This window comes from Amycolatopsis sp. NPDC034160 (genome assembly GCF_055575355.1).
The window spans coordinates 224,197-281,867 of sequence record NZ_JBVISU010000006.1 but is presented as its reverse complement, the minus strand read 5'-3'; the positions used below and the strand labels follow the sequence as shown (position 1 = coordinate 281,867).

General features: G+C 68.1%; 38 protein-coding genes (2 of these 38 only partly in view). 15 read left to right on the top strand and 23 right to left on the bottom strand.

The window, feature by feature from the left end; genetic code table 11:
• The 4 genes in view from ACZ54P_RS16325 to ACZ54P_RS16310 are tightly spaced (at most 59 nt apart) and all read right to left on the bottom strand, a layout consistent with a single transcriptional unit that may run on beyond the window.
• A protein-coding gene (locus tag ACZ54P_RS16325; protein WP_465462340.1) for a toxin glutamine deamidase domain-containing protein crosses the window boundary here: on the bottom strand, positions 1-6,991 show its 5' end (the start). It extends 35,315 nt beyond the left edge of the window; the window shows 6,991 of its 42,306 coding nt (coding positions 1-6,991); its start codon is at positions 6,989-6,991; its stop codon lies beyond the left edge, outside the window.
• A gap of 59 nt (positions 6,992-7,050) precedes the next feature.
• On the bottom strand, positions 7,051-7,407 hold the full coding sequence (locus ACZ54P_RS16320; RefSeq protein ID WP_465462339.1) for a WXG100 family type VII secretion target: 357 nt from the start codon (positions 7,405-7,407) through the stop codon (positions 7,051-7,053).
• Between the two features lie 41 nt (positions 7,408-7,448).
• Positions 7,449-9,971, bottom strand: coding sequence for a hypothetical protein (locus ACZ54P_RS16315; RefSeq protein ID WP_465462338.1), 2,523 nt, complete (start codon positions 9,969-9,971; stop codon positions 7,449-7,451).
• A 56-nt stretch (positions 9,972-10,027) separates the two neighbouring features.
• On the bottom strand, positions 10,028-12,427 hold the full coding sequence (locus ACZ54P_RS16310) for a right-handed parallel beta-helix repeat-containing protein (protein WP_465462337.1): 2,400 nt from the start codon (positions 12,425-12,427) through the stop codon (positions 10,028-10,030).
• A 420-nt stretch (positions 12,428-12,847) separates the two neighbouring features.
• Here ACZ54P_RS16310 and ACZ54P_RS16305 point away from each other — a divergent pair, with 420 nt between their 5' ends.
• Positions 12,848-14,254, top strand: a complete 1,407-nt coding sequence (locus ACZ54P_RS16305; RefSeq protein ID WP_465462336.1) for a helix-turn-helix transcriptional regulator — start codon at positions 12,848-12,850, stop codon at positions 14,252-14,254.
• Between the two features lie 362 nt (positions 14,255-14,616).
• Here the strand turns inward: ACZ54P_RS16305 and ACZ54P_RS16300 are convergent, their stop codons facing one another.
• From ACZ54P_RS16300 to ACZ54P_RS16280, 5 genes are read right to left on the bottom strand one after another with little or no spacing between them, the layout of a single operon-like run.
• On the bottom strand, positions 14,617-15,867 hold the full coding sequence (locus tag ACZ54P_RS16300; protein WP_465462335.1) for a cytochrome P450 family protein: 1,251 nt from the start codon (positions 15,865-15,867) through the stop codon (positions 14,617-14,619).
• 13 nt (positions 15,868-15,880) lie between these two features.
• Positions 15,881-16,165, bottom strand: a complete 285-nt coding sequence (locus tag ACZ54P_RS16295) for an acyl carrier protein (protein WP_465462334.1) — start codon at positions 16,163-16,165, stop codon at positions 15,881-15,883.
• Positions 16,166-16,188: 23 nt separating this feature from the next.
• Positions 16,189-17,910 (bottom strand): fatty acyl-AMP ligase, encoded by a 1,722-nt coding sequence (locus tag ACZ54P_RS16290; RefSeq protein WP_465462333.1) that lies wholly within the window; start codon positions 17,908-17,910, stop codon positions 16,189-16,191.
• Complete coding sequence (locus tag ACZ54P_RS16285; RefSeq protein ID WP_465462332.1) at positions 17,907-19,181, bottom strand: cytochrome P450; 1,275 nt, start codon at positions 19,179-19,181, stop codon at positions 17,907-17,909. Before ACZ54P_RS16285 ends, ACZ54P_RS16290 begins: the two co-directional genes overlap by 4 nt.
• Positions 19,178-20,866, bottom strand: coding sequence for a carbamoyltransferase N-terminal domain-containing protein (locus ACZ54P_RS16280; RefSeq protein ID WP_465462331.1), 1,689 nt, complete (start codon positions 20,864-20,866; stop codon positions 19,178-19,180). The genes ACZ54P_RS16285 and ACZ54P_RS16280 overlap by 4 nt, the downstream gene beginning before the upstream one ends.
• Before the next feature lie 326 nt (positions 20,867-21,192).
• Here ACZ54P_RS16280 and ACZ54P_RS16275 point away from each other — a divergent pair, with 326 nt between their 5' ends.
• Together ACZ54P_RS16275 and ACZ54P_RS16270 are read left to right on the top strand one after the other, a co-directional pair.
• Positions 21,193-21,960, top strand: a complete 768-nt coding sequence (locus ACZ54P_RS16275) for a cellulase N-terminal Ig-like domain-containing protein (protein WP_465462330.1) — start codon at positions 21,193-21,195, stop codon at positions 21,958-21,960.
• A 70-nt stretch (positions 21,961-22,030) separates the two neighbouring features.
• On the top strand, positions 22,031-22,177 hold the full coding sequence (locus ACZ54P_RS16270; protein ID WP_465462329.1) for a hypothetical protein: 147 nt from the start codon (positions 22,031-22,033) through the stop codon (positions 22,175-22,177).
• Positions 22,178-22,291: 114 nt separating this feature from the next.
• Here ACZ54P_RS16270 and ACZ54P_RS16265 read toward each other — a convergent pair whose 3' ends face one another.
• From ACZ54P_RS16265 to ACZ54P_RS16250, 4 genes are all read right to left on the bottom strand, one after another.
• Positions 22,292-22,840: a hypothetical protein gene (locus tag ACZ54P_RS16265; protein ID WP_465462328.1), complete on the bottom strand. Its 549-nt coding sequence runs from the start codon at positions 22,838-22,840 to the stop codon at positions 22,292-22,294.
• Positions 22,841-23,265: 425 nt separating this feature from the next.
• Complete coding sequence (locus ACZ54P_RS16260) at positions 23,266-25,515, bottom strand: hypothetical protein (protein ID WP_465462327.1); 2,250 nt, start codon at positions 25,513-25,515, stop codon at positions 23,266-23,268.
• A gap of 18 nt (positions 25,516-25,533) precedes the next feature.
• On the bottom strand, positions 25,534-26,031 hold the full coding sequence (locus tag ACZ54P_RS16255; protein WP_465462326.1) for an SsgA family sporulation/cell division regulator: 498 nt from the start codon (positions 26,029-26,031) through the stop codon (positions 25,534-25,536).
• The gene (locus tag ACZ54P_RS16250) at positions 26,015-28,525 is read right to left on the bottom strand and encodes a helix-turn-helix transcriptional regulator (RefSeq protein WP_465462325.1); all 2,511 of its coding nucleotides are present in this window, start codon (positions 28,523-28,525) and stop codon (positions 26,015-26,017) included. Before ACZ54P_RS16250 ends, ACZ54P_RS16255 begins: the two co-directional genes overlap by 17 nt.
• A 589-nt stretch (positions 28,526-29,114) precedes the next feature.
• On the opposite strand from ACZ54P_RS16250, the gene ACZ54P_RS16245 reads away from it, so the two are divergent.
• The 4 genes from ACZ54P_RS16245 (at position 29,115) to ACZ54P_RS16230 (ending at position 32,403) form a co-directional block, all read left to right on the top strand.
• Positions 29,115-30,455 carry an amino acid permease gene (locus tag ACZ54P_RS16245; protein WP_465462355.1) on the top strand — a complete coding sequence of 447 codons (1,341 nt, stop codon included), beginning with the start codon at positions 29,115-29,117 and terminating at the stop codon, positions 30,453-30,455.
• 332 nt (positions 30,456-30,787) lie between these two features.
• Positions 30,788-31,423 (top strand): helix-turn-helix transcriptional regulator, encoded by a 636-nt coding sequence (locus ACZ54P_RS16240; protein ID WP_465462324.1) that lies wholly within the window; start codon positions 30,788-30,790, stop codon positions 31,421-31,423.
• Between the two features lie 103 nt (positions 31,424-31,526).
• Positions 31,527-32,147 (top strand): helix-turn-helix transcriptional regulator, encoded by a 621-nt coding sequence (locus ACZ54P_RS16235; protein ID WP_465462323.1) that lies wholly within the window; start codon positions 31,527-31,529, stop codon positions 32,145-32,147.
• Between the two features lie 58 nt (positions 32,148-32,205).
• Positions 32,206-32,403: an Lsr2 dimerization domain-containing protein gene (locus ACZ54P_RS16230; RefSeq protein WP_465462322.1), complete on the top strand. Its 198-nt coding sequence runs from the start codon at positions 32,206-32,208 to the stop codon at positions 32,401-32,403.
• Between the two features lie 594 nt (positions 32,404-32,997).
• Here ACZ54P_RS16230 and ACZ54P_RS16225 read toward each other — a convergent pair.
• Positions 32,998-33,336, bottom strand: coding sequence for a hypothetical protein (locus ACZ54P_RS16225; protein WP_465462321.1), 339 nt, complete (start codon positions 33,334-33,336; stop codon positions 32,998-33,000).
• A gap of 645 nt (positions 33,337-33,981) precedes the next feature.
• Between ACZ54P_RS16225 and ACZ54P_RS16220 the strand changes: the two genes are divergently transcribed.
• The 3 genes from ACZ54P_RS16220 (at position 33,982) to ACZ54P_RS16210 (ending at position 41,421) form a co-directional block, all read left to right on the top strand.
• Entirely contained in the window at positions 33,982-34,419 is a 438-nt protein-coding gene (locus ACZ54P_RS16220) for a hypothetical protein (protein ID WP_465462320.1), read from the top strand.
• Positions 34,420-34,639: 220 nt separating this feature from the next.
• On the top strand, positions 34,640-37,753 hold the full coding sequence (locus ACZ54P_RS16215; RefSeq protein WP_465462319.1) for a BTAD domain-containing putative transcriptional regulator: 3,114 nt from the start codon (positions 34,640-34,642) through the stop codon (positions 37,751-37,753).
• Positions 37,750-41,421 (top strand): BTAD domain-containing putative transcriptional regulator, encoded by a 3,672-nt coding sequence (locus ACZ54P_RS16210; protein ID WP_465462318.1) that lies wholly within the window; start codon positions 37,750-37,752, stop codon positions 41,419-41,421. The genes ACZ54P_RS16215 and ACZ54P_RS16210 overlap by 4 nt, the downstream gene beginning before the upstream one ends.
• Here ACZ54P_RS16210 and ACZ54P_RS16205 read toward each other — a convergent pair.
• From ACZ54P_RS16205 to ACZ54P_RS16170, 8 genes are all read right to left on the bottom strand, one after another.
• On the bottom strand, positions 41,393-42,781 hold the full coding sequence (locus tag ACZ54P_RS16205) for a GH1 family beta-glucosidase (RefSeq protein ID WP_465462317.1): 1,389 nt from the start codon (positions 42,779-42,781) through the stop codon (positions 41,393-41,395). The genes ACZ54P_RS16210 and ACZ54P_RS16205 overlap by 29 nt on opposite strands.
• 10 nt (positions 42,782-42,791) lie before the next feature.
• The gene (locus ACZ54P_RS16200) at positions 42,792-43,634 is read right to left on the bottom strand and encodes a carbohydrate ABC transporter permease (RefSeq protein ID WP_465462316.1); all 843 of its coding nucleotides are present in this window, start codon (positions 43,632-43,634) and stop codon (positions 42,792-42,794) included.
• Positions 43,634-44,491, bottom strand: coding sequence for a carbohydrate ABC transporter permease (locus tag ACZ54P_RS16195; protein WP_465462354.1), 858 nt, complete (start codon positions 44,489-44,491; stop codon positions 43,634-43,636). The genes ACZ54P_RS16200 and ACZ54P_RS16195 overlap by 1 nt, the downstream gene beginning before the upstream one ends.
• A gap of 46 nt (positions 44,492-44,537) precedes the next feature.
• The gene (locus tag ACZ54P_RS16190; protein WP_465462315.1) at positions 44,538-45,803 is read right to left on the bottom strand and encodes an ABC transporter substrate-binding protein; all 1,266 of its coding nucleotides are present in this window, start codon (positions 45,801-45,803) and stop codon (positions 44,538-44,540) included.
• A 49-nt stretch (positions 45,804-45,852) separates the two neighbouring features.
• Positions 45,853-46,479 (bottom strand): helix-turn-helix transcriptional regulator, encoded by a 627-nt coding sequence (locus ACZ54P_RS16185; RefSeq protein WP_465462314.1) that lies wholly within the window; start codon positions 46,477-46,479, stop codon positions 45,853-45,855.
• A 119-nt stretch (positions 46,480-46,598) separates the two neighbouring features.
• Positions 46,599-47,456: a GntR family transcriptional regulator gene (locus tag ACZ54P_RS16180; protein WP_465462313.1), complete on the bottom strand. Its 858-nt coding sequence runs from the start codon at positions 47,454-47,456 to the stop codon at positions 46,599-46,601.
• Between the two features lie 169 nt (positions 47,457-47,625).
• Complete coding sequence (locus ACZ54P_RS16175; protein WP_465462312.1) at positions 47,626-48,687, bottom strand: zinc-binding dehydrogenase; 1,062 nt, start codon at positions 48,685-48,687, stop codon at positions 47,626-47,628.
• Positions 48,688-50,380: 1,693 nt separating this feature from the next.
• Positions 50,381-50,653, bottom strand: a complete 273-nt coding sequence (locus tag ACZ54P_RS16170; protein ID WP_465462311.1) for a hypothetical protein — start codon at positions 50,651-50,653, stop codon at positions 50,381-50,383.
• Between the two features lie 252 nt (positions 50,654-50,905).
• Here ACZ54P_RS16170 and ACZ54P_RS16165 point away from each other — a divergent pair, with 252 nt between their 5' ends.
• The 4 genes from ACZ54P_RS16165 to ACZ54P_RS16150 all read left to right on the top strand — a co-directional run bounded on the left by ACZ54P_RS16165 (position 50,906) and on the right by ACZ54P_RS16150 (position 56,658).
• Positions 50,906-53,725, top strand: coding sequence for an AfsR/SARP family transcriptional regulator (locus ACZ54P_RS16165; protein ID WP_465462310.1), 2,820 nt, complete (start codon positions 50,906-50,908; stop codon positions 53,723-53,725).
• Between the two features lie 54 nt (positions 53,726-53,779).
• Positions 53,780-54,397, top strand: a complete 618-nt coding sequence (locus ACZ54P_RS16160) for an SMI1/KNR4 family protein (RefSeq protein WP_465462309.1) — start codon at positions 53,780-53,782, stop codon at positions 54,395-54,397.
• Positions 54,398-54,598: 201 nt separating this feature from the next.
• On the top strand, positions 54,599-55,579 hold the full coding sequence (locus tag ACZ54P_RS16155) for a hypothetical protein (RefSeq protein ID WP_465462308.1): 981 nt from the start codon (positions 54,599-54,601) through the stop codon (positions 55,577-55,579).
• Complete coding sequence (locus ACZ54P_RS16150) at positions 55,576-56,658, top strand: hypothetical protein (RefSeq protein ID WP_465462307.1); 1,083 nt, start codon at positions 55,576-55,578, stop codon at positions 56,656-56,658. The genes ACZ54P_RS16155 and ACZ54P_RS16150 overlap by 4 nt, the downstream gene beginning before the upstream one ends.
• An 18-nt stretch (positions 56,659-56,676) precedes the next feature.
• Here ACZ54P_RS16150 and ACZ54P_RS16145 read toward each other — a convergent pair whose 3' ends face one another.
• Positions 56,677-56,808, bottom strand: a complete 132-nt coding sequence (locus tag ACZ54P_RS16145) for a hypothetical protein (protein WP_465462306.1) — start codon at positions 56,806-56,808, stop codon at positions 56,677-56,679.
• An 83-nt stretch (positions 56,809-56,891) separates the two neighbouring features.
• Between ACZ54P_RS16145 and ACZ54P_RS16140 the strand changes: the two genes are divergently transcribed.
• Positions 56,892-57,671, top strand: the 5' portion of a protein-coding gene (locus tag ACZ54P_RS16140) for a hypothetical protein (RefSeq protein ID WP_465462305.1). 249 nt of this gene lie beyond the right edge of the window; the window shows 780 of its 1,029 coding nt (coding positions 1-780); the start codon lies at positions 56,892-56,894; its stop codon lies beyond the right edge, outside the window.

Below are 57,671 nucleotides of genomic sequence, written 5' to 3'. Positions count from 1 at the left end.
AGGATTCTCCCTCCTCGACGCGATCGCCGGTTCGCGCGCCGCCAGGCACAGCGGTCGAGTCCTGTGGTGAACTCCGTGAAGTGTTCAGCTTCTTCGCGAGTTCTCGGCTCAGTTCGTGCGCACCCGCTTCGGAGAGACCGTTGGCCAGATATCCCGCGACGATGTCCTTCACCGCGTTGTTCAGCCTGACCGCGTCCGCCTGGTGAGGCGCCGGGTTCTCGATCCACACCGGCACCCGGTGATACCGCGACACGATTTTCGTAGCCTGCTCGACGTAACGCTGGAGGTCCGGTGCGGGCCGTTTTCCGAAACTCTGCCGGGGCAGCCCGCCGTCGTTGTGCACCCACGCCAGCGCGCCCTCACGATCCGCCGGGATCGAAGGCCATTCCCGTTCCGTCTCCACCGAACGGGGCCCGACGTGGCCAGGGACGAAGGCTTGGCTGAAGGCTTCATTGAGGCCGTCGACGATCGAATCGAGCCGCGTCCGCCGATCTTCCGGTGTCGCCGCGGACGGCGATGCCTGGGCGACGCGGAAATCGGCGAGGAATTCCTCGTTCAGCCGCTCGGCCACCGGCGCCGGCACCACTACGTCGGGGTGAGCGGCGCGCCAGGCGTCGAGCACTTCGGTGAAGGTCCGCTGCGCGGCGGTCAACGCTTCGGCGAGCGCGGCGGGAGCGTCCGGCGGGCGGGTGCCGGGTTCGGCGCCGGGTTCTGTGAGCCGGTTTTCGGGGCCCGTGGGCGGCGCGTTGGGCAGGGCGGTGTTCTGGTCGACGGTGGGGTGCCCGGAGTCGGCCTGGAGCCCCTCGACCAGGTCACGCAGGCCTTGCTGCGCGGCGGCGATGGCACGGGTGTCGCCATCGGCGATCGCGTCGGTGTACTTGACGATCGCCAGCTGCACGTCCGGGTTCTGCGACAGCTGGAACAACTCGTCCTTGGGCGAGGAGTAATACACCACTTCCCCGCCGCCGCCGGAACGTCCGGCGCGGTTCTGGGCCTGGACGTCGATGTCGCGTGAGAGCTCCGAATGCGCGGTGATCCGCACCACCAGATCTCCGGCGGCCTTCGCCTCCTTCGTGGTGGTGATGTCCACGCCCCGCGCACCCTGCATGTTGATCACCAGGACCTTGCCCTGTGCGCCGGCGGCGTCGATGACCCGCTTGAACTCATCGTCGAAGTCAGCGCCCTTTTCGAGCTGCCACTTGGCGTCGATCGCCTCATGCGCGACACCGAGTTCGCCCAGCATGTCCGACACCATCGCGACCTGATCGTTCCGGGTCGCCAGGATCAGCTGCGGCTGACGGGTGCCGCCGGGGCCCTGCATCGCGTGGACGTCGTGCGCCAGCTGCCGCAGCTTCGCGGTCTCGTCGGCGGCCACCACGTCATCGGAGATCTTCAGTCGCGACTCGTAGTACCGGGGGATGTCCTGCACCACCGACGACATCCCCTGCTCCGCGAACTTCGCCCCATGCCCGTTCGCTGTCCCCGATGCCCCGGTCTTCTGCCCGTACTCCTTCTTCGCCAGCAACTCGTGGGCCGTCACCATCTTATTCCCGGCGGAGTCACTGCGGACCTCCAGGCCATGGTGGAACTCCACCGCCTGCGCCAGCCCGCCGTTCCAGCGGCTCTCCGAACTGGTCGCCGGATTGAACAGCACGTTGTGCGTCGTCTGATCGATGATGTAGATCTTGCCGTCGTGCAGTACGTAGTGCACGTTCTCCCGGTATTCCCAGCGGGCGGCGGCGGCCATGTTCACCCTGGTCACCTCTTCCATCGACAAGGTCCGCCCCAGCAGCAGCTCGACCTTTTCCAGACCGGTTTCGGTCAGCCGGGCCTGACCGCCCGCCTGCCCTTCCCGCCGCCCGAAATCGGCCTCCGTCAGCCAGCCGCTCTCCATCCCGTCCCGCACCAGGTCGTGCGCCGCCCGCACCTGATCGAGCACCTCCGGTGACGCCACGCCCTGGACCCCGTCACTCAGGATGTACTGCGCGTTCGAATACACGAGCGCCTCGTCGATCTCGTCGATGCTCACCGTCAGCAGTATCGGATCTTCCTTCGCCTGCTGACCCGGCAACGTGTCATGCCGCAGATAGGTGAACCCGACATCTTCGGCGGTGCCCAGATACACCGTCGGACGCCCCTCCCGCGGTGCCGGCGGCGGATTGTCCTGGTTCAGCCGGTGCACGTCGACGCCCAGTTTCTCCAGCAGCCCCAGATACACCGGCATCTCGCGATCCGCGAGGATCCCCCGGGTCGTGGTCACCTGAACCCCGTCCACCCCTTCCCGCATCGCGTTCACCGCCGCGTGCGCGAAGAACAACCACGACTTGCCCTCCCCCGCGGCCATGTTGACCACCTTGCCCTCGCCGAAGGCGTGCACGGCCGAGACCTGGGTCCACCGCAACGCGATCCCTTTTTCGCGCCGGACCAACTCGAACATCGCGGCGAAGGCGTCCGCCTCCGGACCCCTGCCGTACAGCTCCCTCAGCTCCGGCTCCGACAACTCGGTCAACCGGCGGTGCCGCGGAACCTCCGGGCCCGACCGCGCCGCGATGTCCCACAACGTCCTGGCCGCGTCCGGCGCCTTGTTCGCGCTCGCCAGCCACCCCTCGTAGGCCACCACGTCCGTCGCGTGCTGCACCCACCCGCCGTCGCCGTCCGGCACGAACACCCTCGGCTGGGCCAACCAGCTCCCATCGCCGTCCTTCAGCTGCCGGTACGCCACCACCTTCTCGGCACCGTGGTGATCGATCACCCGCTCACTCTCCGGCGGCAACGTCACCTTCGAACCGTCGGCGAGGGTCACCGGCCCGGCTTCCCGCACCTCGGCCGCGGTCATCTTCTGCGCCCGCACCTCTCCGGCGGCCGACCGCGGCGGCGACCACTGGCCGTCCAAGCCTCGCTCGACACTCAGCCCGTCCGCCAGCTCCACATACCGCGCCTCGCCACCCGAGTCGAACACGGCTCGCGCGTCCCGCGGCACCACCACCGGCCCCTCGGCGCCCTGCACCACCCCCGGGCCTTCCGCCCGGTACCAGCCGTCCTCGCCGCGCAACCATGACGTCCCCAACGCCGACAACCGGCCCGGCCACACCAACGTCCCTGAAGGACCCGCGACCACCTCAGGTTGCTTCGGATCCGTTCGCGGCGGCGCCTGCCGTGCCTCGGCCGCGGTGTCCCGGATCGCGTGGTCGATCCCCTCGAGATCCGTCGCGTCCAGGCGTGTGCTCCGCCCGTCGGCGGCGCCGCCGAGCCGCCCCGGTGCCGGCGTCTCCCCCTCCGCGCCGATCAACCGCAACAGTTTCCCCACCGCCGCGTCGGTGTCCCCGACCCGCCAGGACAGCTGCCCGCGCTCCGCCGTCGTGCCCACCTCGACCGGAAGCGACCGGGAACCGTCCCGCTCCCAGCCCGGACGCGGTGGCGCCTCCGCCGTCTTCGCGTCGATCCTCACGTGCAACTGATCCCCGTCCGGGAACCGGTGCCTGCCATTGACGCGCTCGTCCAGCACCCGCTGAATGTCGCGGGCCAAGGCCCGGCGCGCTTTCGCGTCCACCCCACCCGGTTTCGACACCAGTTCCACCGGCACCGACAACTCGCGCACCCACCGCCCCGGCGCCACCTCACCCCGCCGCACATCGAACCGGAGCTGTGCGATGCCGGGTTCCTTGTCCGCCGCGGTCGAGAGATCCCGGCGCTCGCCCCGATGCCGCGTCGGCGGAACCGACTCCCGCACCGAGCCCCAGTCCGCGGTGGTGACGAACTCCGTCACCGGACCGTCCGGACGTCCGTCCTGAGTGGACCTCGTCACTTGCTCCGACCGGGTCGATCCCAGCTGTGCCGCCAGAAGCGCTCCCTGCGCCTCCGCGAGGCCGACGCCCGAATCCGCCCGCGGCCGGTCTTCGCCCGTTCTACCACCGGGACGGTTTTCCGGCGTTCCCACGACCTGGGGCAGTTCGCCGGGAGGCCGCAGACCACGCTGCGCCGCGACCGACTCCCCGCCGGGCCGGGCACTCTCGCCCGAAGGACGCGGTCCGTCACTCTTCGGCGGTTGTGCCGCGGGCGCCGCTTCCGTCCGGGTGGGCTGTGGCCCATCGCCGCCACCCTTCGGCGGCTGCGCCGCGGGACCGGCCTCCGTCCGAGCGGGCTGACCCCCACCGGCAGAAGACTCACCACGCAAGAACTGCTGCGCCGCCGACCCGCCACGACCCTCGGCATCACGCCCCGGCGTCCGGTCCACACCAGACCCCTGCCCGGAAGCCGGCCGCGCGGCTTCGTTCGTCCCCGGCTGGGTCCCGGCGGCATCCGCGCGCCCGGCCTGACCCGACCCCGCCTGACCCGAGACAGGCGACGGCCGGGCGGGGTCGACCACGACGGGCTGACCGGCATCGGACCGCACGCGATCGTCCACCTTGCCGGGAGCCGGTTGGTCCACTGTGGACTGGTCCTTGGCAGGTCCGGTGCCCTCGGCGTTCGATGCCCCCGGCTGCGGCGGGCCATCGGCCTTCGGCGTGCCCGGCTGGGCCGGGGAATCGGCCTTCGGAGCGGACGGCTGGTTCGTGCCTTCGGCTGGGCGCCCCACCTGCGGCTGTCCCCCGGACAGGCTGGTCTCCCCGGCCTTCGACGTTCCCGGCTGCGCCGGACCACCGGCCGTCGTCGCAGGCGCCTGGCTCGCCGCAGGCTGCCCGGCCGCGGCAGGACGTCCATTCTCGCCCGCACCCGGCTGACCGGCAGTTCCCGTACCCGACTGCGCCGGACCACCGGCCGTCGTCGCGGGCCCCTGGCTCGCCGCAGGCTGCCCGGCCGCGGCAGGACGCCCATTCTCCCCCGCACCCGGCTGACCGGCAGTTCCCGTACCCGACTGCGCCGGACCACCAGCCGCCGTCGCAGGCGCCTGGCTCGCCGCAGGCTGGCCCACCTGGTTCTGCGCCCCGATACCCGGCTGCGCCGGACCACTGGCCGTGGTCGCGGACGACCGGCTCGCCGCGGGCTGCTCCGCCGCAGGCCTCTCGGCCGCACCCACCGGACCCTGCGTTCCCGTACCCGGCTGAACCGATGTCCCGGCGCCCTGCTGCAGGGATCCACCGGCCGTGCTCGTAGACGGCTGCGCCGTGGACGGCTGCCCCACGATCGATCCCCGGCCATTCTCGCCCGCGCCCGGCTGACCGGAGGTTCCCGTACCCGGCTGCGCCGGACCACCGGCCGTCGTCGCGGGCGGCTGAACCGACGAAGGTTGAGAGGGCGTTCCGGTCGCCGCTGTGGCCTGGGCACCGGCGCTGACCGACTGCCCGTTAGTGTTCGACGTGGGCCTGCCTGCCGACTCCGACGTGGACTGCCCGCCCCCGGCCCCCTGCTGGCCGCCGATGGTGGCCGGGCGACCATCACCACTCGCCGAAACCTGGCCATTGCCCGTACCCGCCGCCGGCTGCGCCGAACTGGACGACACCGGGCCACCGGTGGCCGAGGACGCCGGGCTGCCCGCCGCGCCGGTCACCTGCTGTCCCGACGAGACCACCCCACCGGCCGAGTCGGCGCCCGGCAAGCCGGTGGCGATGGCAGGGCTGGTAGTGAACAACTGCCCGACCGGGCTTCCACCGCTGCTGGTGACCGGCTGCCGCACGACACCGGGCGGCCCGTCGGTCCCGGCCTGAGTTCCCGAAGCCTGCGTGCTCCCGGTCCCGGTGACCGGCGCTGGCGCGCCAACGGTTCCCGTGCCCTGACTCTGCCCACCCAGCGACTCGGTGACCGGAACGACCGGAGCCGCCACCTCCCCCGCCCCCTGCGGAATCACCAGCGTCGGCTGATCACCCCTCTTCTCATCCGCACCCGCAACCCCACGCTCCCCTGAATACGGCGGTGGCTCGTCAACCTCCACATAGGACGGCGGCCGCGACGACCCCGGACTCTCCACCCCCGGCTTCTCCACCCCCGGCTTCTCCGACCCATCCGGTGCGGGCTTCTCCGGCGCATCCGGCAAATCCAGGTCGAGATCCTTGGCATCGATCGTCATCCCGCCGTCGCCATCCGCGCCATCCGGCATCCGAGGGCGGCCGAACCCGGACAAGGCTCCCAGCGCTCCACCCCAGAACGCCTCGGGATTGTTCAACGCCGCGTTGATGATCGGCGTACTCCACAACACCGATGCGACCTGGCCACCCGCATAACCCAGCTGTCCCCAGATCACCATCCCCCGCGGGATCTTCTTCCCCAGTTCCCTCGCCGCCGACTGCGCCGAATGCACGAACACCCGCGCGCCACCCGTCATGACCCCGGACGCCGCGCCACCGATGGCGCCACCCACCGCCGCCTGCCACACCGCCGTGCCGTCGATCTCATCCCGCTGGCCGTTGTTCAGCTGGCCCACCTGGGTGAAATAGTCCATCGACGTCATCAGGCCCGCACCCACCGCCGCGGACGCCCCCACATCGATCGCCGCCTGCTGAACGAACGGCGTGATGCGCACCAGAGCCTGTTTCAGCCCCTCCACCGTCAATTTTTCCAACCCCAGCGTCGCCAGCTTCGCCAGCAACTGTTGGAGGATCATTCGCATAGTCAGCTGCGTCGCGGCCTTGACCGCCGGGATCATCCACGAGAAAATCAGTGTGGCCGCCAGAAACGCGATCTGCGCCACCGCGAATACCGCGGCCGCGATCAACAGGATCTGCGCCTTCTCGACATTCGCCGCGGCGGTCCTCGTCGTCTTCGACAGCTCCTTCGAATACGCCGCCAACTGTTCCAACGCCTTCGCGATGGTCCCGCGCAGGTACTCCGCCATCGCCTGCGCGTACTCGCCGTCCATCGACCGATCCAGGTCGGCCGCCCGCGTCCGCACGCTCTTGGCGAAATCTTCGGCCACCGGACCGAAATCCGACCACGCCTGCGACATCGCCCGCATACTCCGGACGTTGCCCTCAGGCCACTCCATGCCCACCATGACCTTCAGGAAATTCTGCAGGGCTTTGGGCGGCTTCGCGGGCCCATCACCGGACTCGAACACCACCCACCCCCTTCACCTCAAAGTCATGCCGTCAAAGAACAAAAATCCTGCCGACTTACTTAATCCTGCGGCGCGTTCTGCTGTTGCTGCTGAAGAGCTTCGGCCAATTGATGATCGAACGTCTTCGCGTTCGCCTCGTCCAGATCGCGGAAGTCACCGACCGTGGTGGCGACGCCCTCGGCCAGTTCGCCCACGCCTTCGGACAGGTCTCCCAGCCCTTCCCGCACGTCATTGGCGTTTTCCACATAACTTTCGGCGAACTTCTTCCCCGCCTTGTCGTCACCCCAGCAACCGTGATACCGCTCCAGGGTTTCGTTCAGCTGCGCGACCGCGGCCGAGAATTCGGCGTTGTCGGACCGAAGCCTGGACAGCATGTCCTGCATTCCCGAGGGATCAAGACGGAATTCGTCCGCCATCGTGCTCACCTTTCCGTCGAAGAACTTCTTGACCGGACCTGTTACGAAGCCAGCGTGACCGTCTGCCCCGCGGCGGCCGGAGCCGACGCTTCTTCGCGCCACTCGTAGAGGGAAGTCGTCATACGGCTCATCAGGCCGGGTTCCTCGATCAAGCGCAGCGCACCGCGATGCCTTCGTTCGAGCGCCCTGTCGAGCTTCGCCAGCACGGCCAGATCGTGGTCGTCCAGTTCACCGGAGGCCGGAACCGCTTCGTTGGGCGCGAGTTCCCGGAACAGCGCGGCCACCCGGGGCGCGGCCGGCTCTTCACCCTGCTCTTCGCCCGCCGGTTCGGTCTCCCGCAGCGCCAAGGCCTTGAACCGGGCCCCGGCGAAGAAGACGACCTCGTTCACCGGCTGCCCGATCAGCAGTTCCGACGTCCGCCGGGCCGACGCGGGCCAGATGAGGACATCGAGATCCGCGTCCGGCACGGTCACGTCGAGGTCCATGCTGCCGACGAGGAACCCGGGCTCGGTCAGGATCGAGCCCGGCGTGATCGTGCGCTCCAGTGCCTGCGCGTCCTTGCTCTGTCGGAGCACCGCACGCCGATGGGTGGGCAGTCGCCGCAGTCCCGACGCGAGACAGGTGACCTGCCCCTCGATCTCCCCGGCGGTCCCGCCGCGGACGGCGGGGTTCAGGTCGCCGAAACCGCCGCGGCCACGGCCCAGATACAGGCAGACCGCGACGTAGTCGGCCTTGACCCCGGAATCGGCCTGGCCGCGCATGGACGGCCAGGTCGCCAAAGCCGCGTTCACCGTGGCGAGCGCTTCGCCGTACTCGTCACCGGCCGCGGCGGTGAAGCGGGCCTGCTCGGCCGCCGTACTGGCCCGATCGGCGACGACGAGCGCGGTGCCCGTCGCCACCCGGGGTTCGACCGGCTTGGCGGGCTCCCGCGTCTCGGCGACTTCGGCCACGGGACGGTTCAAGACCTCCACACGGGTCTCTTTCACCACCGGCATCGGCACCGGAACGGTGTCGTCCGAGCGCGCGTCGGCGGCCTTCGGGATCTCCTCCCGTGCCGTCTGTTTCGCCTCGACCGGTGTGGGTGGCGCCTGCTGCGGCGTGACAAAGGTGGGGACGGCTGGAGAAGGCCGCACCTCCGCGACCGGCTCCTGCGCGGGAGCGGCGACCGCCGCGCCGGACACCGTCGGAACCGGTGCCGAGGACACCATGAGCGCGGCCGGCATGACCGGTCCGCCCTGCGGACGCGGCGTCGCGGCGACCGGACTGGCCAAAGCAGACGGCGCGGACGGCGTTTCCGTGCGCTCCTCAGCCGGTTCGGCCTGCTTTCCTCCGGTGGCGGGAACCGGCCGGGTGACGAGGGCCGGTGGGCGGTCGATCAGTTCGCGGGTCCGGTCGTCGAGCACACCCAGCAACCGGAGACGGGCCACCTTGCGAGTTTCCGGGACGAGTTCGCCGAGCAGCGCTTCCGCGGCGGAGAGCAGGTCGGGTCCGATCGGCTCGCCGGGCGTTCCGAGGTGCAGCGTCCACCCTTCGGGGTCGAACGGCGCCGTCGAGGTCGCGGAATCACCGGCTCCGGTGCGCAGCACGAGCCCTGACGGGACGACGTCGGCCATGACCTGCCCACGCCGATATCCGACGGTGTCGCGCCGCTGCCATCCCCGGGGCGGGTCAACGGCTTCGAGTACCTCTTGACCTCCGTCCGCGCGCTGCAGCAGTTGCGCCACGAACGGCCGATACCGCTTCTTCACATCCATAAGCGGGATTTCGACGACGACGTTCCGGCTGAGGGACTTCGCGAACTCGCTCAACCAGGCGTGTGCACTGGTCTTCGTGGACAGTGAGACCAACCTCGTCGGTACGAGCGGGAGCCGACCGACCACTGTGGACACCAGCCCGGCGGCCGGTACGGCACCTTCCGCCCCGACGACGATCTTGGCGACGGAAGAGTCGGCGGGCACCGAAAAAGCCGCGTCGCCGAGAGCCGCCGGACGTGCGTCCGGACGCCGCACCAGCAGACCGGCCGGCACCGGCTCGAGGATCGCGGCGGGCATCGGTTCGACGATCGCGCCCGGCACGCCGGACGGCGTGGCCGGCATCGCGGTTTCCCAGGCGGGCACCGGATACCGTCGTCCATCGGGACAAGCGGGCACTCCCGGACGGAACCGCAGCCATCCGGTGCCGCCGGTCCCGTGCCCCGCGTAAAGGAGTGCCCCCGGTTCGACGACGAAGGCGCCGTCCGGGGCGAAGATCTCGATGTCGAGCGCGTCGGCCAAGGCCTGCGGGACGAAGGGATCCCGGCCGAATCCCGCCAAGGCGATCCGCACGGCTTCGACGTCCTTCGTCACCACGGAGCGGTGCAACAGGGCGGGCAACGCGGTGGTGAGCGAGCCATCTCTCGCCGCGCCTGGGGAAACCAGGACGAAAACGTGGCCGTCGACCGGTTCCGGCCAGCCGATGGCGCCGGCTTGAGTGACGGCTTCACCGATCCGGCGGATCAGCACGTGGGCACCGCGCCGTTCGACGAGGAAGTCACCGGCGCCTTGATCCACGGTGTCGTGGTTCATCTTGCCTCCTGCTCGGGCAGTGCGGATGGACGGAGCGAAACCCTGGAGGGTGCGGGTCATCGCACACCGGTTTCCAGGTCCTCCGCGGTCAGCAACGTCAGATCGGCCGCGGTCACCTCCGAAGTCTCCGCGAGGCGGGACGCCTGCCTGTCGGTCATGCGCTCGAACACTCGCCGGGCCGTCCGGCCGTTGCCGAAGGTGCCGTCCTTCGGAATCGCCTCGAAGTAGTCGAGCAGACCGCCCGCCGCTTCTTCGTCGAGGCGATAGTCGTGTTTGGCGCACTGGGTCCGGACGATGGTGACGAGTTCGTCCGCCGTGTAGTTGGCGAACTCGATCGTGCGGCTGAACCTCGATTCCATCCCGGGGTTGGATTCGAGGAACTTCGACATCTCGGTCGAGTAACCCGCGGCGATCACGACGACGTCGTCGCGGTGGTCTTCCATCAGCTTGACCAAGGTGTCGATGGCCTCGCGACCGAAGTCCGGCCCGCTGCCTCCCGAACCGGAGCTCAGGGTGTACGCCTCGTCGATGAACAGGACGCCGCCGAGGGCGGTGGTGAAGGCCTCCGTCGTCTTGATCGCGGTGCCACCGATGATCTGCGCGACCAGATCGGCCCTGGCCACCTCGACCAGATGTCCTTCACGCAGCACACCGAGTTGCGCGAGGACCTGCCCGTAGAGGCGGGCGACCGTGGTCTTGCCGGTTCCCGGCGCTCCCGCGAACACCAGGTGGCGGGCCATCGGCGGGGCCGACAATCCCGCGTCCTGCCGCCGCTTGGCCATCTTGTTGAGATTGATCAGTGACGTCACCTCGCGCTTGACCCCGTCCAGTCCGACGAGGCCCTGCAGTTCCATGAGGGGATCGTCGGCGGTCTTGGCCCGAGCGGGAGCGGCGGCGGGCGAAGGGCGCGCCGCTTCGGCCGACGCGGACGTCCCGAACGCGTCCGGACGCAGGTTTCCGCTGGTGATCAGATCCAGCACTTCGATCGCCGTGCCGGGCCGTGTCTGCCGCAATCCGCTGCCGTGGTTGTCCCGCACGGTGCACGACGAGACCCGGACGGCTTCCCGCGTGTCGAGCCGGATGCCGTCGGCCTTGCCGCCGGAGAACTCGGAATCGGTGATGCTGCCCGACGCTCCCTCGGCGAACTGGCAGCCCATGCCATCGCTGCCGTGCACGCGGCAACGGGCGACCGACAGGTTGGCGCCGCCCCCGGCGTGGACACCGTCCCCACCGGCACCGGTGATGGCGCTGTCCGCCAGGGCCAGTGCGGCGTCGATGACCTCGACACCGGCGGCCCTGGTGTCCCGTACGCTCAGCCCGCTCGCTGTCAGCCGAGAGCCACCTAGGATGCGCAGCCCCACTTCGCCGCCTTCGATCTCTACGTTCTCCATCGTGCCGCGGCCGCCTTCGTCGACCTCGACGCCGGCGCCGTCCGAGCCGAGCACCCGCAACCGGCGGAAGAACGGATCGGCGGCGTCGGAAACCCGGACGCCGGAGCGTTTGCTCCCGGCGACGGAGAGCTGGTCGAATTCCGGGGTGGATCGCTCGGTCACGTGGACGCCGATCCCGTCCACCTCGGCGACCTCGCAGTTGGTGAGCTTGCCGCCGGAGCGGGCGGCGAAGTGCACTCCGCGGAAGCCGCTGGCGCGGACGCGGCAGCCACGCAGTTCCGGTTTGCAGCCTTCCGCCACGAAGATGCCCTCGGCGCCGACGCGCTCCACCGAGCAGTCGTCGAGGAAGACGTTGCCGGTGCTGGCCAGATAGAAACCGATCCCGTCCGCGGCGGACACGGACAGCCGCTTCGCCTTCATCGTCGCTTGCTGCTCGACCGCGACCGCGGGCTTGCCGGTGCCGGTGATGGTGGTGTCGTCGACGGTCAGCGTGCCGCGGCCGTTGAGGCAGATGCCGTTTCCCGCCGCCTTGACGACGGTGCAGGCGCGCATCGTCAGCGCGCCGTCGTCGGCGACCACCACGGCGGAGGTCCCCAGATCGGTGAAGCGGCAGGATTCGAGCACGCCACCGTCCGCGGCTGTGACCACGACGCCGGCCCCAACGCCATTGCGGACTTCGCAGTCACGCATCAGGATCTTGCCGTCGCCGGAAGCGAAGACCGTGGACCAGCCCGCTCCGTCGAGGGAGCATTCCGTGAGGCTCAGCTGACCTTGCGCCACGAAGACGGCGGGATTGTCCTTGTCACTGGAGACGACGGAGATTCCGGACAAGGCGGCCGAGGAGGTGGCCACCGAGACGGTGACCCCGGAGCCGGCCAGGATGGTGACCGTCCCGATGCCGTCCTCGGCGGTGATCGTCACGGGTTTGGACAACACCAGGTTCTCGCTGTACCGGCCGGGTGCCACCACGATCAAGGCGCCTTCGGGTGCGCCGGCCACCGCGTCGCCGATGCGCCGGTAACCGTGCCCAGGCGTCTGCGTGACCATGATGACGTTTTGGCCCACGTTCCGGCTCCCTTTCTCGTTCAGCACCCCGTACCGGTCCCGAATCCGGGACTTGAGCGCACCAATAAGGCCTCAACGAATTCTTCATTCGCAGCTGGTCTGATCTTCGAGGAGAAACCGAAGATAAAGGCCGCTCGGGGGAAGTTCGGGCAACATGTCGGACAAAATCGCCTCTTGCGCTCCGCCCGTCATCCGCTTCGTAAGGGAAAACCCTCTTTCCGACCGCGACGCTCATCGACGCAAGCACCCCGGATTCGTTCGGTGACGGGGGCGCTGTGGAGAGTGACCACCCGGCGTCCGCCGGTCCACCCGGCGAAGTACGATAAGCGGAGGTGGCCCTCGCCGAGGGTGGCGAAAGCGACCCCACGAAGGCGTTCCGCGACTCGATCGGGGCGCAACAGGCGGGCGGCACGGGAAGGTGTGACTGAACTGGACAAGCCGGACGATGTCGAGGCCGCTCGCGAAGCCCTCGATGCGGCGCGCAGGGAACGGGCACGGTTGAGCGCGCTGGGCCGGTGGAGTGAAGCCGACGAAGCCGCCTTGAGCGCCCTGCGCCGGATCCTCGAGTTCGCTTCACCCGACATCGTCGGACCGGAACTGGGTGGCCTGGTCTACGTGGCAGGCAGTCCCAGGCCCGAGCCACAGACCGCCGGCCGCCACGGGCTCCCTGTTCCGCCGGAACGGCTGAGCGCGACGCACGCGATGTCGCTGGTGAATCACGGGAACGGCCCGCGGGAAGCGGCCGAGTTCGCCCAGGAAGCCCTGAACTCGTTCAACTGGCGTGATATCGGCACATTCTGGTATGCGATCCTGTCGCTCACCTACGTCGACGACGGCGCTTCGGCCCTGCACCATTGCGAGCGCGCGATGACCCGCGCGGGCTGGGCCGCCTCGCCGGTGCTGACCGTGCTCCGGGCTCGCGTCGCGTCCCTCAACGGCGACTCGGTCACCGCCGTCCGGCTGCTCGACCCTCTCGTCACCAACGGCGTCGAAAACCAGTTCACCGAGGTCGCGGTCGCCTGGGCCGTCGAGGCCTTGGTCGATCTCGGCGACCTCGATCGCGCGGACGACCTGATGCGCACCCACGCTTTGAGCGGCGACCTGGACGCCGTCGTCGATCGCGCCGAAGTCCTCGCCGCGCGTGGCCTGCTCAGCAGGGCGATCGGGAATCCGGAGTCGGCTTATGAGGACTTCATCGCCTGTGGCCGGGAACTCGCCGCCTGGGGGGTCAGCAATCCCGCCGTCATCCCTTGGCGCTCGAGAGCGGCACTCTGCGCCGCCGCGACGGGACGCGAGACCATCGCCCTTCCGCTGGCCGAGGAGGAACTCAGCCACGCGAGAAGGTGGGGCACCGCCCGTGCCATCGGTACCGCCTTACGCGCGCTCGGCCTGGTGTCCACCGCGGGCCGGGATGTCGAGCTGTTGAAGAAGGCGGTCGAACTCCTGGCAGACAGTGGCGCACGCAACACGTTGATGGAAGCCCAGTATGAACTCGCGGTCAAATTGCGGCTCGAGGGACGCCACGACGAGGTTCAGCCCGCGCTCCGCGGCCTCCGCGAAACCGCGGTCGCGACAGGCAACAAAGCTTGGGAAGTCCGCGCGGACGAAGCGTTACGGCGGTGGACGGCGGCCGGTGACACTTCGAAGATGTCTTCGAAAGAACGTAAGGTGGCGAACCTCGCTCAGGGCGGGCTGAGCAATGGCGAGATTGCCAAGCGATTGCAGCTGACCACGTCCACCGTGGAATTCCACCTCTCGAACATCTATCGCAAGCTCGCGATTTCCGGGCGAAGCGAACTACGGTCGATCTTAGTGCCCATCCTGTAATCCATGGGGCTTCCGCGAACCGGGTGATCGATCGTCCAACGATCCTGCCCGAAAGGGCAACCCGCCGATCGCGGACCGGTCGGCCACAGGTGAACCACACGCGCACCCCCGTATCGGTGACAAAAGGGCCACCCCGCGCACTGTTCGGGCACTCTTCGCCTTCCGCCGCGAAGTCGGCCGATACCGTCCGGAAATCGAAGCTTCCGCGCATTTTTCGGCGCGACAGAACAGAAGCCGGACGGGTTCCCGGGCAAGGAGCATCAAGTGCGGGTCGATCCTGCCACGGGGCGGTGAGGTCGCGACCGCGAAGAAGTTCGGGTTCACCAACGCGCGAACCTCGGCGAAGGGAGCCAGCGAGATCGTCACGTCCGACGAAGGCGCACCGGCAGGCTTTGCACCCCGTACATCTGCAGCCCCGGGTGATAGGGCAGTTCGCTTTCCGGAACGGCGAGGCTGAGTTCGGGCAGTAGCGGCAGCAGTTCCCGCACCGCAACCTCCGCCTCCAGTTGCGCCAGCTGCGCACCGATGCAGAAGTGGATGCCGAGGCCGAAGCCGAGGTGACCGGCGGTGTCCCGGGCCGGAAGGAATTCGTCCGCCTGCTCGAACTTGGCCGGATCACGGTTGGCCGAGAGCAACGAGACCAGCACCGCGTCCCCGCGGCGAATCACCACGTCACCCATCTCGATGTCCTCGGCGGCGAAGCGGACCAGCGAGGTCAGCGCCGGGCTGTCGAATCGGATGATCTCCCTGATGGTGGCGGGGATCAGCGACGGGTCCTCTCGCAGTTCCCGGACCAGGTCGGGCCGGTGGAGCAGGCTGAACAGGATGTTGCCGATCAGCCGGACGGCGGGCTCGTGTCCGGTGAGCAGCAGCGACGACGCCATCGAGATCAGTTCATGGCCGTCGAGTTTGTCGTCTCCGGTGTCCTTGATCAGGGCGCTCAGGAGATCGTCCTGCGGATCGTCGCGCTTGCGGGCGATGAGCCTGGCGAAGTACTTGGTGATCGAGACGAACAGGTCGTTGTCCGCCTGCCCCGGCACGGTGACGGTGAAGAACGTGTCCGCCCACCCCTGGAAGGTGTCCCGGTCGGCGGCGGGTATGCCGAGCAGATCGCAGATCGTGGCGGTGGTCAGACCGCCGGCGAACTCGGTGACCAGATCGAAGGTTTCGTGCCGCACCATGTTCTCGCGCAGTTCCCGGGCGGCCTTCTCGATGCCCGGCCGCATCGCCTCGACGCGGCGCTTCGTGAACGGACGGGCCACGAGCTTGCGCAGCCGGGTGTGGTTCGGCGGGTCGTTGCTCGCCAGATCCTTCGACCAGAGCTGGGAAGTCTCCGTGCCGGGCTGCCAGCCCGCGGGCAGGCCGACCGCGGTCGGATCCTTCACCAAGCGGGGGTCGGTGAGCGCGGCGGCCCCCTCCGCGTGCCGGGTGATCAGCCAGATCGGGGCCGCGCCGGGTGGTTCGCACCGGTGCACCGGTCCGCTCTCCCGCAGCTCGGCGAGCAGGTCGAACGGATTCGCCGCGAAGTCCGGCGTCCTGAGCTTGCTGTGCAAGGAGGTGTCGACGGGGCACCGTCGCTCTTGGCCGGTGTGGGCGGTCGAAAGGTCATCCACCGAAGTTCCTCCGCTAATCCTGCTGGCTTCGCTGGGGGGTCGAGAGAAGCATCTCGACCACGAGGTTCACGGTCGGGTACTTCCACAGTGTGTCGACGCCCAGCACGATCCCGAATTCGTCCTCGAGGTCGACGGCGAGGGCGACCGCGCTCACCGAATCCAAGCCGTACTGGGACAACGGCGTGTCGGCGTCGATCTGGGCGTCGTCCAGCTTCGCGTATTTGGCGGCCCGGGAGACCAGCCACTCTCGCAGCTTTTCTTCGTCGATCCGCTGCAGACCGTTCTGCTCGATGCTCATTTCCTGCTCTCCTGTGCTCGAGTTCAGCGGGTGTACTGATAGACGGGCCGCAACGAGCCGGCCAGATAACGTTCGCGCATTTCCACGCGTTTCACCTTCCCGCTGGTGGTCCGCTGTACGCCGCCCGGGCGGAGGAACGACACGGCGGCGACCTGGGCACCGAACTCGCGGGCCACCAGGTGCACGACCTTCTGCGCCAGTTCCGCCAGGTATTCGGCCGACGCTTCGCGGACCTCGTGCGTGATGACGACCCGGTCCGGTTCGTCCTCTGGTCCCGGAAGGCGGAAGGCCGCGGTGATCCCCGGCAGTTCCGGGAATTCCGCTCGCAAGGCGGACTCGATGTCCTGCGGGTAGATCTTCAGCCCCCGCACGACGATGACCTCCTTGATCCGCCCGGTCACATAGAGCTCGCCGTCGTGGCGGAACCCGAGATCGCCGGTCCGGAGATACGGTCCGTCGCCCTGGGCCGTGGTCGCGTGGAACAACTGCCTGGTCTGTTCGTCCTTGCCCCAGTACCCCTTGGCGACGCTGCGTCCGCGCAGCCAGATCTCACCGACCTGGTCTTCGTCGAGAGGCTCCAGAGTGTCCGGATCGACGAGTTCCAGGTCGATCTCGTGCGGGAACCCGCAGCTGATGATCCGCTTGCCGGTCTCGGCCGAATCCGCGACCTCGAAGGCCCCGCCGTCGAGCGCGTTCCGGTCCGCGTCGAGGACCCGCAGGGCGGAGGAACGACGGCTCGCCACGATCAGCGTGGCCTCCGCCAGGCCGTACGCCGGGCACATTTCGGCCTTGAACCCGGCGGGGGCGAACTTGTCCGTGAAGTCGCGCATGGTGGACAGGTTGAGCCAGTCGGCACCGTTGGTCGCCATCTTCCAGGTCGACAGGTCGAGCCGGGAGACCTCCTCGTCGGAGATCCGGTCGACGCAAAGGCCGAAGGCGAAGTCGGGGGCCGCCGAAACCGTGGCGCGGTACCGGTCGATGGTGCGCAGCCAGGAATAGGGACGCCGGACGAAGGTGCCGGGATCGAGGAGATACGAGGTGCCACCGAACAACAGCGGGCTCAGCAGCTGGCCGATCAACCCCATGTCGTGGTAGAGCGGGAGCCAGCAGACCAGGCGGATCTCTTCCGGCGGCAGATCCGTGATCTCGAACAGGATCCGGGAGTTGGTCAGGATGTTGTCGTGGGTCAGCACGACACCCTTGGCGTCACCTGTGGAGCCGGAGGTGTACTGCAAGAACGCGACGGTGTCCGGTCCGCACTCCCGCGCGAAGAAGTCCGCCGCCGGGGCGGGGTCCACGGTGTCGGTGAACACGGGAACCAGATCGTCGAGCCCCTCCGAGGACACCCAGTCCAGTACGACACCGCGGTCCCCGGAGTGGGCCAGCACCACCGAGACACCGGCGTCCTCGGCGATGGCCGTCAATCGCCGCTTCTGTTGTTTGGAGCGCACGGGCAACGGCGCCGGAACGGCGATCAGTCCACTGTAGAGGCAGCCGAGGAAGGCCGCGGCGAAATGCGGTCCGGACGGATAGGTCAGCAGGATCCGGTCTCCCGGCCGGGCCAGTCGTTCGAGATGTGCCGCGACGGCGCTCGCCTCGTCGTGCAGCCGCCGGTAACTCCAGGACACGGTGGCGTCCGGGTCGTCCGGGTCTCGGACGAAGGCCACGGCCTCCCGCTCACCGTGCTCCCGGACCCGCTCTTGGAAAACCCGCGCCACATCTGAAGCTGTGGTCACACCGGTCACGTCCGCCTCCTTTCCTGACCTGCTCCGTGGTCGGCTGTCGCTCCGCTGAGCACCGGTGGCGCAGCACGGACACCGTTGAACGCGGCTACGAGACTTTCCGGCCCGCGCAAACTCGGGGTCGCCTTGTAGGTGAGCCGATCCGTCCGCAGCTTCGGCTCGATCACCCGGCAGGCGAACGCCGCGAACGCGGCGGCTCCTTCCACCCGGGCGAGCCCGCTGCCGAGGCAGAAATGCGGGCCCGACGCGAAAGCGAGGTGCTGCCCAGGTCCCGTCCGGCTGATGTCGAACTCGTCCGGCCGGGCGAAGACGGCGGGATCGCGATTGGCCGCACCCAGCAGGAGGACCAGGAGGTCTCCCGCCTCGATCCGCAGTCCACCGACGGTCAGGTCGGCGACGGCCACCCTCGTGGTGATCTGCGCGGGCGAGTCGTAGCGCAGCACCTCGTCCACCACCGCGGGCGCCAGCGCCGGGTCCCCGGTGAGACGCCGCAACTGTTCCGGATGTTCCAGCAGTGCCCGGACGCCGTTTCCGATGAGATCGACCGTCGTCTCGTAGCCGGCGTTGATCAGCAGCACGCAGATACCGAGGACTTCGCTTTCACTCAGCGTGCTTCCGTCGTCGCCGGTGTTCAGCAGGGCGTCGAGGACGGGACCGGGCGGCGTCGAACGTGGTTCCGCGAGCAGCTTCTTGAAGTAGACGAGCAGGCGTCCACCCGCCCGCGCCGCGTCGCCGGCCGCCTCGTGGTCCACCGATCCCAGCGGAAGCGGGTACAGCCCGCGGGAAAGCGTCCTGGACCAGTCGCCGACCAGTTCGTGATCCGCGACGGGAACGCCCAGCTGAGTACAGACCGTCGACAACGCCAGCGGCGACGCGAAGTCCTTGATGACATCGAAGGGACCGTCCGGGGGCACCGCGTCGAGGAGGTCGTGCACCGTCGCGCCGATCCGCGTCACCAGAGGCGCGAGGGCACGCCCGGTGAAGGCCTTGGACACCAGGCGGCGAAGGCGGGTGTGATCCGGCGGATCGAGGTCGACGAGCTTCCGGCTCGCCGGGCGGACGTCCTTGAGGAAGAGGCGGGCCCGGCTCCTGTCGCTACTGATACGCGGGTCGCGCAGGATCGCCGAACAGTGCTCGTGTTTCGCCACCACGACGACGCCGTCCGAAGCCGGATACGGCGAGGATTCCCGCAGGTGGGCGAGAACCGGGTAGGGCTCCTGCTCACACAGGACCTCCGGTAAGCGGGCGAAGACCTCTCCGAGGTCGGTGGTCATCGGCCGGCCTCGGAGCGGTAGAGCGTGCCCTCCGACCAGATGTAGCGGACCTTCCCCCAGCGGGCGGCGGAGGCGACGTCCGGGAAGAACCCGGATCCGTTGAAGTTCGCGCTGGTGTTGCACAACACCGGCACCCCGGTCCGGCGCCGGTAGGCGGTCAGCAGTTCGTACGCCACCGGGTTCTCCGCACCGACGGTCTGCAGCCGGGCGCTGCCGTCGACGTGCACCACGGCCGGAACCCGCGCACGCCATTCCGGACGGACCTGGTGCTCGAACAACATGTACGGGTCCCGGGTGCCCGGCGAGAACACCTCGGGAGCCGCGTCCTCCAGGCAGATCGGTGCCACCGGGCGGTAGGACGCACGCTGCTTGAGCTCGTTCAGCCTGTCCAGCATCCCGGCGTCGATCGCCGGGGCGATGATGCTCCGGTGCCCGAGCGCGCGGGGACCGATCTCGGCCCGGCCGGTCAGCACGATCACCGGTTCGCCTTCGACGGCGAGCAGTTCGGCCAGTTCGTCCAGCGTGCACGGCGTCGACGTCCAGCCCTCCGGCACTTCGGTACCGGGAACGACCTCCGGCCCCGCGAAGGCCGACCAGCGCAGGGCACTGTTCCCGGTGCGGTCGATCATCTCCGCGCAGGCCGCGCCGATGGCCGAACCCGCGTCGTTGGGAAACGGCGGTACCCACACCTCGGAGAACAGGCCGGAGTCCCGGACCCGGGCGTTCCACTTGATGTTCAAGGCACATCCCCCGGACAGCGCGAGCGGCGTGCCGCGGAACTCTTCGTGCTCGGTCACGAACCGGCGAAGCGCCTCGACCAGAAGAGCGCCGAGGTACTCCTGCATCGACGCCATCAGGGTGGCGTCGGAAAGCTTCTTCGGCGCCAGGTCGCGCAGGACGGAGCGGCTCCACAGGTACATGAGCACGACGTCGGTGGGCCGGTGCCTGCTCGAAGCGGCGGCCATGGCGGCCAGGGCGTCGTCGTCCGGGCTCCCCAATGCCGCGTAGGCCATCGCCTTTCCGGAGACCGGCAGGATCACCGTCTCCAGTTTCCGGGCATCGGTGTCGAGGGCGCCGTCCCCGGTGCGGAACGGTTCGAGGTGGGTGGCGAAGATGGGGTACAAGCCACCCAAGACGTCCAACAGCCAGCGCAGTGGCCGCAAGGACCGGCGGACCGGGTCGTAGTGATACAGACAGGGCGCCATGCCGCCGTCCCACACCACGATGAGCGCGGATTCACCCCGCCGGGCGAACGGACTGCTGCAGTAGCCCGCCAGCGCGTGGCCGGTCGCGTGGCTGAAACTGCGGAACTTCACCAGGCCGTCACCGAACAGTTCGGCCGTTTCGAACGGGCGGCTGAGCGGGTCGATGCCGCTGCCGGGCGAGTCGCGATAGGAGGCGACCGGTACCGGACGCCGGACGCCCGCGTCGTCGAGCACGTGGACCTGATGGGTGTCCTCTCCCGCGGTTCGTCCCCAGCCGTCCACCGCGATCGAAGTCAGCTCTTCCGGGCGCAGCCCCTGCCCGTCGAGCACGGCGCCGAGGTCGCGCCACGTGTTCAGCGCCGAGTACCGGTCCCGGTTCTCCAGTTTCTCGGCCTCGATCGAGAAGAGCAGTCGATCGTCTTCGATCGCGGCCAGGGAGCCGTCGTGGGTGAGCTTCAATCCGCAGAAGATCTCGCTCATGGTGGTGCCCCTTACCCAAAGTCGATTTCCCGAATCGCGGAAATCAGCTGACCTGAAGAATTCGGCACCATCTTCGGTACGCGGGATCGAAAATGTCCAACACGACCGGTTCGGCTTGGACTTCAAGCATAGGATCATTGCCTCTTCGGACACTTTCCGGATGCGACCGCCCCGCCCCGGTGTACGCGACGTCAGCTGAAGGGAAATCGGGGCAACCCGGGCTGATATTCGGGCAGATCCCACCACGCCGAGTGCCGTCTGCGAGATCGTCGGCCGAAAAGCCCATTACTCACGGGATTCGTCCCGAAGCGGAGGAACCCGAAGGCATGCGGAACACCAGGTCGATTTCGCATCGCCGCGAACTCGGGCGGGGCCTGTTCACCCGGGTGGTGCCGCTGGCCGTCGTTCTGCTCGCCTCCGGCTGCACCGCGAGCCCCTCGGCCCCGGAAGCACCCGCCGGGCCGACGGACGGTTTCGTGCGGGTCGATCAGATCGGTTACGTCACCACCGAGACGAAACACGCCTACCTCATGAACACGGGCGTCGCGGCTCCCTTCCGGGTGGTCGACGCGTCCGGCCGCACGGTCCTCGACGGCACCGCCGACGCGTCGGCCGGCTCCTGGAACAGCACCTTCCCCAGCCTGCGGCTACTCGACCTCTCGGAGGTACGCACGCCGGGCGACTACCGGATCCTGGCCGACGGCGCGGAGCCGACCCCGGTGTTCCGGATCGACTCGGCGGCCGCCCTCTTCGCACCACAGGTCTCGGCGAACGTCCGCTTCTTCCAAGCCCAGCGCGACGGATCCGAGGCCGTGCCGTCCATAATGGACCGCAAGCCCGCGCATCTGAACGACGCGCGGGCCACGGTGTACGAAATCCCTCGGTACGACGAAGAGGGCACCGAGTTGCAGGACGAGCGACTCGTCCGGGCCGGCGGGCCGGTCGACGTCGCCGGCGGCTGGTTCGACGCGAGTGACTTCCTCAAGTTCACCCACTCCACCGCTTACAGCGTCGCGTCCCTCCTGCTGGCACAACGGGATTCGCGCGCGGGCGGGGCCGAACTGGCCGCCGAGGCCCGGCACGGGCTGGCTTGACTGGTCAAGATGGCGGACGCGGAGTCCGGCACTCTGCTCGCCGCACTCGGCGCGAACGCGGTTTCCGACCATGCGCCCCTGCGTGGTCGGCGGATTCGAACGCTTCGACGGCCGACGAGCGCGGTTCGCCGACGACGTCGGCGCGTGGCAGAACGTGGAGCCCGCCATCGACTTCACCGCTACCGCCCTGCTCACCTTCGCCCTCGCGAGCCGCTGAACGCCGTCGACCGGGCGCGGCCACATCGATCTGTCGCCTCGTCCGACTACCGGACGAACGAACGATCTCGTGCGGTCGCGCCCGGTCGCCCGGTGCATGGTGGAGGGAAAGCGGCTACGACACCCAGCCGTTCGCGTCCGGCTTGGGATTGTGGTTCACCGAGGGATCCGGATTCGTATAGGCGTTCCAAGGCTCATCCGGCCTTTCCCCGCTGCTCTGCTCCGTCCCGCTGGGAACCGCCTGAGTGAGATTGTCGTTGTATCCGTCGCCGTCGGAGTTGGTACCCTGCCCGGAATAGTTGCTCTGCTGGTTTTCGGTGTTCTGGTCGAAGGTCGTGATTTTGCCCGAGATCTCCCCTTCGAGCGTGGCGAGAAGGTTCTTGATCGCCGCGGCGTTGTCGCCGTCGGTCTTCTCGAACTCGTCCGCGATGGCCTTCAGTTTCGCGCTCATGGCCTCGAAGGTGAGCGTGAGATGGTCGGCATGCGCGACGACGGCGTTGCGCCGGTCATCGACGACCCTCTCGACCCACTGGGCCAGCGGGAACTTCCCCGCGTTCGGCCAATGGTTCTTCAGCGACTCGAAGGCCGTCTTGTGCTCGTCCATGATCTTGGCGATATTGTCGGCCACCCCTCGGATGGCGTTGGGATCGATTTTCGTCGCCACGGGAACTCCTTAGCTGATGGATCACGGGGAAAGCTTGGTGGATCCTCCGGCCTGGCGCGATACACGGGGACGTCGCCGAGCCACTGCGCCGGTCTTCGTCGCACCGACTGCCGCGCCGGGCGAGAGCCGGGTGGTCATGGGCGAATCACCCCTCCTTGTCAGCGCTTTTGGCCGTGGTCGCCGTCGACGGTAACGCGGCTCCGCCCGCTTCTCCGGTACCGCAGCCGCTCGCGGACGAGGCGGAGGAGTTTCCTTCACCAAAGGCATTCGAGTGAAGTGGCGTGGTCGGTACCGTTGGTCGTGAGTGGCGATTCGGGTTAGAACCCGAATCGCCACTCACGACAGCTGCGAAGTACATGATGGCCCCCTTGCTTGCGCCTAGGTACAGGAAGGGGTCCTTCATGTACTGGGGAAGGAGTCCGTGCCTAAAGTTCGTTCTTCCGGTTCGGCGGGTCCGCGATTCCGGGGATTCGACCCAACCGTGTCGTCCTCGGCCGGGGGGACCGTCGCGCCCGCGCACCGCCCGAACGGCCGGTGAACCGTCGTAACGACGACCGGATGAGGTCGTCCCGCGCCTGGGAACCAGCCTTGCCGCCGTCCGCACCGACTTCCGATGCCATCAGTTCACGCATCAGAATTCGTCCTCGCTCCTTTTCCCGGGGCTCGATGACTTCGAGTACCTTGAAGGCCGTGCCCGGCAGGAAGACCACCCGATTCGGAAGACCATTCTCCTTCGGTTCGATCGACGCGGTGAGCCGCCCGGTCCCCGACCAGACGACCAGATCCGTGGAACCCTCTTCCGCGTCATCGGGCACGGTGAGCAGGTTGAGGAAGCCCCATTCCCACAACACCACGCCGTCACGGAGCAACTCCCACGAACCCGGCGCCGGGTCCACGACCGTCGCCGCGACGTTGCGATGCACCGGAAGCTTCTGCAGACCCGCCGCCACACAACGGCCGAAGTCCACGTGCGGTCCTTCCACACCAGCGCGCAGACCCGCGTCGAGATCGGGATCGTCACCGGCCAGGTACAACCCGGCCGCGACCGCTTCGGTCAGCCCGCTGTCCGACATCGGGCGATTCGGCGAAAAACGGCGCCACGTCTCGGCGATCTGCGCCGACAGCGCATCGTAGGCGTTCTCCCGCCCCGGCCGCACCGACTCCCGATCGGCGACGAATCCGGGGTTCAGGGGCCAGACGCGCGCTTCGGGTCGCGGCGAAGGCTGGATCGCCGTCAGCTCGGGTTCGGTCTCGGGTCGCGGCTCCGGAACCTCGGATTCGTCCTCTCCCCCACCCAGTTCCACCGGGAGATAAGGAGCTTCCGGCGCCGTCACCTTCGTCTCTTCGAGATGCCGTCGCAGGAGCCGCGAAAGCCGGGGCAGCGGCGTCAGCGGCGTGGTGAGATCGGCGGCGAACGGGAGCCCGGCTTGTCGCGGTTCCGGTGCCGATGGGACGGGGAACGGCTTCGCGCCGACACGGACCGGACCGTCCAGCCGGTCGAGCAACTTCGCGACGAGCGCGTCGTGCCCGTCCATCGTGGGATCGAAGAAGACCAGGAAGGCTCCGCTGTCATACGGCATCATCCTGATCTCGGCCGCCCGCTCCGGCTCACGAGTGGTGCGGAGCCACAACCCTGCCTGGACGACCTCGACGACCGAATCCTCTTCGTACCGATACACCCCGGGTCCGACCTCGATCAATCCCTTGAAGGGCAGGCGGCCTTGGCGGATCTGCGGAGCGGCGGCCTTGGCCGAACCGCGCCGTGGCGAGAAGGTGAGCTGTTCGGCGAAGGTCCGGAAGCTGTGTGAACCGTCCTCGCGCAGGGTGAAGAATTCGGGTGACGTGGGCGAACCCACCGGGAGACCGCCGTACAGCACGATCTCCTCGCCGACGGCGTCCGCCAGTGCCTGTCCGAGCGTCGTATCCGAGGGCAGCGGAACGTTCCCGAAGCGCAGAAAGCGAGTCCGGGCGCGGGTCTCCGGCGGTACCGAGGCCCACCACCGCACGACGTCGTCCAAGGCGAGCGGCGGCAGACCGTGTCCGCCGAGCACGGCCGTCAATTCCCGGGGACGCACGCTGAGCCATCGGGTCAGCCTCGCACGGTCGGCGTCCAGCCACCGCTGCGGACCATCGGGACGCAGCCAGACACCGGCGGGCAGCGGTTCGACCACGAGAGCCCGCCCCACCCGCTGGGGGTCGGTGGTGACCGGACCGTCCCACTCCGGCGAGGGGTACCTCCTGCCCAGCCGGACCGGTTCCCTGTCCGGTCCGCAGCCGACCCACCCGTTGGCTTCGAAGGGCGGCAGGAAGCACAGGCCGGAGACGCTCGCGAGCACCACCCCGTCGGGGTAGATCACCGTCCGGTCGATTCGGTCCGCGAGTTTCTGCGCGGTGGCGAGGGTGATGGCCCCGGCTTCGGTGGAAGGGATCAGGCGGAGAGGCCGTACCTCTTCACCGAGAACCGTCCCGACGGCGTTCGCGATCGAGTGAGCGTCGGCACCGGGGCGGTCCACGACGACGACGGTGTGCTCCGGATCGGACGGCACCGACGAGGCCAGATCCCGGGCCTGTGCCGTGATCCCCTCCGGGCCGTGTACGACGAGCGAGGCGCCGATGCGCACGCAGGCGACTCGCGGCTTGCGTCGGCCGAGACGTGGCATTTTGAGGACCTGCAACGGGTTCACCTTTCGAGGTCAAGACTCGGGAAAGTCATCGCGGTCTTCGGTGAAGAACCGGGTGATCGACGCGTCGATCTCCAACCACGCGGATTCTTGGTCGAACGGCACCAAAGCGATCGTGCAGTCGAGGAATTCGGTCAGTTGACGACGGCAGCCGGTCAGTACCGCCCGCCCGGCCGGTGCGTCCAGATGCAGCCAGACGAGTCCAGGGTCGTCCTCATCCGGGTGGATCCGGACGTCTCCGTCCCCCACCAGGAGCGCCGTTCCGCCGATCAGGAGGTCACGCCCGAGTACCCAGTCGACCGGTCCGATCTCGCCGCGAAGAAAGGACAGGGTGACGACCAGCGGGTCCTTGGTGTTGTAGTGCAGGTTCGCCTCGACCGTCACCGCGTCACCCGGAGAGCGCCGTAGCGTGAAATCGGCCCGATGTGCGTGCGAGGTGTGGCCGCCCACCCGCCCGGTGGCGGGTAGCAGATTCCGGCGGCAGCCGAAATTTTCAGGCACCGATGACATCCGACCGCCGCCCCAGATTCGACGTCGCCAAGCCGTACCTGGTGCGGCAGCCCGCTTTGGCGAACAACCGCGTCAGATGTTTCTCGACCGTTTTCTCGCTGATCCGGACGGCTCGGGCGATCTGCCGGTTGGTCCGTCCTTCGCGCACCAGATCGAGGATGTCGATCTCGGTTTCCGACAACGGTTCGCGACCACCCGGACGGCCCGCCGCCTCGCCGCGGCCGGTCTCCGCCCGGACGTCGGCGGGAAACCGGCCGAGTTCGACCAGGACCCGTTCCGTGGGGGAAGTCCCCGTCTCCTCGCCGTTCACCAGGGCGCGCACCAGGGCGGGCAGTTCGGAACACTGCGAGGCTCCCTGGCGGGCGAACCACTTTTCCGCGGCCTCGACCACCTCGGCGTGCCGGACGGCCTCACCGTCGCGCCGGGCGGATCGGGCCAGCCGGAGGAACAGCCGCGTGGCACCGACCTCGTCGGCCGAATCGAAGTGTGTCCACAGCGCACGCCAACCGGTCTCGAACGCCTCGCGCTCGTCTTCGGCCTCCTGGTCGGCGCCCATTTCCACCCAGGCCCGCAGCAAGGGAAGCCTGCCGTTCGCCGGAACCTTGGCCAGCCAGCCTGCCGCGCGCCGGGCGCCACTCAGCCTGCCGCACACCTCCGCCGCGAGCAGCCGGGTGTGCTCCCGGACCAGCTCGTCCACCGAACCGTGCGCTTCGAGCTCGTTCACCGCCTCCAGCGCCTCCGCCCACCGTCCTTCCGCGTACGCGGTCCGCATCCGGTGGTGTGCGGCCACCGGACCGGACGAGGGGGTCCGGTAGTCCCGGCCCAGCACCGTCCGGAACACGGGAACGAGATCGCGGATGGCGCAGGCCTCGGCGAGTTCGTCATCGGGCAGCTTGCGGCGTCGGCCCGGTGAGGGCGCCGCGAAGCTGACCTGACGCCAGATCGGCAGCAGGGACAGCTCCACGTCCTCCGGCACGATCCGCCGACCGGCGAACCATCGGTCGGCGAACTCCACCGTCGCTTCGTCGCCCACCAGCATGTCTCGCACGTTTTCCGGCACCGGACGCCCGAGGTGCACGGCGGACAGGACGGCCGCGACAGCGAGTTCGGCGCGCTCGTCCGCTCCCGGCGCCTCGGTCAGCGCCTCCTGGACGAAGGTTTCCAGCGCCGGGTAATCGGCGGTGCGAACCAGATGACGGAAGAGTTCGGTCTGGCGTCCGGCGCGGTCGGCCGTCCGGCCGGTGTGCCGCCAGATCGCGTGGAGATGCGCGGTGCGCTCGGGGGAATCGGCGGCGAGCGCGCATTCCGCGGCCCGCAGCAGACCGACGTGGTCCGCGCGAGGTGGCATCGCGCTTCCCGCCGCGGCGATATGCCTGGCGAGCGGTTCCCGATGCGGCCCGGTCACCCTGCCGTTGTCCAGCATGCCTTCGGCGATGACACGGTGCAACCGTCGGACGTCGAGTCCACTGTGGACCATCGCCGCCCCGATTCCCGGTACCCGGCAGCGGATCCGCCCGTCCGCAGCGCTGTCAAGCAACCCCGCCTCGATGAGTGCGTCAGCCGCCCGGCCCGCGATCTTGCCCGTTCGGTCGCCGTCCTCGAGATAGGGGATCTCCTCCAGGGCGAGTCCCGGCGAATCGGCCGTGAGCAGCACCAGCCGCTCGCCGATCTCCCCGAGTCCTTCGATCACTTCCGTGAAGGGGTGGCCGTCCGGCACGGCGATGGGGGCTTGCGCGTCACGCAGGCAGGCGAGACCGTCGACGACCTGGAGCCTTTCGCTGCGACGCAGTTCGGCGACCGTCGAAAGCAGTGCCGCCGGATGGCCCCACAGCGGTCCGAGTGCCCGCCGGACCGCCTGCTCCACGGCCGGCGTGATCCGCGTACCCACCGCGCGCCGCAGCAGGGCCGTGGCTTCTTCCGGCGGAAGCGGGCCGAGTTCGATCGTCCGGCCCTGCGTGCCGCGGAACGGGTCCGGCCGGCCGGGCAGCGGTGTGCGGCACGACGCGATCACCGTATGACCGGCGCGGTGCATCGGGGCCACGGCGAGGACGGGATCCGGAAGCTGGTCGGCGTCGTCGAGCAGGACCGTCACCGGGGCGGAGGTCTCGAGCCTGGTGAACAAGGTGCTCATCGCATGCAGGAGGCAGAAGCGCGACCACGGATCGGCATAGGCCACCTCCGTGCACGAACCGCTCACCCGTTCCAGGGACTCCGGCAGCCTGGAGTCGGTTTCGAACCGCTCGTACTGCTCACGGATCGCCGCGAGCACCGATCGGAAGCCGAACAGGTCCCACTCGGGCCGCTCGACACGCAAGGACACGCTGAGCACCGGCGCCCCGTTTTCGGCCAGTGTCCGGCGCACCTCGTCCAGCAAGGCCGACTTGCCACTGCCCGGCAGACCGGACACCACGGTCGGGCCGACGGCACGACGGTCCTCGACGAGGGTCGCGAGTTCCGCCTTCCGTCCTACCGGTCCGCCACGTCGTCGCGCCATTTCGCAGTCCTTCCGGCCTCGGCTTTCCTGGAATATCGGCGATTTCAGCAAGGGCGACTCAATGAATTCTTTATCCCCGCGGCGTCCGGGTATCTTTGGGCAGAGGTGCTGGACAAGCTCGCCGTCCGAGCGGGCATCCCGCGCCGAGCGTGGTAACGAGTGCGCCGGTCCGGCCGCTCCGCCGGTGAGACAGTGCCCTCCGGATCGCGAAGGTGGTTTCAGCGCTCGCGACCCATGAAGGCGATCCAGCTCACAGTGGGCACCTCAAGTCTTCCTTAAGTCGAACTTAAAAGTAGCTCAAGCATTTCCCGTAGGACCTTTCCTTGTTGTCCAGAAGTTCAGACCGGGTATCCGTGGCATTGACCGCGAGTTCGCCTGGCTTCACAGTTCCCCTCGCGGGCCCACTGACAAGCTCGCCGGCTTGGCGCCTTCGATGCTCAGTGGGGGAACCGGGTCGTCCGTCATCACAGGACAAGAGGCTGAAACCCTGATGCGAACTTCAGGAAAAGAGGAAGTGCCCGCTGTCGGCGTGTCCCACGACGCCGGCGACGAAGGCTACAGCAAGTCCCTGAAGCCAAGGCATATCAGCATGATGGCGATCGGTGGCGCGATCGGCACCGGCCTGTTCCTCGGCGCGGGCGGCCGACTGAACTCGGCGGGCCCCGCGCTCGCGATCATCTACGCCATTTGTGGTTTATTCGCCTTTTTCGTGGTTCGCGCACTGGGCGAGTTGGTATTGCATCGTCCGTCATCGGGCGCCTTCGTCTCTTATGCGCGGGAATTCCTCGGCGAGAAAGGCGCCTTCGTCGCCGGGTGGATGTACTTCCTGAACTGGGCGACGACCGGAATCGCCGATATCACCGCGATCGCGATCTATGCGCATTACTGGTCGATGTTCTCCGACATCCCTCAGTGGATACTGGCGCTGATCATGCTCGCCGTCGTGCTGGCGCTGAACCTCGTCTCGGTGAAGATCTTCGGCGAGATGGAGTTCTGGTTCGCGATCATCAAGGTCGGTGCCGTGGTGGTGTTCATGGCGATCGCGATCTTCCTGCTGGTCACCGGCACACCGGTCGACGGGCATACGCCAGGACCGCAGCTGATCGCGGATGGTGGCGGCATCATGCCGAACGGGCTCCTGCCTCTGGTCCTGGTCGTACAGGGCGTCGTGTTCGCTTATGCCGCGGTGGAACTCGTCGGCGTCACGGCAGGTGAAACCGCCGAACCGGCGAAGGTGATGCCGAAGGCGATCAACTCGATCATGTGGCGGATCGGCGTCTTCTACGTCGGCTCGGTCGTGCTGCTGTCCATGCTGCTGCCGTCGGGCGAGTACCGCGCCGGGGAAAGTCCCTTCGTCACCGTTCTGTCCAGCATCGGTGTCCCCGCCGCCGGCGACGTGATGAACCTCGTCGTGCTCACGGCCGCGTTGTCCAGCCTGAACTCAGGTCTCTACGCCACCGGCCGCATCCTGCGTTCGATGGCGAAGACCGGTTCCGCCCCCGGATTCACCGGTGTGATGAACAAGAGCCAGGTGCCCTACGGCGGCATCCTGCTCACGGGTGGCGTGTGCGTGCTCGGCGTCGGCCTGAACTACCTGGTGCCGGCGAGCGCGTTCGAGATCATTCTCAACTTCTCCGCGGTCGCGATCGTCGCCACGTGGGGATTGATCGTCATCTGCCACCTGGTCTTCGTGAAGCGCTCGAAGGCGGGCTTGGTCGAGCGGCCGGGCTACCGCCTGCCGTGGACGCCGGTGACGCAGTACGTCACCCTCGCCTTCCTGGCGTCGGTGCTCGTGTTGATGTGGCTCGACGACGGCGCGGGCCGGGTCACCCTGCTGTGCCTGCCGATCATCGCGGCCGCCCTCGTCGTGGGCTGGTTCGCCAGCCGTCGCAAGCGTGAGCACCTCGCCGGAGTGCACGAGGAGTCGTAGTGGCCGAAGGGAGCCTTCCCCGCACGAGACGCGGGGAAGGCTCCCGATTACTATCCGTCACCCCGGGCGGCGCGGCCAGAGTCTTCGAGGCAGGAATCGGTGCCGAAACTCCCGTGTACGTTCTTCGGCCGCGACACCTTGTCGACCAGCGGCTAACCTTGTCACCGGCCACTTCCGGCCGCGGTGGAGCGGCGAAAGCGGCGCTGCGGCCCGTCAACTCGTCACTCGCGGCGTTCCGGTGATCAAAGTCGCGAAGGGTAATAGAGCGCTTATGAAGTAGCCGACGTCACTCTTCCTCATGTCCCGAGACGGGCGGGAGAGGAGTTCGTGCCATGGATGCGGTGAAAGTCCTGGTGCAGGCGAGTGACGAGTTCACCGAGGCCGGCGTCAAGACCATGCTGGGCGTCAGTGAGCAGCTTCAAGTGCTGACGAGCGACGCGACCGAACGTCCAGACGTGATCCTGGTGGTCGTGGACGGCGTGGTGGGAAGCAGCACCTTCGCGTTCCTGCGCCAGTTCCAGGGCACAGGCGTGACATCGGCGCCGCGCGCCGTGGTCGTCGCCGACCGTTTCCGCGCGGAAGACTTGCTGGTCGCGGTCGAATGCGGGGTGATGGCCTTGCTCTCCCGGAACGAGATCAAAGAAGGCACCCTGGCGTCGGCGGTCCTCGCGGTGGGCCGCGGTGCCGCACTGATGCCCTACCGGCTTCAAGGCATCCTCCTCGACCAGCTCACCCAGCTCAGGTTCCAGGTGCTGGCGCCCGCGGGTCTGACGCTCTTCGGTTTCGAGACGCGGGAGCGTGACGTGCTCCAGTTGATCGCCGAGGGCTATCAGACCGACGAGATCGCCAAGAAGCTCACGTATTCCGAAGGCACGGTCAAGAATGTGCTGTACGGGTTGATGAGCCGGCTGCGGCTCAACACCCGATCCCAGGCGGTCGCGTATGCCATGCGGGCCGGGTTGATCTGATCGGCGCGCCGGGCGGCCGGCGCGCCGATGGCGGTTGTGGCAAATCTGCTCGAGTTACGGCCGGCGACCCGACGGGGGTCGCGGCCCATGGTGGAGGGTCGAAATGGAACCGGTACGGGTAGCCGTCCAAGCGACGGATTCGATCACGGAGACCGGGTTGACCAGCTTCCTGCGGACTCGCTCCGAGGTAGCCGTCATCGAGGTCGACGCGGTGACCGAGCAGGACGTGCTCATGGTCCAGGCGGACCGGATGACACCACAGATCGTCGCGGACCTCCGGCAGGGTCCCCTCGCGATGGTGCCGAAAGTCCTGCTGGTCGGTGAGCTGCGGGAGAACGACGTCCTCAGTGCCGTCGAGTGCCGCGTGGTCGCGGTTCTCCCGCGGAACCGCACGTCCGGGGACAGGCTGGTCGAGGCCGTCGTGGCCGCGGGTTCCGGATGCGGCCTGCTGCCGCCGGATCTGCTCGGTCAACTGCTCGGCAGCGTGCGGCGGCTGCAGCACGACGTCCTCTCACCGCGGGGGCTGAGTTCGGCCGGACTGACCTCGCGCGAAGTCGACGTCCTCAGGCTCATGGCGGACGGCTGGGACACCGGTGAGATCGCCGAGAAACTGTGCTACTCCGAGCGCACCGTCAAGAACGTGATCTACGAGCTGACCAGCAGGCTCAACCTGCGCAACCGGCCGCACGCGGTCGCCTACGCCATGCAGGCGGGCATCATCTGAACCGCCCGTCTGGCAGAGCTTCCATCGTCGGCACGGTCCTGGGAAGTAGGTATCAGCGGTGAACGAAGCGCGGGCAAGGCCCGGAGCCGGATCGAGAGGGAGCCGGACCGCCGAAACGGTGCCGTTCTCCCTCGACGACGTCGACTACGAGATCGACCTTCCCGCTGATCGCGCGACGCGGCTACGGCAGCTCTTGGAGCGGTACATCAGGGCCGGACGGCGGCGGCCGGGTACCTACTTCACCGATGAGCGGTGAGCATCCGGTTCTGCAGGTGGTCGTGAGTGGCGGTTCGTGTTCTCTTGAGGCGTAAGGCAAAGGTAGCGTGTCGCAGCAGCGGCCGCAGCTTCGATAGAACGCTCATCAGCACTCACGACTCCCACGCGAAACCGCGCGAACCACCTGAAACGGGCGCCATGCTCACTGAAAGTGTCCTGTATGGACAGTCAAGAGCGGGCCGGTCCTGGCCGGTGTTCGGGCGGGATGGTGGCTTGGGTGACGTGGCGCCGTACTCGCGTGCTTGGAGCCGGATCTCGCGTGCTTGGAGGCGTAACACCCGAGTGCGGGGTCCAGGCACGCGAGTTCCGTCTCTGAGCACGCGTGTTACGCCTTCGCCCTGCCCCCCTCACCCCGGCGAGACGTTGAAGGTCTCAACGGGAACCTTCCGGACATGGGTTGGGGACATGACCGGCTTTCGACCGCGCTGCTCGCACGTGGATGAGCGGGGAAGATTCCGGCCATTGAACGTCCGAAATCTTCCCCGCTCGGTCCTGAACCGCTTCGCGATCTGTTTGTCGCTGTAGCCCGCCCGCGCCATCCGCCCGGCTCTACGGAGTCTCCCGGCCGCGAGAGCTAAGGAGCGGCCAGGGCGAACCGGTCCAGATCGACCCCTTGGATGAGGCCGAGCGCCGATCGCAGCATCCGCTCGGCGGATTCGTGATCGCAGCGTTCGGAAGTGCGAAGGGCTTCGGCGGCATTGGACAGGCCGACCATGAGGTCCACCCGCTGATCTTCGGTCAACGCGTCGGACGTCTTGATATCCACTCGCACCAGCCGGTCCACATACCGATCGAGCCAGCTCGCCAATTCCAGATGCGGCAGCAGCGCGCCCAAGGGCCTGGGCGGGGCCTCGTCCGCCGGCAGGTTCCGTTCGCCTTCCGCAGGCCGATTACCGAGCCCCTTTGAACTCACGATGTCCACCCTCATTGTCGTCGTCGTGCACAGTCGAATTGAAGCGCTGTTTCAGAGCGCCGCTTCGTGCTTTTCCGGAGCCCGCGAGTCGCTCCCGACCATTGACCGTATTTGAGACTAGCAGGAAGCGGAACGGCTTGAGACGACGAACACGTCAACAGCCACCGAAACGGTGAATCGTTCACCGGATCACCAACTCGGTCTTCGCGATTTACTTGCCGTAGCAGTAGGTTTCCGGCCGCGACCCCGCCGGGACGGCGGCCATTACTCACCGCAGTGCACCGAATAAAAGATGTGATGAACCGATGGGCCTTCCGGGGTAACGATCCTTTACCGGAGTCGGTTCCGATTACTCCGAGATCTCCGGGACCACAAGCGCTATTCGGACATTAAAAAGTGGCACCAAGGGTCGTCACGAACCCGCCGGTACCGATCATTTCATCCGTGTATGCGGTACAGCGGCACCCCTCGATCGCGCTTCGGCCTTCGCGGCGGACACCCGCATACCGCACCACTCCGGCCAGCACCACCCGATCAGGTCACGGGGCCACTGGACCGGCATCAAGAAAATCTGAAGACGGGACGGGCAACCTTCTGCTTGCCCCCCTCCGACCGCCGGACCCGCAAGAGAAAGGTGTGCCGATCATGACGAGCTCCGCACTCTCCCTGGCCGGAACCGACCGCGAGGTCCGCGACGCCGCTCTGCACTACTGGAGCGACTTCGGCTGGCCGGTACGGACGACCCACACCGATGTCCTGCTTTCCCTGCAGCGGGATCTGCTCGCGGTGGCCATGTCCGCCACCCGTGGCGGACCACTGCTCGAAAGGATGGAGCAGGCGGGAGTGCGCGGCGGAGTGGTGAGCCTGCGTGGCGGCGACGGAGAACAGTGGTGGGCCTTTCTCATCACTCCGCCGGAACGACGAACCCCGCGAGCGGCCGGCGTGTGGCTGTTCAACGAAGGAACGGATCTGCCCCTCCCCCAGGGCGCGACCCCGGCGAACGGCGTCGGGTGGATACGCGAACCGATCCCGGGCGGGGCGCTCTTCGACGGCGACTTGCTGTTCGACATGGCAGCCGACTGACACCATCGGGCCAAAAGCGAATAATTTTCGGATTCTTGGGCCTGGCCTGGGGTCCAACCACAGTTTCTCGCCCAGGAGTTTCGCTTACAGCGTGTAACCGTCAGATCATCAGAACAGATCAGCGAGGCCGTTCGGGTGAGCCGGTTCGGTACGAACGGCCTGGTCGATCCGCACTACCCGATTCCCCCATTCGGTACGCGAGCACACCGCGGAGGCGAAGATGCGCTTGCAGCTCGACCTCTTCGGTCCAGTGCGAGCATGGCGTGGCAGCGACGAAGTCGTGCTCGGGTCGGCTCAGCGCAGGACGCTGCTGGCAGTACTGGCGTTCCAGGCGAACCAGGTCGTCACCCGGTCGGACCTCATCGACGCGATCTGGGGTGACAAGGCACCGGCCAGCGCCAACGGCAGCATCTACACCTACGTCTCCTCGTTGCGTTCCGCCCTCGACCCCACGCGCACGCTGCGCGACGCCACGGCGGTACTGGCTTCGAGTGGCCCCGGCTACTGTCTGCGGGTCGAAGCCGACGCGATAGACGTCGTCCGGTTCGAGCATCTCCGCGAAAGGGCCCGGCTGTGCCTGCGCGGACAGGACGTCGACGGCGCGCTCGCGGCACTGGACAACGCGCTCGAACTCTTCAAGGACGAGCCGATGGCCGGCTTGTCCGGTCCCTACGCCGAGAACCAGCGTGAACGGCTGAAGGAACTGCGGCTGGAGGTCGTCGAACGCCGCGCCAAGATCATGCTCGACGTGGGTGAGCACCAGCGAGTCCTCACCGAACTGGCGCCGGTCGCCGCGGCGCACCCGGTCCGCGAAGGACTGCAAGGCCTTCACCTGCTCGCGCTCTACCGATGCGGGCGCCGCGACGAAGCGCTGGGCGCGTTCGAGCGGCTTCGTTCCACCACGATCGACGAACTCGGCGTCGAACCGGGCAGCGACCTGACCGCGCGCTACGAGCAGATCCGCGCCGATGACCCGGCACTGTGGCGTGGGCAGGCCACCACCGCCCGGGTGACGGTCACCGCCGCTCCGGCACCCCGTACCGAGTTACGTGAACCGCTCGTCGGCAGGCACTGTGAACTGGCCTGGATCCAGGCGGCGGTGCGTGCACTCGATGAGGGCCGTGGCTGCTCCGTCTGGGTCGAAGGTGAGCCGGGCATCGGCAAATCCGCGCTGATCACCGAAGGGTTCGCGCGGGCCGGAGCCGACACGGTCGCCGTCTCCGGGGCGGATCAGCTGGAGCAGCACGGTCCGCTGCAGGTCGTGCTCGACTGCCTCGACGTCAAAGTGAACTCGGCGGACGGCCGCCGCCGGGAAGTGGCGCGTGCGGCCCGCACTCTCGTCGCGGGGGACGTAGCGGGGGCCGAGGCGGTGATAGAGCTCGTCGTCGAACTCGTCAAGGCCCTGTGCCGTGAACACCCCTTGATCCTCGTGATGGACGATCTCCAGTGGGCGGATCCGGCCAGCCTCGAAGCTTGGCGACGACTCGCGATCGAGGCCGGCCGCCTTCCGCTGCTGCTGGTCGGGGCGAGCAGGCGGGTACCCACCGATCACCGGCTCACCGCGCTGCGCGCCCGGATTTCCACGACGGACACCCATTTCCACAGCCTGGCGCCCCTTTCCCCTCAAGAGGTCGAGGAGCTCCTCACCGCTCTCACCGGAGTCACCCCGAGCCCGGCGCTGCTCGAACTTTCGGCCGCCGCCGCCGGAAACCCCCTTTTCGTGCGCGACCTCGTCAGTGCCCTGGACGGGAACGAGCCGCCGGAAACCGTGGTGACCGAGAATGGTCCGGTCGTTCCCCAGCCCGCGCTGGAGGCCGTCGGCCGTCGCCTCGGCTTCCTCTCCGCCGGGGCCTCGGAATTGCTGCGGTGGGCGGCCCTGCTTGACCGGTTCTTCACGCGCGACGACCTCGCCGCCGCACTGGGGAGGCCGGCGGCCGAATTCGATCACGTCGTCGCCGAGGTGGAGGCCGTCGGCCTGGTGACCCGCACCCGGGGCAAGCTCACCTTCCGGCATCCCGTGGTTCGCGAGGCGCTCTACGCCCGGACTCCGACCGCGATCCGGCTGGCTCTGCACCGGCAACTCGCGGAAGCACTCGCGGACGTCGGCGCCCCCGTGGAACGAGTGGCGTTCCAGTTGCTCGCCGCCCCGGTCCCGGTCGACAGATGGTTCTGCACCTGGCTGGCGCGCGAGGTCTACCAGCTGGCGCCGCGATCTCCGCTGGCGACGATGCGGCTGCTCCAGCGGGTGAACACCGCCGGCACCGTTCCCCCCGCGCTCCGGGAAACGCTGGGGATCGCGACGGCGCGGATCAAGCTCTGGCTCGACCGGGACCTCGCCGCCGAGGCAGGCCAGGTCGCCGCCCGGACGGAAGATCCCGAAGTGCTGGCGGAGATGCGCTGGCTGCTGGCCTTCTCGCGGCTTCTCCGGGGCACCACCGATCGCACCGGGCAGGACATCGAGGAGGCGCTCGAGGAGCCACGGCTACCGCCGGCTTGGCGTGCCCTGGACGAGTCCTTGCTGACCCGGGTCCGGGCCGGTGGCTGGCCGGTGGACGGAAACCCCGCCGAGGGACCGCGTCCCGCCCTGATCCCCGTCCAGCGGACGATGCCCGCCCTCGACCCCGTGGAGTCCTACTGGCTCGGCCGCTGGGAGGCACCGCGAAAGGACCTCACACGCCGGCTTCGCAGCGGAATCACCCTCGCGCGGCACACCCTCGACCGGTCCGTGGTCCTGCGGCGGATCACCGGGGTGGCGGCGGTGATCGCCGCCCACCAGGGCAGGCCGGACGACGCGCGCACGCACCTGATGTCCGTCTGGGCCTCGGCTCCCCCTGAGGTCTCGGGGCAGGACGGCACGGAATTCATCCTGGTGGCCAACGCGATGCTCGCCGAGGCGGAAAACCGGCCGACGGTCGCGTTCGACCTGTTGTCGGGGTTGCTGGAGCTCGAAGACGAGGCGGCCTGCCCCTGGCTGCCCGGTCTGGTCCGGATCGCGGTCGACGCCGGGGAGTACGAGGTCGCCGAGCTGGCGACGTCGCGGTGTGAGCGCACCTCGGGGTATCGGGCGGAGGCGCTCCGATGCCGGGCCGTGCTCAGCGGGGATCCGATGGCCGCGTTCGCCGCGGCCGAGTACCTGCGGACAGCGGGAAACCGGTTCGGTGAGGCACAGGCCATGGAAGACGCCGCCGCGCTGCTCGTCCGGCAGGGCGACACGGCCAAGGCCGAGGCATCGCTGCAGATCGCTTTGAACGGTTACGACGAACTCGACGCGATCGCTGACGTCCAGCGGGCGGAACAGCGTTTCGCCCGCGGCCGTGAGCTGGCCCGCCGATGAGCGAAAAGCCGTTCAAAGTCCAGGCTCTCGGCTCGTTGCGTGCCTGGCTCGGCGACGACGAACTCGAGCTGGGACCGGCCCGTCAGCGCGCCGTGTTCGCCGCGCTGGCGACCCGGGCGGTGACCCGGCCGATCACCAGGGCCGAGCTGATCCAGGCGGTCTGGGGCGACACCGCGCCCGCCAGCGCGAACGGCAGCGTGCACACCTACATCTCGGGGCTGCGCCGGATCCTGGAACCGAGCCGGACCCGCTGGTCCACCGACGGTCTGCTGGTGTCGGACTCCGCCGGGTATCGGCTCAGGCTCGATTCCTCCGCACTCGACATCGGCGAGTTCGACAGGCTACGTGAAACGGCTCGCGCCCACTGGCAGGAGAACGACGCCGCCGGCACGGTCGAAACGCTGGACCGCGCGCTGGCCCTGTGGAGCGGGGAAGCGCTGACCGGGGTCCCCGGCCCGCATGCCGAGTCGCTGCGCGCCGGTTTGGCCGAACAGCGGCTCGCCGCGCTGGAGCTGCGGGCGGCCGGACTGCTGGCCTTGGGCGCACATGAGGACCTGGTGTCCGAACTGACGCTCCTCGTGCGCGAGCACCCGTTGCGGGAACCGCTCTGGCAGTCGTTGATGATCGCCCTGCACCGCGGTGGCCGTACCACCGAGGCCCTGGACGCCTTCCGTACCGCACGCCAGATCCTGCGTGCGGAGCTGGGTGTCCAACCTGGACGGCAGCTCGTCGAGACCCACCAGCGGATTCTCGTCAACGATCCGGAACTGGCCCCGCCCGTCGAGCACGCGGCCGCCGTCGCGACGCTGTCGGTGCTCCCCGGCCCGGTCGCTCACGCCTTGGAGGCCCGGGGCGAGACGTCGCCCGTCTGCCACGGCCGCGAAGAAGAAGTCTCTCTTCTTCGGCGGCTGGCCGAAGACGTTCTGGACGGACGTGGCCGGACGGTGTGGATCGAGGGCGAACCCGGCATCGGGAAGTCCGAGGTGCTCACCTGCGCGCTCGCGGACGTCGGCGAGCGCGGCTGCCACGTCGCCTGGGCCGCGGCCAGTGAACTGGAGCAGTTGTTCCCACTGCAAGTGGTCCTGGAATGCCTCGGCCTGGACGCGAAGCTCATCGGCGCGGACGCGTCGGCGAACGACACCGACCCGGTGGCCGCCGCCGCGGACCAGATCCTCACCCACGTCGACCGGCTGTGTGCCACCGCGCCGCTGGTGATGGTCATCGACGACCTGCAGTGGGCCGACGAGGCGAGCGTGCTCATGTGGAACCGGCTCGCCGCGGCCACGCGGCAGCTTCCGCTGCTGCTGATCGCCGCGTCGCGCCCCGTGCCGCGGCGGGAGGAACTGGTGCAGGCGCGTCAGGCGGCAGAGGCACGCGGGCTCGAATTGATCACTCTCGGCCCGCTCACCGTGTCCGCCGCCGAAGAACTCCTCGGCGACCTGATCGGCGCACGTCCCGGCGAAGAACTGTGCTCGCTCATCGCCAAGGCCGCGGGCAATCCGCTCTACCTTCGCGAGGTGACGGGCGCGCTGATGCGCGAAGACGCCCTCAAGGTCGTCAACGGGATCGCGCGGGTGCGGACGGGTACGGATCTGAAGGCGCCGGAGTCCCTGTTGGACGCGGTTTCCCGGACGCTGGATCTGCTCGGGGAACTCTCCAGGGAGACGGTGCGCCGCGCGGCGGTGCTGGGCATGGAGTTCGGCCTGGCGCAAGTGGGCGCCACGATGGGCAAGATGCCCTCCGAACTGCTCGGTGTGTTCGAAGAAGTGATGGAGATGCGGATCATCGTGGACACCGGGACGCAGCTGGCGTTCCGGCATCCGATGCTCCGCTGGGCGCTGTACAACGAAATCCCCGACGACATCCGGGCCGAGTGGCACCGCCGGGCCGCCGAGGCACTGGCGGAGATCGGTTCGGGGGTCGAACACGTCGCCCAGCAGCTCGTCGCCGTTCCGGCGGCGGTCGACGACTGGGTGATCGGCTGGCTGGCCGACCACCACGAGTCCCTCGCCAACCGCGCCCCGTCGATCGCCGCGGTCCTTCTGCACCGGGTGCTGGACGAATGCCCGGCGGACGACCCTCGCCGCGAAGCACTGCTCGCCGCCTACGTCCTTGTCCTGTTCCGGCTCGATCAGGAGCCCTTCGACCTGGCGCAGGAAGCCATGCTCATCAGCCGTGACCCGAACCGGGCGGCGGAGATGCGCCACCTCGCGGCGGCGATGGCGCATCGCCGCGGTGACCCGGACACCGCGATAACCTTGTTGGCCCGCAACGACTCCCCGGAGACCCCGCCGATCTGGCGGGAACGGCGCCGCGCCCTGCTGGCGAACTTCGACCGCGGCACCCTCGACGACCTCGAAGAGGCCTCCAGGAAGGCCCTGCGGTCCTACCGTCAGGCGCTCTCGGTGGGCGAGCCTTATCCGATCGGGCACGCGCTGCAGACGCTTTGGCTCGTCAAGTCGATCGAACGTGACCACGAAGGCGCGCTGCGCCATGTCGAGCACGCCATCGAGGCTGTCGAAGGACATCAAGAGCACGCGGGGTTCTACTTCGACCTGCTCGACAACCGCCTTTTCACCCTGCAGAACCTCGACCGGCTGGACGAGGCGCGCACGACGCTGCGCACCGCCCGGCGCGCGGCGGCGAAATACTCGCTTCCCCATGGACTTCAGGTCTCCTCGGCCGTGCACGACTACTGGACCGGCGAGTGGGACGACGCGCTGGCGGAACTGGACACCGTCACCGAAGACGGACCGGCGATCACCTTCCACGGCCACCGCGAGCCGGGTGCGGCCGCACTGCTGTTGCACGGTGTCGCCGGGTTGATCCACGGCCGCCGCGGCGAGACCGAACAGGCCGCGGCCCATCTCTACGCCGCCGAGGAGCACATCCCGGTCACCGACTCCGAGCGGGAGAGCTGCGACTTCCTCCTGGTCGCCCGTTCTCTGCAGGCCGAACAACGAGGCGACCCGGACCAGGCCGTCGCGCTGCTCAGCCCGGTGATGGACCCCACGTACGCCGCGATGATGCTGCGTCACCAATGGCTTCCGTGGCTCATCCGGCTGGCCAAGGCGCAGGGCGGCGACGACATCGCGGCCAAGGCCCTCGACGTCTGCCGGGAAGAGGCCGCGAAAGAGGTCACACCCGCGAGAGCGACCGCTGCCGCGCGATGGTGTGAGGCCCTCGTCTCCGGTGAGCCGGAGCCCCTGCTTCAGGCCGTCGACCATTACGACAAGGTCGGCCGCCGGATCGAGCTGGCCTCGGCGCTGGGCGATGCCGCGGTCCTGCTGGCCGAGAAAGGCAGGCTGGACGAGGCCCGGGCGGCGGCGAACGACGCTGTCGCCGGGCTGGACCGTTGTGGCGCGCAATGGGACGTCGAGGCGCTCGAACAGCGCTTACGGAAGTACAGCATCACCCTGGGACGGCAGGACAAAGCCGTCGCGGCGGCGGGCTGGGCCTCGTTGTCGGCCATGGAGCGCGCGGTCGCGACCTTGGCGGGACAGGGACGATCGAACCCGGAGATCGCCACCGCGCTGGCGCTGCCCCGGCGTACCGTGCAGGCGCATGTCACCCGCGTGCTCGCCGAACTCGGCCTGGAGTCGCGCAACGGTCTCGCCGGACTCCCCGTGGACTCTCCGATCAGACAGGTAGCGCGTTCCTCTCGATGACACGCGCGTAGTAGCGGGCGCTGTCCTTGACGGTGCGGCGCAGTCCGTCGGCGAAGTCCACCCTGACCAGGCCGAACCGCTGGGTGTACCCGAGTGACCACTCGAAGTTGTCCAGCAGCGACCAGACCACGTATCCGCGCACGTCCGCCCCCGCGTCGATCGCGGCGAGGATCGCGTGCAGATGCTCGTGGAGGTACCGTTCGCGCTCACTGTCCCGGATCCGGCCGTCCTCCCCGACCCGGTCTTCGAACGCGGCGCCGTTCTCCAGGACCTGCGTCGGCAGGCCTCCCGTGTGCTCGTGCAGCCAGACGAGAAGATCCGTCAGCGAATCCGGAGCCTGCTCCCATCCGAACGACGTCAGCGGTCCTCGCGGCGGGGTCACGTCCATCCCGCGCAGGCTCGGCAACCCACAGTTGCTCACGGCATCGGTGTCTTCCAGTGGGATCACCCTGGCCGGGGCGTAATAGTTGACTCCGAGCCAGTCCATCGGCTGGGCGATGGTCTCGAGGTCGCCGTCGTGGATGATCGACGTCCAGTCGCCGAGGTGCCGGGTGTCGGCCAGGACGTCCTCCGGGTAGCCACGGCCCAGGGCGGGGTCGAGGAAGAAGCGGTTGTGCAGGCCGTCGAATTTTCGCCTGGCTTCGCGATGCCGCTCGTCGTCGACGTCGGCCAGTGCCGGGGCGAAGTTCAGCGCCAGGCCGAACTCCTGGCCCGGCCTGGCGCCCGCGCGCAACACTTGCATGGCGAGCCCGTGGGCGAGCATCAGGTGGTGCGCGGCACGCATCGCGAGCACCTCGTCGGTGCGCCCGGGAGCGTGCACCCCGGTGCCGTAGCCCAAGAACGCCGCGCAAAACGGCTCGTTGACGGTTGTCCAGTGATCGACCCGGTCGCCGAGCAACTCCTGGACCAACGCCGCGTAGTCGGCGAAGCGGTATGCCGTGTCCCTGGCGGGCCAACCACCTTCGTCTTCGAGCGCCTGCGGCAGATCCCAGTGGTAAAGCGTCAGCGAAGGGGTGATCCCGCGGTCCAGCAGGGCGTCCACCATGCGGTCGTAGAACCCGAGGCCGCGCACTTCCAAGGTGCGTCCGTCCGGCATCACGCGCGGCCACGAGACCGAGAATCGGTAGCCGGGGACACCGATTCCGGCCAGCAGCGCGAAATCTTCCTCGTAGCGATGGAAGTGGTCGCAGGCCACGTCCGCGGTATGCCCGGAGTGGATCTTGCCCTCGACTCCTGCGAAGGTGTCCCAGACGGATCGACCCCGCCCGCCCTCGGCGACACCACCTTCGACTTGGAAGGCCGAAGTACCCACTCCCCAACGGAAACCGGGCGGGAAACGGTACTGTTGCGCCACGTCCATCACGTTCCTCTCATCGCTTGAAACCGGAGCTCGGCCCACCGAGTAGCGCTCCCTGGACCATGTGCCGCGCCAGCAGGACGAACAGTACGATCACCGGGATCACCCCGAGCGTCGCGCCGGTGAGCATCAGCGCGTAGTCGGTGTAGTAACCGCTGGCGAGCGTCGACAGCGCCACCTGGACGGTGGGGCTGTCATGCGGGTCCAGGACGACGAGCGGAAAGAAGAAGTCGTTCCAGGCAGCCATGAACGTGAGCATCCCCAGCACGGCCGCCTGGGGCCGGATCGAGGGCAGGCCAACGTGCCAGTAGGACCGGAGAATCGAGCAACCGTCCATGGTGGCCGCGTCGAGCAATTCGGCGGGGACGGCCTCTTCACAGGCTTGGCGCATCCAGAACACGCTGAACGCGCTCACCAGGCCCGGCACGATCACCGCCGGCAGTTCGCCGTACCAGCCCAGTTCACTCACCACCATGTACAGCGGGATGATCCCCAACTGGGCAGGCACCATCACCGTGCCGATGAGCAGCAGGAACAACGTGTCGCGGCCCCGGAAGCGCAGTCTGGCGAAGGCGAATCCGGCGAGGCTCGCCAACACCACGTTGGACACCGTCACCGTGCTCGAGACGATGAGCGAGTTCTGCATGGCGAGCCAGAAATCGACCCTGTCGAAGACCTCGCGCACGTTGTCCAGGAGATGCCCGCCGGGGATCAGCGGCGGAGTCCGCTCGGCGATCGCGGATCCGTCCCGGGTGGACACCACGAACGACCAGTAGAGCGGGAAGACCGACCCGATCACGACCGCCAGCAGCGCACCGTAAACCACGAAGCCGGGCCGGCGCCGTCGTCGCACCATCACGCTCTCCCGGGAATCCGGCGGGCGAGGACGACACAGCCCGCCGCGAGCGCGGCGCAGACGAGGAACACCACCCACGCGATCGCGGCCGCGTAACCGGCGTCGAACTGCCCGAACCCCTTCTCGTACAGGTACATCACGATGGTCTGGAACTGGCGGTCGTCGCCGCCGGTGCCCGCCACGCCGTTGGTGTCGAACAACTGCGGTTCGACGAACAACTGCGTTCCGCCGATGGCCGAGACGACCGCGGTGAAGAGGATCGTCGGCCGGATCGACGGCACCGTGACGGACCAGAACTGCCGCAGCCGGGAAGCACCGTCGAGTTCCGCGGCTTCGTACAGTTCGGCGGGCACGCTCTGCATCGCCGCCAGGTACAGCAGCGCGTTGTAGCCGGCCCAGCGCCAGACGACGATCAGGGCGATCGCCGCCTGCGCCGACCAGCCCTGTGCGTGCCAGTCGAGCGGTGGCACGCCCACGAGGCCGAGTAGCCAGTTGATGACGCCGAAGTCGCGCCCGAACAACTGCCCGAACACCAAGGCCACCGCCGCCACCGAAACCACGTTCGGCAGCAGGACGGCCGAGCGCCAGAACGTCTTGGCGCGCAACGGACGGTCGAGCAGGGCGGCGACGCCCAGCGCGAGCACGATCTGCGGCACCGTGGCGAGCAGTAGCAAGGCGAGTGTGTTGCCGAGGGCGTTGTAGAACTTGGGGTCACCGAACAGGGCGAAGTAGTTGTCCAGTCCGACGTAACCCTCGTCGCCATTGATCAACTGCCAGTCGTGCAGCGACACCCAGAGTGTGAAGAAAAGGGGAAACAGCCCGAACACCGCGAAGAGCGCGAAGAAGGGCATGACCATGAGGAACGGCGTGACCCGCCGATCCCATCGAGCCGAGAGCCCCCGGTCACGAAGCCGCGGCACGGGCTTCCGTGACCGCTTGGTCCCAAGCCGCGTCGAGTGCCTGCTTACCGGATTCCACCCGGCCCAGCGCCGTGCCGAACGTCGGGCGCACCTTGGCGTCCTTCAGGCCGCGGTAGTTGGGTTTCAGGCTGTCGGCCGACGCGGCGTAGATGCGGCCGATGGGCGCGTCACTGAAGTACGCGTCGGTCTTCCCGAGCACCTCCGGCGCACCGTAGGCGGCCGGTTCGCTGGGAAGGATGTTGGACTCGGTGAACAGCCGCACCTCCTGCGCCGGCTCGGTCAGCCACTTCGCCAGGTCGTAGGCCTCACGCTGATGCTTGCTCTGGGTGGGCACGGTCAGGAACGAGCCGCCGTTGTTGCCACCGCCACCGGGCACCGCGGTGACGTCCCACTTCCCCGCGTTCTCCGGCCCACCCGCTTCCTGGATCTGGGTGAGCATCCACGCCGGGCAGGCGATGGTGGCGAAGGAACCCTGCTTGATGGCGACGTTCCACGGTTGGGTGAACGGGGTCACCCGGGCGGTCTGTCCCTTCGCGCCGATCTGCCCGGCGATCGTGAAAGCCCGGCGCAGGGCGGGATTCCGGTCGGCGATGAAGGAGTCGTCCTTGGCGGAGAAGAAGTTCTCCGGCGACTGGTTCAGGATCGCGGTGTAGACGCCACCCGCCGAGTCCGCGAACTTGGCCGAAGAGGCCTTGGCCGAGAAGAGATCCCCGGTCTTCGCGTAGTCCTCCCAAGTAGGCCACAACGCGGCCACCGCGGCACGCTCGGTCGGCAGGCCGGCCTGGGCGAAGTAGTCCTTGCGGAAGCACATGGCGAGCCCGCCCATGTCCGTGCCGAGCCCCATGACGGTGCCACCGCTGTTCGCGAGCCCCTGCTCCCACTTCCACTGCGGCCACCGCCCGCGGAGGTCGGTGGCGCCGAATCCGGCGAGGTCGACGAACTTGTCCACCGACTGACGGAACTGCGGCATGTACTGCTCTTCGATCGCCACGACGTCGGCGGCGCCGCGACCGGCGGCCAGCTGGGTCGCGATGCCCTTGTGATGTGCCTCGAAATCGGCGACCCGGTTCTGGATCCGGATCCCGGGATGAGCCGCCTCGTACTCCTTGAGCAGCGAGCTGTAGCCGAACTCGCCGAAGGTGGCGATGCTCAGCTCGATCCCCTCGTCCGCGGCCGGGGCGCACCCGGCACCCACCACGCCCGCGAGGACGGCGACCGCGAGAACACGTTTGCGCAAGCCGGAAATCATTCCGGTCCTTCCCTTCAGGACGCCACCCGCGACGCCACCCGAAACAACGTCAGATCACTCCGGCACGCATCGCGTACGCGACCGCGTGCGGACGGTTCCGCAGGTTCAGTCGGTTGGTCAGCCCGTAGATCACGTTCTTCACGGTTCGCTCCGAGTAGCAGAGCTTGTCCGCGATTTCGACGGTGTCGTGGCCTTCGGCCATCAACCGCAAGACGTCGACTTCGCGTGGCGTGAGGCCGGCGGAGTCCGGTCCGCGCGGGACGAGCGCATCGCGCTGCAGCCGCCGCACCCCGTCGAGCAACTGTCCGAGCAGGTCTGTCGGCAGGAGACCGCGTCCAGGCACGACGGACAGGATGGTTTCGACCAGACGGTCACCGGAAGTCTGCGCCCTGGCCAGTACCGCCACCACCCGGCACTCGACCGCGCTCAGGATGTCGTTCTCCCGCAGTTCACCCGCGATCAGCACTTTGGACACTTGACCGGTGACGGCGTCGCCCCGGAGATCGGCGACCGTGTGCTGGGTCATCCGGTCGATATGCACGACCAGGACGTCTCGCTCGGTCAGCTCGCTCCGGTCCACTAACACCAACTCAGGGCGGCTTCGCAGAAAACTCGCGAGGCCCGCTTGCATGATCGTGTCGGTCGCCTGCACCGCAACACGTACCGGTTCCATCATGTGTCCTTCCCACGCTCGGTACCCCGTGAGTCATGAGAATGCGGAATCGGACTTCACGATCTCTCAATGCCCAGGCCAGCGCTATCGGCGATCGCTTGCTCGAAGCGTCGGGCGCACCGCTAGTCCTCTTCCGGAGCACCATCGGACAGCCCGTCGAGCAGGGCACGCAGGCCCAACTCGAACAGCCCATCCGCGTCGTTCGCCAAGACCCTCCCAGCGCCCTCGAAGCACTCCGACGCCGGCCCGTCGCCGAAAAGGTCCGCTACCAGGCCGCGGACTAGCGCGCACAGCAGGACGTGGTGGTGAAAGGAGCTCACCAGGCCCTGCTCGACCGGCTCAAGCGGGACGCCTTCACCGTGCGCGGCCGGCCACGACAGCGCCCGCGTACCGCCCAGATCGAACCTCGTCAGCCACGGGTGGCGCCGGTAGACCGTCCACAGCGCTCGTGCGGCCGACTCGAGCCGGCACCGTCCGCGCAGGGCGGTGTCCACGGGTGCGATCGCCGTCAAAGCGGTGTTCGCCATCAGGGTGATGAGCTCGGAACGGCCTTTCACATGGTGGTACAGCGACATCGTCCCGACGTCCAGTCTGGCCGCGACTGCACGCATGGACACCGCGTCCAGACCTTCCTCGTCCGCAATTTCGATCGCGGCGAGAACGACGCGCTCACGGGAATTGCCGCGCCCGCTCCTCCTGCCCGGCCCACCGGCGACCATGGTGTACGCGCCGGGGACGGCCTCGACGAGCCCTTCCGTGCGAAGGATGGCAAGGGCCTTGGTGGCGGTGGCATGCGCCACCCGCCACTCCGCCGCGATCGTCCGGATCGACGGCACCCGGTCGCCGGGCTTCAGCTCACCCTCCCCGATGCGGCGGCGAATCCACTCGGCTATCTCGCCCGACCATGTTCTCGCCCCCGCTCCTTTCCGTTGCTCCAAAACACTCCCATACGCCACGACCGAGAACGAGTACGCAGACACACTGCGTTCCCGGCCGTCCGGAGCAAAGCGCTTTCCGGGAAGTCGGGACAGAAGGGCACAAGTCCAGACGCGCCGGGCAACACGAGGCTCGGCGCGGAAGGTGTCCGAGCGCGCCGGGTCAAGTCCCCCAAGTCACGGATTTTCTGCCCTGCGGAGCGGTGATCCCGGTTCAGGGCCGAAGGAGCAACCGGAGCGGATTGTCCCCATACTCGCGCACCTTGGCGAGTCCTTCCGCTATCCGCGTCAGCGGAAGGATCGCGCTGATGGAAGCGGAGACGTCCAGCCGCCCGCGCTCGGTGAGTTCGACCAGGTCCCTCAGGTGGCGGACGCGGTATCCGGTGTGCGAGAGGACGGTCCGGCCTTCCTCTCCCCCGGCGAACATCCGCGTGACCAAGGAACCCTCCGGAGCCGTCTTCACCAGCACCAGACGTCCTCGCGCGCTGAGGGCCGCATGCGCCTGGGCGAAGGTGGAATCGCGGCCGCTGAAATCGAAAGCCACGTCCAGCCCCCGGCCCTTCGTGATCTCCTTGATATAGGAGGCGACGCGTTTGTTCGCCGGATGCAGAGCGATGTCGGCTCCCTGTTCGAGCGCTCCCTCGCGGGCTTCCGGGCGCCGGTCGAGTGCGATGATCGGCGAGGCACCGCAAATCCGGGCCAACTGGACCAGATGATTGCCGAGTCCCCCCGAACCCCAGACACCGACGGCTTCGGCGGGCCGCAGCCGCGCGGTGTCGATGGCGCCGTACGCGGTGGACAGCGCGCCGGAGAGCACCGCCGCCTGTTCCAGCGGGATGGCCCCGGGGACCGCGACCAACGCCGTCGCCGACGTGACCAGGTATTCGGCCCACGCGCCGTCGTAGTGCTCGCCCATCAACCGCAGGTCGGAGCAGTTGTCCGGATTGAGCCCCTGCCGGCACTCGCGGCAGTCGCGGCATTCCCGGCCCGCCGCGACGACCACCCGGTCGCCGGGGACCCACGTCCGCACGTCGTCTCCGACCGCCGCGATGACCCCGGCCGCTCCGTGTCCGGGCGTGTAGACGGGTCTGGGAGGGTCGGCGCTACCGTCGAGCCAGGCCAAATCGGATCTGCGGATCCCGCAGGCGGCCACCTTGACCACGACTTCGTCGCGCCGTCGCGCAGGGACCGGGACTTCGGCCAGCCCCGGCCTCCCGGTGACGGGATCGAACCGGACCGCCCGCATCGTCGTGGGCAAGCCGTGCTGGACACCCATGGCTTTCACCCGCCGGTCGCGCCACGCGAAACGAAACTCGCCAAGCTCACCGGTACTCCCCTCAGTATCGCGCGGAGCCGACGGATTCCGAAGCCGTCGCGGGCGGCGCGAACATGCCGACAGGTTCCCGAAGAGCCGCGAACCCCTCTCGGTTCTCTGGCACGATAACACAGGAAAACCCGTATCGTGATCGGCGGAAATACCGTTGCCATGGAAGGCTTCGCGTGGTTATCGAGTAAACCGGCGACCTGCCCCGCCGGTCGGAAATCTCGGAAGACCGCTTCCGGGAAGCCCTGCCGGTGCGGGGCGAAATGCGCACGAAGCACCGAAAAAAGGGCACCGTTGCGGACCGTTCGGACCACGGTCGGGCTAAGGGCCGCACTTCCGTCGTACCGTGGGGTATGGCCACGGAAACCAGCGCATCATGCGATCACCTACGCCGTTGCGCCATCAACGGATGCGCCTGGCGCGGTACGTGTCCCGAACACGACGTCGAGGACGTGGTCGACGCCGGGCTGAACCGGCTGATGCGACTCAGGCCCTTCGGCGCGGGACGGAAGTATCAGCGTTCTTCGGCCGAATACGCCCCGAGCCGTCACGGCAGGTCGGAAGTCACCGTGACGACCATCGAGGAACGCCGGAAGAATCCGCCGTCGCCCATTCGACGAAAACGTCAGATCGTACATCCGGACACGCTCACGGCCATTCGCGAACTGACCGCGTCCCTTCGCCTCCAACGCACCGGCTCGAGTGCCCTCACCCCTCCGGGCCCGCACCCACGCCCCGAAGACCGGCACCAGGTCTCCCCCGCCGCCGGACCTGCCGTCACGGTCACCGTCAAACCCACTCCGGCCCTGCTCGCGAATCTGCGACGGCCGGCACCGGTACATCCCGCTCCCGTTCAGGCTCGGACGGTTTCGCGTGGGCGAACTTCACCCCTCCTCGCCGGGTCGTCCTCCTCCGCCGCGCTGGAACCGGCGATCGAGGCCATGCGCAAGGCCAGAGCACAGACTCAGGGTCGCGGCAAAGTCGAGAGCGCGTCGTGAGTGGCGATTCGGGTTATTGAGGGGTGAGGCAAAGGTGTCGTGGTTGCGGGCGGGCTTGTTCGTCGGGGTGAGGGGCAGGGCGAAGGCGTAACGCGCGTGCTCAGAGACGTAACTCGCGTGCCTGGACCCCGCACTCGGGTGATACGCCTCCAAGCACGCGAGATACGGCTCCAAGCACGCGAGTACGGCGCCACGTCACCCAAACCACCATCCCGCCCGAACACGCCACGTCTGCCTTACCCCCTATGGAACGACCCAAATCACTCACGACCCCCTCGCGAAACCGTGCCAACCGCCTGAAACGAGCGCCATGATCGCCGAAAGTGTCCTTTGTGGATCGTCAAGGACGGGCCGATCCTGGCCGGGGTGTGATGAGCTCGCGACGATGAAGGAATCGGGACGTCGAGTGTCCCGATTCCTTCATCGTGGATCCCGGCAACCCGGATGATCGGGGAAGATTCCGGCCGTTGAACGTCCGAAATCTTCCCCACCCGGAGCCCTGCCGGCGGTCGCGACCGACCTGACGTTGAGCAACGTCAGGATCGGGGACACTCAACGTCCCCGATCCTCCGTCGTCGATCCCGGCATCCGCTGAACCGACACCCTCACGCAAGTCAGGCGCAGGGAAAGCCCGGTCGGCGTGCCACTCACGACAGCGACTCGATGTTCACCGCGGCTTCGGCAAGCGCGGCTTCTCCCGCTCTCGTGATCACCGCGGGTGTCGCCAGACCGTACGCCACCTGCCGTTCTTCCTCGATGAGACCTGCTTCGACGAGATTGTGCACCGCGGCGTGGTCGCACCAGCAGCCGTCGATCGTGAGGGCCGGCTCGCAACTGGCGATGAGGACACCACGCCCGGCCGCGACGGCCCGCAGTATCGCCCGCTCTCGCCGGCTCAATTCGATTCGGATACCGGTCATCACGATCACCGTCCCAGCTGGGTCATTTTTCCATTGCCTCAGCTTGTGACGAAGGTCTTCATTCTTTCTTCACCAGACGACTGGACGATCAGCCCCCGAGACCGGTACCAGGCGAGCAAGCGCTCTCGCCGACAGAGCCACCACCGAACAAAAATCCAGAATCCAGGGTAAGAAAGGGCAGACAGGCCCGGCTCCGGCACGCCTGGTCACCCGGAGTGCGCGATTCTGGTCCCGGCTGGAGGTTGGAGTGTCGTGGCCGGTGTTGAGAAGATCATGTGGGTAGAGCTATTAGGTGAGGTGAAGGCCCGCGCGGGAGAAGAGGAGATCGCTCTGGGGCCTCCCCGGCAGCGAGCCGTTCTCGCCATTCTCGCGTTGCGTGCCAACCAGACGGTTTCGCGGGCGCAACTCATCGACGGTGTTTGGGGCGATGCGGCGCCGGCTTCCGTCGAAGGCAGTGTGCACACCTACATCCACGGCCTGCGCCGTGCGCTGGCCGTCGCGGGCGAGGTCGTGCTCACGCGTTCAGGAGCGGGCTACAAACTCGTCCTCGGCCCGCAGGAACTCGACGTGTCCGTGGTCGAGTCCAAGCTCGCTGACGCACGTGGGCTGGCGCGAGCGGGAGAGAAGTCGGCGTCGGCCGACCTGATCGGTCAGTGTCTCGCGCTGTGGCGGGGTATTCCGCTGTCCGGCCTGCCGGGGCCGTTCGCGGATTCGGAACGAACCCGCCTGTCGGAACTGCGCTACCAGCTTGTCGAAGAGCGAGCGGAACTCATGCTCGCCGCCGGCAGGCATCGTGAACTGGTGGCGGAGCTCGGCGAAGCCGTCGAAGCCGAACCTTTCCGTGAAGGACTGCGAGCGCAGCTCATGCTGGCCCTCTATCGGAGCGGCAGGCGCGCGGACGCGCTGGCCGAATTCGAGGCCGCGCGCCGCTTGTTCGCCGACGAACTCGGCCTCGACCCCGGCGCGGCGCTCACGGATCTGCATTTGCGCATGCTGCGCTCCGAACCGGGACTGGACGCGCCGGCGGAGGCATCGGCGCAGGCACGTTCCCGGGTCCCCGCGCAGCTCCCGCACGAGGCGCCGGACTTCGTCGGCCGCACCGATGAGCTCGAACAGCTGGCGCGGTGGTGCTCGGCGACGCGGGCGAGCGGCAAGGCCCTCGTCATCTCGGCGATCGACGGCGCGGGAGGAATCGGCAAGACCACCCTCGCGGTACGGTTCGCCAGGACCGTCGTCGACAGCTACCCGGACGGTCAGCTGTACCTGGACCTTCGCGGTTTCGACCCCGATCGCGCACCGCTCAGCACCGACGACGCGCTCGGTCATCTGCTCTGGGCTTTGGGCAGCGCACGCCAACGGTCCCAACCGGACGCGCTGGCCTCGATGTACCGGACCCTGCTCTCCGACAAACGAGTACTGATCCTGCTGGACAACGCGGTGTCGACGGAGCAGGTACGCGATCTGCTGCCGGGTACGTCGAACAGTCTGGTGCTCGTCACCAGCCGCAACCGGCTCAGTGGCCTGGTCGCCAGGGACGGGGCACGCCGGCTGACCCTGGGTCTCCTCACGGAGGCCGAAGCGCTCGATCTTCTGCGCAACACGATCGGCAGCCGGCGAATCGACGACGAGCTGTCCGAGGCGGCCGAACTCGTGCGGTTGTGCGGTCGTCTTCCTCTGGCCCTGCGGGTCGCGGCCGAAAAGATCTCGGGAAGGCCGGACACGAGCCTGCGTGAACTCGTCGAGAACCTGCACGCCGCACAGGACCGGCTGGACAACCTCCATGTCGACGACGACGAGATGACCTCCGTGCGCAGTGTCATCTCGTGGTCCTACACGACCCTCGACACCGAACTGGCCAGGGCCTTCCGTCTGCTGGGCCTGGTACGGGCCCCGAGCATCGGGGCCCAGGCGGCCGCCGCCCTGATCGACCGTCCCGTCGCCGAAACCGAAGAACTCCTCCGCACCTTGAGCGAACAGCACCTGCTCGAACCCGACGGGAACCGGTACGGATTCCACGACCTCATCAAGGTCTACGCCGGCGAAATGGTGAACAGCGAAGAGCCTCCGGCGACGCGCCGTGAAGCGAGCCGCGAGCTGATGATCTGGTACCTGCACGCCATGCGCGTGGCACTGAGCCGCCTGATCAAGGACTATCCGCTGCCTTCCCTCCAGATTCCGTGGACGACTCATGCGTTGCCGGAGTTCGAGACCCGGGAGTCGGCGTTGAGCTGGTACGAAGACGAGACCAAGAACGTGGTCGCCCTGATCGAACACGCGGCGGAACTCGGTGAACACGAGATCGTCTGGCAACTGGCCTGGTGCACCTACAACAGTTTCTACTCGACGGGCCTGATGTCGGAATGGATCCAGGTCCTCACCATCGCACTGGCCTCCACCGAAAAGCTGCCCGAACCCGGACCCCGGGCCCGGATTCTGATGTTCCTGGGCATCGGAAACTCCCGGCTCGGCCGTAACGAAGTCGCCGTGGAGTATCTGGAACGCGGGCTCGCGGCGGTCCGCGAGATCGACAACGATCACCTGCATTCCAGCATGTTGGCCAATCTGGCCTCCACGCTGCGCGAAATGAAACGGTACGAAGAGGGCATCGCCTACGCCCGCGAGGCGGTCCAGCTGGCGAAGCCCGAATCATCGGACTACCAGAAGGCCGGCAGTATCGACGCCCTCTGCGAACTGTACGTCGAGTCCGGGCAACCGGAACAGGCGTTGCCCTACGCCGAAATCGGCCTGGAAGCCGCCCGCGCCTGCGACGCTGTCCTGCTCGAGGCCAACATGATGGTCAACGTCGCACACGCATACCGGGATATGGGTGACATGACGACGGCGATGCGCGAATACGAAGCGACACTCAAGCTGTGCACGAGACTGGGCGATCGGTATCACGAAGCCCACGCCCTGCTGGGGACCGCGGAACTGCACCACCGCAGGAACCGGCGCGACCCGGCCAGGGAATACGCACTCCAAGCGTTGAACATCTTCGTCGAACTCGACGGTGAAGAGTCCGACGTGGTGCGCGAGTTCCTCGAATCCCTCGATACGGAAGCAGCCTCTTGAGTGCTCCGCGAGCCGACTTTCGCTACGGTGGCTCATCGAGAAAAGGGGGCGCTGATGGGCACGACGGTGGAACAGACCTGGCAGCGGATCACGGCCTTGCTCTCCGAACACGCACCGGCCACCGCGCGGGAGATCCGGCCTCCGGCACCGACCACAGCCGTCGGACGCCTGCGGGATCGGGTCGGCCTCGAACTGCCACCCGAACTGGTCGCCTGGTGGGCCGCGATGGACGGCGTCGACGACCAGCGTGATCACGGCAGCGGGAACCGAGCGGGGTACCTGATCCCGAAGGGCTACCTGCCTCTGCCGGTGGCACGGGCCGAGGACGAGTACGGCAGGCAGTCGCAACATCCCGACCCTGACTGCTGTACTCCCGAAGGGACACACCACAAGCAGGCCGGTCAGCACGGATTTCCCTTCTGCACCGCGGTCCTCCCCATCGGCCGGGCGATCGACGGAGGCCTGCTGTGCGTCGATCTCCGGCCGGGTGAAGACCACGGCTTTGTCATGGAGTGGTACGCCAGCGAAGGGATCTACCGGTCCGAGTGGACTTGCGTGACCGAGCTCCTCGACGAGATCGCCGAACATCTCGACAATTACGTGCACGACCGTGAACCGCCTTATCGCGAACGGCATCCCGTCATCACCGACGGCGAGCTGACCTGGCCCTGAAACCGTAGGCGCTGCAGGTAGTTGCCACCGAACAGTCATCCGGCCCACGGCTGAGTACGGTCGGGTGCCATGGATGAGGCAGCGCGGACTATCCGGACAGCGCAGGACGCCGTTTCCCGTGGCGCAAGAGAGATTCGCGCGAACGTGCCCCAGTACCAATCTTGGTGGGGGGCCGATCGGGTGGAGCGCGCAGGTGCCGAAATGAGCGACAGGATGACCACACTCGAAGCCGGTGTGAAGCCTGTCCTGACGCAGTGGACCGAGTTGGCCTCCCGTGACACGGAAATCTCCTCCCATCTGCGCGCCGCTCTCGGTGCGTACCGTCAAGCTGTCAAGACTGCCACCGGTTCCTTCACCGGCAGCACCAAGCGGGAAGTCGACGAGCTGCTGTGGCTCGTCACGCACAACCTCGACGCCGCCGCTTACCGCGTCGGCCGCCCTCGAATGGACGAGGCCGAGCGAGCTGTCCAGGCGGCGCGGGAGGCGATCGCCCGGGCGAGCTACAAGTGGGAGATGGACCGGCGGGACATCTGCATGCGGTCCGGATGGCAGATCGGACCCGACTTCGAGCAGCGCCAGGAGAGCCGCGCGGTGCTGAAGGGCGTGATGGAGGAGTTCAACGGCGGCGTGCAGCCGGTCTTGGCCGATTGGGGCGAGCTGGCCTCCGGCTTCCCCGATCCACGCGTTGCCCTCGGCGCGGTCCTGGAGCTGTCCGACCGCGCGGCCGGCCCGTTCATCGGCACCGGCCGGTCCGTCGAGGACCTGCTGCTTCTGGCCGGCTCTCGACTCGCGCGGTTTCAGCTCGAGCGCCCCGACAAGACCACTTCCTCCCGAACCCAAGGTGCCGATGACATGGACAAGGACAAGGGAATGGCCCAGGACGACGGGCCGTCAGGCCGGATCGGGAGCCGTCCGCCCGGTCCGGGGTTCCACGACTATGACCACAGCCCTGGCAGGGGGCACTCCTACGAAAGGATCTCGTTGGGAGAAGAGCGGGAAAGGATGCTCGGTGACCGTGCGCTGGCCTTCGTCGCGTCGGAGCCGCCCGACGGCGAGCCGAAACCGGCGCCGGACACGGCGGGGGCAAGCGCGGATTCCGGGATTCCCCTGCCCTACGACGATCTTCGTGAGCCGTGGCTGCGCCGGGTGCTGCGTCTCGGCCGGAAACGCGGTAGCCGTTGACCGGGATAGTCCAGAGCGCCCTCAGTGGTGGGCGCGCACTGCTGGTCGGCTGGGTGCTGCCCAGCTTGATCAACGTGGTGATCTTCGGCTTCGTGGTGGCGCCGAAGATCAGCAGATTCGGCGCGCTCGGCACCGAGGCGACCCGGGCGGCGATCTTCGGCCTGGTCGCCACCGCGGTGCTCGGGCTGGTCCTGGCCGCCCTGCAAACCCCGCTCTATCGCATTCTCGAGGGCTATCTCGGCTGGCCGAGGCGACTGGCCCAGGCTCGCCGCCGGCGCCACTTGGCCCGCAAACACCTGCTGCGCAATCGCGTGGACGCCGTGACCCTGGCCGGACGGGCACGCGCGGGCAGCCTGCCGGACGCCGACCGGTCCGCGCTCACCGCCTTCCGCGCCCATACGATCATCGGACGCTACCTCGACAAGGACGTCGGTAAGGGCGCGGTCTGGGCAGCCGTGCTCGACGAGCGGCTGCACCGCTACCCCGTCGACGATCAGCAGGTCGCCCCAACTCGGCTGGGCAATGCGATCCGCCGGTTCGAGGAGTACGGGCACAATCGGTACCGCCTGGACTCGCAAGTTCTCTGGCACGAACTCAAGGCCGCCGTGCCCGAACCGGCGCGCAAGCAGATCGACGACGCCCGGATGAACGTCGACTTCTTCATCAGCCTGCTTTACGGCCACCTGCTCGTCGTCGTGGCCGCCGCCGTGGACCTCGCCGTCGGCACCGCCGTCCACCCCCGGCTGGTCGTCGCGACGATCGCGGTCCTGCTGCCGCTGACCGTCATCTGGTACCGGCTGGCCGTCGTCGCCACCGACGAATGGGCCGGCGCGGTCCGGGCGATGGTCAACCTCGGCCGGCACCCCCTGGCCACCGCACTCGGACTCCGACTCCCCCAAGGGATCGACGACGAGCGTGTCATGTGGCGCCTCGTCAGTGCCCTGGTCCGCACGGGGTTTCATCCAGAACTGACCGCACTGGACGCCTATCGGTCCGCCCCCGGGGAGTCGAGCACCGCGGATGTGCCGCCGGCACCCGCCGAGCCGACACCGGGCGAGGGCAGGCCGCCCGGTGCGTGACGCCGGCGACAATCCGGTTCAGCAGACATACAGGTTGTTCGAATGCACCGTTTCGCAGTAGCGGACATGCAGATGGTTGTCGTGATTCGGATAGCTGGTCGTCAGGCCTTCGTCGATCAGCGTCGGATCGTTGAAGAAAACGAGCTTCACGTGACGACGGCGCGGTCGCCTTGGGCAACCTATCCGGCCACGGCCGCGTGTTGCAGACAGGTCGGGGAAGAATGGGGAGAGCCATGAGCATTCGGACAACGCTACGAGCGGGCGTCCTGGTCAGCGTCGCGGTCATGACCACGGCGCTGGGGGCGGTTTCGGCACAGGCGGCACCTGGCTGGCAGGCGACGCTCCTGCCGTTGCCCACGGGACACCCGGGTACGGCGGGTTTCGTGTTCGGCACCGACGGAAAGGGAGGCTACGCCGGCGAACTCGCCCTCGACGGTCACAACCAGGTGGTCACCTGGCGGGATGGGAAGGTGTCGGTACGCGGCGTTCCGGCCGGCTACCTGGACGCGCACGTGATCGACCAGAACAGCGCCGGGACCGTGCTCCTGGAGGCCAATGGAATGAGCGGGTCACGCACCTTCGTGCTGGACGATCAAGGTTTCCACGAGGTCCCGGTGCCCGCCGGGTACAAGGGAACGTGGGCCGTGGCACTCAACGATCGCGGCGACATCCTCGGTACGGCTTCGACGGAGAAGCCGGACGACCACGTGACCGTGGTGTGGCCGTCGCTAGGCGTCGGTCCGATCGTGATCCCGACCGACGCAGACGCCCGGCCTACGGATCTCGATACCGACGGGACCGTGCTGTTCAACTCGGCCGGGAGGCCCTACACCTGGCGGAACGGGGAAGTACAGAAGCTGGCCATCCCGGCCGGGTACACCGTCGCTCTGGCTCGGGCGATCAAGAACGGGACCGTCGTCGGCAGCGCCGACGCGGAAGGGGTCAACGGTTCGACCGGTTTCCGTTGGACCTCCGCCGCCTCTCCTGAACGCCTGGCCGACTCCAGCGCCGGA

Coding starts and splice junctions, on each gene's coding strand:
- ACZ54P_RS16320 (WP_465462339.1), bottom strand. CDS start 7,407: ATGGCGGACGAATTCCGTCTTGATCCCTCGGGAATGCAGGACATGCTG.
- ACZ54P_RS16315 (WP_465462338.1), bottom strand. CDS start 9,971: ATGAACCACGACACCGTGGATCAAGGCGCCGGTGACTTCCTCGTCGAA.
- ACZ54P_RS16295 (WP_465462334.1), bottom strand. CDS start 16,165: ATGAGCATCGAGCAGAACGGTCTGCAGCGGATCGACGAAGAAAAGCTG.
- ACZ54P_RS16285 (WP_465462332.1), bottom strand. CDS start 19,181: ATGACCACCGACCTCGGAGAGGTCTTCGCCCGCTTACCGGAGGTCCTG.
- ACZ54P_RS16280 (WP_465462331.1), bottom strand. CDS start 20,866: ATGAGCGAGATCTTCTGCGGATTGAAGCTCACCCACGACGGCTCCCTG.
- ACZ54P_RS16275 (WP_465462330.1), top strand. CDS start 21,193: ATGCGGAACACCAGGTCGATTTCGCATCGCCGCGAACTCGGGCGGGGC.
- ACZ54P_RS16270 (WP_465462329.1), top strand. CDS start 22,031: ATGCGCCCCTGCGTGGTCGGCGGATTCGAACGCTTCGACGGCCGACGA.
- ACZ54P_RS16255 (WP_465462326.1), bottom strand. CDS start 26,031: ATGTCATCGGTGCCTGAAAATTTCGGCTGCCGCCGGAATCTGCTACCC.
- ACZ54P_RS16250 (WP_465462325.1), bottom strand. CDS start 28,525: ATGGCGCGACGACGTGGCGGACCGGTAGGACGGAAGGCGGAACTCGCG.
- ACZ54P_RS16245 (WP_465462355.1), top strand. CDS start 29,115: ATGATGGCGATCGGTGGCGCGATCGGCACCGGCCTGTTCCTCGGCGCG.
- ACZ54P_RS16240 (WP_465462324.1), top strand. CDS start 30,788: ATGGATGCGGTGAAAGTCCTGGTGCAGGCGAGTGACGAGTTCACCGAG.
- ACZ54P_RS16235 (WP_465462323.1), top strand. CDS start 31,527: ATGGAACCGGTACGGGTAGCCGTCCAAGCGACGGATTCGATCACGGAG.
- ACZ54P_RS16220 (WP_465462320.1), top strand. CDS start 33,982: ATGACGAGCTCCGCACTCTCCCTGGCCGGAACCGACCGCGAGGTCCGC.
- ACZ54P_RS16215 (WP_465462319.1), top strand. CDS start 34,640: ATGCGCTTGCAGCTCGACCTCTTCGGTCCAGTGCGAGCATGGCGTGGC.
- ACZ54P_RS16210 (WP_465462318.1), top strand. CDS start 37,750: ATGAGCGAAAAGCCGTTCAAAGTCCAGGCTCTCGGCTCGTTGCGTGCC.
- ACZ54P_RS16205 (WP_465462317.1), bottom strand. CDS start 42,781: ATGGACGTGGCGCAACAGTACCGTTTCCCGCCCGGTTTCCGTTGGGGA.
- ACZ54P_RS16200 (WP_465462316.1), bottom strand. CDS start 43,634: ATGGTGCGACGACGGCGCCGGCCCGGCTTCGTGGTTTACGGTGCGCTG.
- ACZ54P_RS16195 (WP_465462354.1), bottom strand. CDS start 44,491: ATGGTCATGCCCTTCTTCGCGCTCTTCGCGGTGTTCGGGCTGTTTCCC.
- ACZ54P_RS16190 (WP_465462315.1), bottom strand. CDS start 45,803: ATGATTTCCGGCTTGCGCAAACGTGTTCTCGCGGTCGCCGTCCTCGCG.
- ACZ54P_RS16185 (WP_465462314.1), bottom strand. CDS start 46,479: ATGATGGAACCGGTACGTGTTGCGGTGCAGGCGACCGACACGATCATG.
- ACZ54P_RS16175 (WP_465462312.1), bottom strand. CDS start 48,687: ATGGGTGTCCAGCACGGCTTGCCCACGACGATGCGGGCGGTCCGGTTC.
- ACZ54P_RS16170 (WP_465462311.1), bottom strand. CDS start 50,653: ATGACCGGTATCCGAATCGAATTGAGCCGGCGAGAGCGGGCGATACTG.
- ACZ54P_RS16160 (WP_465462309.1), top strand. CDS start 53,780: ATGGGCACGACGGTGGAACAGACCTGGCAGCGGATCACGGCCTTGCTC.
- ACZ54P_RS16155 (WP_465462308.1), top strand. CDS start 54,599: ATGAGCGACAGGATGACCACACTCGAAGCCGGTGTGAAGCCTGTCCTG.